This window comes from Xanthomonas sp. XNM01, assembly GCF_014851915.1.
Classification (GTDB): domain Bacteria; phylum Pseudomonadota; class Gammaproteobacteria; order Xanthomonadales; family Xanthomonadaceae; genus Pseudoxanthomonas.
In genome coordinates, this window is the sequence record NZ_JACVAP010000002.1 from 1 (window position 1) to 55,932 (window position 55,932).

The 55,932-nt window shown below is 71.1% G+C and carries 52 protein-coding genes (1 of these 52 only partly in view); 33 read left to right on the top strand and 19 right to left on the bottom strand.

Annotated elements, in window-relative coordinates; genetic code table 11:
- Nucleotides 1-293, bottom strand: a 293-nt coding sequence (locus IB242_RS07585) for a hypothetical protein (protein WP_192277817.1), incomplete at its 3' end; no start/stop codon positions are given.
- 86 nt (nt 294-379) lie between these two features.
- On the bottom strand, nt 380-1,120 hold the full coding sequence (gene lpxH / locus IB242_RS07590; protein ID WP_192277819.1) for a UDP-2,3-diacylglucosamine diphosphatase: 741 nt from the start codon (nt 1,118-1,120) through the stop codon (nt 380-382).
- A gap of 122 nt (nt 1,121-1,242) precedes the next feature.
- Here lpxH and gltX point away from each other — a divergent pair, with 122 nt between their 5' ends.
- The 3 genes from gltX to IB242_RS07605 all read left to right on the top strand — a co-directional run bounded on the left by gltX (nt 1,243) and on the right by IB242_RS07605 (nt 3,675).
- On the top strand, nt 1,243-2,646 hold the full coding sequence (gltX, locus tag IB242_RS07595; protein WP_192277821.1) for a glutamate--tRNA ligase: 1,404 nt from the start codon (nt 1,243-1,245) through the stop codon (nt 2,644-2,646).
- A complete protein-coding gene (locus tag IB242_RS07600; protein WP_192279203.1) occupies nt 2,643-3,158 on the top strand; it encodes a transcriptional repressor in 516 nt (171 codons plus the stop codon). Before gltX ends, IB242_RS07600 begins: the two co-directional genes overlap by 4 nt.
- A gap of 88 nt (nt 3,159-3,246) precedes the next feature.
- Nucleotides 3,247-3,675, top strand: coding sequence for a VOC family protein (locus IB242_RS07605; RefSeq protein ID WP_192277823.1), 429 nt, complete (start codon nt 3,247-3,249; stop codon nt 3,673-3,675).
- Here IB242_RS07605 and IB242_RS07610 read toward each other — a convergent pair.
- Nucleotides 3,665-4,024, bottom strand: coding sequence for a hypothetical protein (locus IB242_RS07610; RefSeq protein WP_225540334.1), 360 nt, complete (start codon nt 4,022-4,024; stop codon nt 3,665-3,667). The genes IB242_RS07605 and IB242_RS07610 overlap by 11 nt on opposite strands.
- A 59-nt stretch (nt 4,025-4,083) precedes the next feature.
- Nucleotides 4,084-6,261 carry a TonB-dependent receptor gene (locus IB242_RS07615; protein WP_192277825.1) on the bottom strand — a complete coding sequence of 726 codons (2,178 nt, stop codon included), beginning with the start codon at nt 6,259-6,261 and terminating at the stop codon, nt 4,084-4,086.
- An 87-nt stretch (nt 6,262-6,348) separates the two neighbouring features.
- On the opposite strand from IB242_RS07615, the gene IB242_RS07620 reads away from it, so the two are divergent.
- Both IB242_RS07620 and IB242_RS07625 read left to right on the top strand, forming a co-directional pair.
- Entirely contained in the window at nt 6,349-6,762 is a 414-nt protein-coding gene (locus IB242_RS07620) for a MerC domain-containing protein (protein ID WP_192277827.1), read from the top strand.
- A 73-nt stretch (nt 6,763-6,835) separates the two neighbouring features.
- On the top strand, nt 6,836-7,018 hold the full coding sequence (locus IB242_RS07625; RefSeq protein WP_192277829.1) for a 30S ribosomal protein THX: 183 nt from the start codon (nt 6,836-6,838) through the stop codon (nt 7,016-7,018).
- Nucleotides 7,019-7,096: 78 nt separating this feature from the next.
- Here the strand turns inward: IB242_RS07625 and hutI are convergent, their stop codons facing one another.
- Both hutI and IB242_RS07635 read right to left on the bottom strand, forming a co-directional pair.
- Nucleotides 7,097-8,317, bottom strand: coding sequence for an imidazolonepropionase (gene hutI / locus IB242_RS07630; protein ID WP_192277831.1), 1,221 nt, complete (start codon nt 8,315-8,317; stop codon nt 7,097-7,099).
- Entirely contained in the window at nt 8,310-8,477 is a 168-nt protein-coding gene (locus IB242_RS07635) for a hypothetical protein (RefSeq protein ID WP_192277833.1), read from the bottom strand. Before IB242_RS07635 ends, hutI begins: the two co-directional genes overlap by 8 nt.
- 60 nt (nt 8,478-8,537) lie before the next feature.
- On the opposite strand from IB242_RS07635, the gene IB242_RS07640 reads away from it, so the two are divergent.
- The 5 genes from IB242_RS07640 (at nt 8,538) to IB242_RS07660 (ending at nt 14,083) form a co-directional block, all read left to right on the top strand.
- A complete protein-coding gene (locus IB242_RS07640) occupies nt 8,538-9,815 on the top strand; it encodes a formimidoylglutamate deiminase (protein WP_225540336.1) in 1,278 nt (425 codons plus the stop codon).
- Nucleotides 9,816-10,127: 312 nt separating this feature from the next.
- The gene (locus IB242_RS07645; RefSeq protein WP_192277837.1) at nt 10,128-11,768 is read left to right on the top strand and encodes a serine hydrolase domain-containing protein; all 1,641 of its coding nucleotides are present in this window, start codon (nt 10,128-10,130) and stop codon (nt 11,766-11,768) included.
- Nucleotides 11,769-11,845: 77 nt separating this feature from the next.
- A complete protein-coding gene (locus IB242_RS07650; RefSeq protein ID WP_192277839.1) occupies nt 11,846-12,052 on the top strand; it encodes a hypothetical protein in 207 nt (68 codons plus the stop codon).
- Entirely contained in the window at nt 12,045-13,310 is a 1,266-nt protein-coding gene (locus tag IB242_RS07655) for a histidine kinase (protein WP_343237108.1), read from the top strand. The genes IB242_RS07650 and IB242_RS07655 overlap by 8 nt, the downstream gene beginning before the upstream one ends.
- A complete protein-coding gene (locus tag IB242_RS07660; RefSeq protein ID WP_192277841.1) occupies nt 13,307-14,083 on the top strand; it encodes a LytTR family DNA-binding domain-containing protein in 777 nt (258 codons plus the stop codon). Before IB242_RS07655 ends, IB242_RS07660 begins: the two co-directional genes overlap by 4 nt.
- Nucleotides 14,084-14,578: 495 nt before the next feature.
- On the opposite strand, the gene trxA is transcribed toward IB242_RS07660, so the two are convergent.
- The gene (gene trxA, locus IB242_RS07665; protein WP_192277842.1) at nt 14,579-15,439 is read right to left on the bottom strand and encodes a thioredoxin; all 861 of its coding nucleotides are present in this window, start codon (nt 15,437-15,439) and stop codon (nt 14,579-14,581) included.
- 245 nt (nt 15,440-15,684) lie between these two features.
- Between trxA and IB242_RS07670 the strand changes: the two genes are divergently transcribed.
- From IB242_RS07670 to IB242_RS07685, 4 genes are all read left to right on the top strand, one after another.
- Nucleotides 15,685-16,134, top strand: coding sequence for a hypothetical protein (locus tag IB242_RS07670; RefSeq protein ID WP_192277844.1), 450 nt, complete (start codon nt 15,685-15,687; stop codon nt 16,132-16,134).
- A 41-nt stretch (nt 16,135-16,175) separates the two neighbouring features.
- Nucleotides 16,176-16,625: a hypothetical protein gene (locus IB242_RS07675; protein ID WP_192277846.1), complete on the top strand. Its 450-nt coding sequence runs from the start codon at nt 16,176-16,178 to the stop codon at nt 16,623-16,625.
- Complete coding sequence (locus IB242_RS07680) at nt 16,622-16,837, top strand: helix-turn-helix transcriptional regulator (protein WP_192277848.1); 216 nt, start codon at nt 16,622-16,624, stop codon at nt 16,835-16,837. The genes IB242_RS07675 and IB242_RS07680 overlap by 4 nt, the downstream gene beginning before the upstream one ends.
- A 116-nt stretch (nt 16,838-16,953) precedes the next feature.
- Entirely contained in the window at nt 16,954-17,574 is a 621-nt protein-coding gene (locus IB242_RS07685; protein WP_192277850.1) for a DUF998 domain-containing protein, read from the top strand.
- A 283-nt stretch (nt 17,575-17,857) separates the two neighbouring features.
- Here IB242_RS07685 and IB242_RS07690 read toward each other — a convergent pair whose 3' ends face one another.
- Nucleotides 17,858-19,165, bottom strand: a complete 1,308-nt coding sequence (locus IB242_RS07690; protein WP_192277852.1) for an amidohydrolase family protein — start codon at nt 19,163-19,165, stop codon at nt 17,858-17,860.
- Nucleotides 19,166-19,299: 134 nt separating this feature from the next.
- Here IB242_RS07690 and leuS point away from each other — a divergent pair, with 134 nt between their 5' ends.
- The 8 genes from leuS (at nt 19,300) to IB242_RS07730 (ending at nt 28,023) form a co-directional block, all read left to right on the top strand.
- Entirely contained in the window at nt 19,300-21,945 is a 2,646-nt protein-coding gene (gene leuS, locus IB242_RS07695) for a leucine--tRNA ligase (protein WP_192277854.1), read from the top strand.
- An 818-nt stretch (nt 21,946-22,763) separates the two neighbouring features.
- Nucleotides 22,764-23,315 carry an LPS assembly lipoprotein LptE gene (gene lptE, locus IB242_RS07700; protein ID WP_192277856.1) on the top strand — a complete coding sequence of 184 codons (552 nt, stop codon included), beginning with the start codon at nt 22,764-22,766 and terminating at the stop codon, nt 23,313-23,315.
- A complete protein-coding gene (holA, locus tag IB242_RS07705; protein ID WP_192277858.1) occupies nt 23,315-24,349 on the top strand; it encodes a DNA polymerase III subunit delta in 1,035 nt (344 codons plus the stop codon). The genes lptE and holA overlap by 1 nt, the downstream gene beginning before the upstream one ends.
- Nucleotide 24,350: 1 nt before the next feature.
- A complete protein-coding gene (gene nadD, locus IB242_RS07710) occupies nt 24,351-25,016 on the top strand; it encodes a nicotinate-nucleotide adenylyltransferase (protein ID WP_192277861.1) in 666 nt (221 codons plus the stop codon).
- A 35-nt stretch (nt 25,017-25,051) separates the two neighbouring features.
- Nucleotides 25,052-25,447, top strand: a complete 396-nt coding sequence (gene rsfS / locus IB242_RS07715; RefSeq protein ID WP_192277863.1) for a ribosome silencing factor — start codon at nt 25,052-25,054, stop codon at nt 25,445-25,447.
- 43 nt (nt 25,448-25,490) lie between these two features.
- The gene (locus tag IB242_RS07720) at nt 25,491-26,528 is read left to right on the top strand and encodes a J domain-containing protein (RefSeq protein ID WP_192277865.1); all 1,038 of its coding nucleotides are present in this window, start codon (nt 25,491-25,493) and stop codon (nt 26,526-26,528) included.
- Nucleotides 26,525-26,995, top strand: a complete 471-nt coding sequence (gene rlmH, locus IB242_RS07725; protein ID WP_192277868.1) for a 23S rRNA (pseudouridine(1915)-N(3))-methyltransferase RlmH — start codon at nt 26,525-26,527, stop codon at nt 26,993-26,995. The genes IB242_RS07720 and rlmH overlap by 4 nt, the downstream gene beginning before the upstream one ends.
- Before the next feature lie 797 nt (nt 26,996-27,792).
- Complete coding sequence (locus tag IB242_RS07730) at nt 27,793-28,023, top strand: hypothetical protein (protein WP_192277870.1); 231 nt, start codon at nt 27,793-27,795, stop codon at nt 28,021-28,023.
- A gap of 71 nt (nt 28,024-28,094) precedes the next feature.
- On the opposite strand, the gene IB242_RS07735 is transcribed toward IB242_RS07730, so the two are convergent.
- Together IB242_RS07735 and IB242_RS07740 are read right to left on the bottom strand one after the other, a co-directional pair.
- Nucleotides 28,095-28,769: an energy transducer TonB gene (locus IB242_RS07735; protein WP_192277872.1), complete on the bottom strand. Its 675-nt coding sequence runs from the start codon at nt 28,767-28,769 to the stop codon at nt 28,095-28,097.
- A gap of 810 nt (nt 28,770-29,579) precedes the next feature.
- Nucleotides 29,580-30,299, bottom strand: a complete 720-nt coding sequence (locus IB242_RS07740) for an SIMPL domain-containing protein (RefSeq protein ID WP_192277874.1) — start codon at nt 30,297-30,299, stop codon at nt 29,580-29,582.
- 132 nt (nt 30,300-30,431) lie between these two features.
- Between IB242_RS07740 and IB242_RS07745 the strand changes: the two genes are divergently transcribed.
- The 3 genes from IB242_RS07745 to IB242_RS07755 are packed head-to-tail and all read left to right on the top strand — an operon-like array spanning nt 30,432 to nt 36,574.
- Nucleotides 30,432-31,031 (top strand): Maf family nucleotide pyrophosphatase, encoded by a 600-nt coding sequence (locus tag IB242_RS07745; protein ID WP_192277876.1) that lies wholly within the window; start codon nt 30,432-30,434, stop codon nt 31,029-31,031.
- Nucleotides 31,032-31,039: 8 nt separating this feature from the next.
- The gene (gene rng / locus IB242_RS07750) at nt 31,040-32,536 is read left to right on the top strand and encodes a ribonuclease G (RefSeq protein WP_192279207.1); all 1,497 of its coding nucleotides are present in this window, start codon (nt 31,040-31,042) and stop codon (nt 32,534-32,536) included.
- A 45-nt stretch (nt 32,537-32,581) separates the two neighbouring features.
- Nucleotides 32,582-36,574, top strand: coding sequence for a YhdP family protein (locus tag IB242_RS07755; RefSeq protein WP_225540338.1), 3,993 nt, complete (start codon nt 32,582-32,584; stop codon nt 36,572-36,574).
- 356 nt (nt 36,575-36,930) lie between these two features.
- Here the strand turns inward: IB242_RS07755 and IB242_RS07760 are convergent, their stop codons facing one another.
- The gene (locus IB242_RS07760) at nt 36,931-37,665 is read right to left on the bottom strand and encodes a DUF6065 family protein (RefSeq protein WP_192277878.1); all 735 of its coding nucleotides are present in this window, start codon (nt 37,663-37,665) and stop codon (nt 36,931-36,933) included.
- Nucleotides 37,666-37,779: 114 nt separating this feature from the next.
- Between IB242_RS07760 and tldD the strand changes: the two genes are divergently transcribed.
- Nucleotides 37,780-39,225: a metalloprotease TldD gene (gene tldD / locus IB242_RS07765; protein WP_192277880.1), complete on the top strand. Its 1,446-nt coding sequence runs from the start codon at nt 37,780-37,782 to the stop codon at nt 39,223-39,225.
- Nucleotides 39,226-39,365: 140 nt separating this feature from the next.
- Here the strand turns inward: tldD and yjgA are convergent, their stop codons facing one another.
- Complete coding sequence (yjgA, locus tag IB242_RS07770) at nt 39,366-39,971, bottom strand: ribosome biogenesis factor YjgA (RefSeq protein ID WP_192277882.1); 606 nt, start codon at nt 39,969-39,971, stop codon at nt 39,366-39,368.
- A gap of 194 nt (nt 39,972-40,165) precedes the next feature.
- Between yjgA and pmbA the strand changes: the two genes are divergently transcribed.
- The 3 genes from pmbA to IB242_RS07785 all read left to right on the top strand — a co-directional run bounded on the left by pmbA (nt 40,166) and on the right by IB242_RS07785 (nt 42,629).
- Entirely contained in the window at nt 40,166-41,581 is a 1,416-nt protein-coding gene (pmbA, locus tag IB242_RS07775) for a metalloprotease PmbA (RefSeq protein WP_192277884.1), read from the top strand.
- Between the two features lie 81 nt (nt 41,582-41,662).
- The gene (locus tag IB242_RS07780; RefSeq protein WP_192277885.1) at nt 41,663-42,040 is read left to right on the top strand and encodes a DUF4870 domain-containing protein; all 378 of its coding nucleotides are present in this window, start codon (nt 41,663-41,665) and stop codon (nt 42,038-42,040) included.
- A 175-nt stretch (nt 42,041-42,215) separates the two neighbouring features.
- A complete protein-coding gene (locus IB242_RS07785; protein ID WP_192277887.1) occupies nt 42,216-42,629 on the top strand; it encodes a DUF4870 domain-containing protein in 414 nt (137 codons plus the stop codon).
- A gap of 43 nt (nt 42,630-42,672) precedes the next feature.
- Here the strand turns inward: IB242_RS07785 and IB242_RS07790 are convergent, their stop codons facing one another.
- From IB242_RS07790 to tilS, 3 genes are read right to left on the bottom strand one after another with little or no spacing between them, the layout of a single operon-like run.
- A complete protein-coding gene (locus tag IB242_RS07790; protein ID WP_192277889.1) occupies nt 42,673-43,548 on the bottom strand; it encodes a polyprenyl synthetase family protein in 876 nt (291 codons plus the stop codon).
- Nucleotides 43,538-43,792: an exodeoxyribonuclease VII small subunit gene (locus tag IB242_RS07795; RefSeq protein WP_192277891.1), complete on the bottom strand. Its 255-nt coding sequence runs from the start codon at nt 43,790-43,792 to the stop codon at nt 43,538-43,540. The genes IB242_RS07790 and IB242_RS07795 overlap by 11 nt, the downstream gene beginning before the upstream one ends.
- Nucleotides 43,793-43,823: 31 nt before the next feature.
- The gene (tilS, locus tag IB242_RS07800) at nt 43,824-45,164 is read right to left on the bottom strand and encodes a tRNA lysidine(34) synthetase TilS (protein ID WP_192277893.1); all 1,341 of its coding nucleotides are present in this window, start codon (nt 45,162-45,164) and stop codon (nt 43,824-43,826) included.
- An 80-nt stretch (nt 45,165-45,244) separates the two neighbouring features.
- Here tilS and lepB point away from each other — a divergent pair, with 80 nt between their 5' ends.
- The gene (lepB, locus tag IB242_RS07805) at nt 45,245-45,838 is read left to right on the top strand and encodes a signal peptidase I (RefSeq protein ID WP_192277895.1); all 594 of its coding nucleotides are present in this window, start codon (nt 45,245-45,247) and stop codon (nt 45,836-45,838) included.
- Nucleotides 45,839-45,907: 69 nt separating this feature from the next.
- On the opposite strand, the gene IB242_RS07810 is transcribed toward lepB, so the two are convergent.
- The 4 genes from IB242_RS07810 to dnaE all read right to left on the bottom strand — a co-directional run bounded on the left by IB242_RS07810 (nt 45,908) and on the right by dnaE (nt 52,277).
- Nucleotides 45,908-46,657, bottom strand: coding sequence for a tetratricopeptide repeat protein (locus IB242_RS07810; protein ID WP_192277897.1), 750 nt, complete (start codon nt 46,655-46,657; stop codon nt 45,908-45,910).
- A gap of 33 nt (nt 46,658-46,690) precedes the next feature.
- Nucleotides 46,691-47,650, bottom strand: coding sequence for an acetyl-CoA carboxylase carboxyltransferase subunit alpha (locus IB242_RS07815; RefSeq protein WP_192277899.1), 960 nt, complete (start codon nt 47,648-47,650; stop codon nt 46,691-46,693).
- 115 nt (nt 47,651-47,765) lie between these two features.
- Nucleotides 47,766-48,662 carry a hypothetical protein gene (locus IB242_RS07820; protein WP_192277901.1) on the bottom strand — a complete coding sequence of 299 codons (897 nt, stop codon included), beginning with the start codon at nt 48,660-48,662 and terminating at the stop codon, nt 47,766-47,768.
- A gap of 33 nt (nt 48,663-48,695) precedes the next feature.
- Nucleotides 48,696-52,277 carry a DNA polymerase III subunit alpha gene (gene dnaE, locus IB242_RS07825; protein WP_192277903.1) on the bottom strand — a complete coding sequence of 1,194 codons (3,582 nt, stop codon included), beginning with the start codon at nt 52,275-52,277 and terminating at the stop codon, nt 48,696-48,698.
- A 105-nt stretch (nt 52,278-52,382) separates the two neighbouring features.
- Here dnaE and IB242_RS07830 point away from each other — a divergent pair, with 105 nt between their 5' ends.
- The 3 genes from IB242_RS07830 to gorA all read left to right on the top strand — a co-directional run.
- A complete protein-coding gene (locus IB242_RS07830; RefSeq protein WP_192277905.1) occupies nt 52,383-53,636 on the top strand; it encodes a DUF418 domain-containing protein in 1,254 nt (417 codons plus the stop codon).
- Nucleotides 53,637-53,838: 202 nt separating this feature from the next.
- Nucleotides 53,839-55,089 (top strand): FAD-dependent oxidoreductase, encoded by a 1,251-nt coding sequence (locus IB242_RS07835; protein ID WP_192277907.1) that lies wholly within the window; start codon nt 53,839-53,841, stop codon nt 55,087-55,089.
- A protein-coding gene (gene gorA / locus IB242_RS07840) for a glutathione-disulfide reductase (RefSeq protein ID WP_192277909.1) crosses the window boundary here: on the top strand, nt 55,086-55,932 show its 5' portion. It continues 542 nt past the right edge of the window; only the first 847 of its 1,389 coding nucleotides appear in the window; it begins with the start codon at nt 55,086-55,088; the stop codon falls past the right edge of the window. Before IB242_RS07835 ends, gorA begins: the two co-directional genes overlap by 4 nt.

Consider the following 55,932-nt stretch of genomic DNA (forward strand, 5'->3'; position numbering starts at 1 on the left):
CCCATGCCGCCTTCTCCGATCTGGCGGATCACACGGTATCGGCCGGGGCTGGCGGCGCTGATCTGCTCGCCTGCGGTCAGGGTGGGTGTCGTGTCGTCCGGAATCGTCGGCTGCCAGCCGGTCAGCAAGTGCTCGCTGGTCAGGGTTTCGGCCGCGTGGATCAGCCAGCGCGCCTCCTCGCGCAGGGCGGTGTCGTCGCCGCAACGATGTGCGAGAAAGGCCTCGCGCGCGTCGACGGACAGGGTCAGGGCTTCGAACGCCAGTGCCTTGGCGTCAAGGTAACGGTCGGTCACGGGCGACGGGCTGCTGGGGGCCAAGCGGCCAGTCTAGCGGCGCGCGGGTGGCTGCTGAGTCGCGGCCGTCGGCGCCACGATGCCGTTCAGCCCATCGTCGCCAGGTCGATCCCGTCCGCGGCGACCCGCAGCACAGAGCCCTGCTCGTACCAGTCGCCCAGCACGATGCGCTGGCACGTACGGCCGCCCACTTGCAGCGTGTGCACCGCCGGGCGATGGGTGTGACCGTGGATCAGCAGGTCGACGCCGAAGCGGGCCAGGGTCGCCTCGACCGTGGCCGGGGTGACGTCGGTGACGGTCTCGAACCGGCTGCGGTCGCCGGCCTTCATGTCCTGCTGGCGCGACTGGCTGGCCGCACGCGCCTTCTCGGCGAAGGCCAGCCGCGCTTCCAGCGGCTGGGCCAGGAAACCCTGCCGCCACGCGGGGGCACGGGTCTGCGCACGGAACGCCTGGTAGGCGGTGTCGTCGCTGCACAGCAGGTCGCCGTGCATCAGCAGCGCCGGGGTGCCGTACAGGGAGATCACCGCCGGGTCGGGCAGCAGCCGTGCGCCGGCGCGGCGGGCCCAGGCGTGGCCGAGCAGGAAGTCGCGGTTGCCGTGCTGGAAGAACACCGGCACGCCGGCATCGGCCAGCGGCCGCAGCGCCGCGGCGACCGCGTCGCCGGTCCCGGATGGCGCGTCGTCGCCGATCCAGGCTTCGAACAGGTCGCCGAGGATGTACAGCGCATCGGCCTGCGGGCCCTCGCGCTGCAGGAACTCCAGGAACAGGGCGGTGGCCGCCGGGCGCGACGGATCCAGGTGCAGGTCGGAAACGAACAGCGTGGTCATGGGCGCGATTGTAGGGCCGGGCGTCCGTGACGTCCGCCCGCAGGCGCCCGCGGTGTTCGGGAGCGGCCGGGCGCGGCGCGGTAGAATCGGCGGATTCTTCCGTGATCGATCCCCGGTTTCCCATGAGCTGCCGTACCCGCTTCGCCCCCAGTCCCACCGGCTATCTGCATATCGGTGGCGCCCGCACCGCGCTGTATTGCTGGCTGGAGGCCCGTCACCGCGGCGGCGAGTTCGTGCTGCGGATCGAGGACACCGACCGCGAGCGCAGCACCCAGGCGGCGATCGACGCGATCCTGGAGGCGATGGACTGGCTGGGTCTGGGCTACGACGAAGGCCCGGTCTACCAGACCGACCGCGTCGCCCGATACAAAGAGGTCGCCGAGCAGCTGCTCGCCGCCGGCAAGGCTTACTACGCGTACGAGACCAAGGACGAGCTGGACGCGATGCGCGAGGCGGCGATGGCTGCCAAGGAAAAGCCGCGCTACGACGGCCGCGCGCGCGACCAGGCGCTGCCGTACCGCGACGACCCGAACCGGGTGATCCGCTTCAGGAATCCGCTCGATGGCAGCGTGGTGTTCGACGACCTGATCAAGGGCCGCATCGAGATCGCCAACAGCGAGCTCGACGACATGGTGATCTTCCGTCCGGACGGTTACCCCACCTACAACTTCGCTGTCGTCGTCGACGACTGGGACATGGGCATCACCGAGGTCATCCGCGGCGACGACCACATCAACAACACCCCGCGCCAGATCAACATCTACGAAGCGCTGGGCGCGCCGGTGCCGAAGTTCGCGCACATGCCGATGATCCTGGACGAAGAGGGCGCCAAGCTCTCCAAGCGCACCGGCGCGGCCGACGTGATGCAGTACAAGGATGCCGGCTACCTGCCGCACGCGCTGATCAACTACCTGGCGCGGCTGGGCTGGTCGCATGGCGACCAGGAACTGTTCTCGCTGGACGAGCTGGTGGCGCTGTTCGACGTCAAGGACGTTAACTCCAAGGCCGCGCGCCTGGACATGGCCAAGCTCGGCTGGGTCAACCAGCATTACCTGAAGACCGACGCGCCCGAATCGATCGCCCCGCAGCTGGTGTACCAGCTGGAAAAGCTGGGCCTGGACCTGGCCGCCGGCCCGGCGCCTGCCGACGTGGTGGTCGCGCTGCGCGAGCGGGTGCAGACGCTGAAGGAAATGGCCGAGAAGGCGGTGGTCTGGTACCAGCCATTGACCGTGTACGACGACGCGGCCGTGGCCAAGCACCTGAAGGCCGGCGCCGACGCGCCGCTGGCGAAGTCGCGCGAACTGCTGGCCGCGCTGCCGGCGTGGACGGTCGAGGGCGTGTCGCAGGCGCTGCATGACGCCGCCGCCGCACTGGAGCTGGGCATGGGCAAGGTCGCGCAGCCGCTGCGCGTGGCCATCACCGGCACCCAGGTCAGCCCCGACATCTCGCAGACCGTCTACCTGGCCGGCCGCGACGAGGCCTTGAAACGCATCGATGCGGCGCTTATCAAGGTGGCAGCGGCCTGACCGAACGGAGTCCAGCGATGGCGAAGAAGCATGCCTGTACCGATCCGCACCACCACGTCGACGATGCCGACGCGTTCGTGCATGCGGTCGAGCGTGCCTGCACCGAGCGCGGCCTGCGGCTGACCCCGATCCGCGCCAACGTGCTGCGCCTGATCGCCGACGCCGGCAAGCCGGTCAAGGCCTACGAGCTGCTGGACAAGGTCCGCGAGGGCAAGGGCGCCGGTGCCGATGCGCCGCCGACCGTGTACCGCGCGCTGGACTTCCTGATGGCGAATGGTTTCGTGCACAAGCTCGAGTCGGTCAACGCCTTCGTCGCCTGCCACCACCCCAACAGCGCCCAGCATTCGGTGCCGTTCCTGATCTGCGACCGGTGCCACAGCGCGGTCGAGCTGGAGGACCGCGAGGTCGTCGCCCAGCTCGACGCCCGCGCCAAGGCGCTGGGCTTCCAGCCGCAGGCGCAGACGCTGGAAGTGCATGGGCTGTGTTCGCGGTGCGCGGCCGAGGCCGCCTGAACACGACACGGGTGCAGGGCGGGCGCTCTTCACCCGTACCTGCCGGCCATGCTGCTATCACCTGCGCAACCCGCAGCGAGGACAGGCAATGGAAACCAACGAGCTCTACCGGGGCCGCCTGATCGACCATCTGCAGCTGGTGGTGCGCGATCTGCCCGCCAGCCGGCGCTTCTACCAGGCGGTCTTCGACACGCTCGGCATTCCGCTGGCGGGCGAGGGTGATGACTACTTCTGGGCCGATGAACTGTTCGTCTCCACGCCGGGCAGCGCCGCGGCGATGGGCGAGCTGACCGGCCGTCATCATCTGGCGTTCCAGGCCCGCGACCGGGCGATGGTCGATGCCTTCCACGCTGCGGCGCTGGCCGCGGGCGGTCGCGACAACGGCGCACCGGGCGAGCGGCCGTATCACCCCGGTTACTACGGCGCGTTCGTGCTCGATCCGGACGGCAACAACATCGAGGCCGTGTACCACGGTGCATCGACGCAGAACGTGCCGGCGGTAAAGGTCACGTTCTGAGCGCCGCCGGTGCCGGCAGGGCCAGCATGGTGGTGAGCAGCAGTAGCGGCAGCACCGTCCAGGCCAGGCTGGCCGCGCCCAGGTGATCCAGCAGCATGCCACCGCAGAGGCCGCCGCCGGCGATCGCCAGGTTCCAGCCGGTGACCAGCATCGACTGGGCGAGGTCGGTCGAGGCGCCGCCACGCCGCGCCAGTGCGGTCTGCAGCAGGGTAGGAACGCGGCTGAAGAGGCCCCACAGGCCGATCGCCACGACCAAGTCCCATGCAGCGCGTGGCCACGGCGCCAGCGGCAGCGTGGCCAGCAGGAACAGCCCGATGCCGCTCAGCATCAACGGGCGGACGATGGACATGAAAAAGGCGGCGCCGTTGCCGGCGCCGCCCCATCCAGACTGGTCGAGGAGGGAGGAACTCAGAACCAGGCGCGGATGCCGAAGGCCACAGCGCGGCCCGGGAGCGGGGCGTAGTCGCGCAACAGCGAGGTGTGCGGACGCACCTCCTTGTCGCCGAGGTTGCTGCCGTCCAGGAACAGCTCCCAGGCGTTGCCGGTGGCACGCTCCCAGCGATACGCCAGATGCGCGTCGACCAGGGTGTAGCCCGGGCTGGCCTCTTCGTTCTGCGCGACCTTGTCCTGCGCGTCGTAGCGGACCGCACCGACCGAGGCACGGAAGCCGCCCAGCGTCCAGTTCAGGTCGGCGCCGACGCGGCTCGGCGCGATCCGCGGCAGGTAGCCGCTGTTGGCCAGCTCGACGCTGTAGTTGTGCACATGGTCGCCGTGCGGCACGGCGAAGGCGACCTCGCGGCTGCCGCCACCGTCCAGCTTCGCCCTGACGGTGTCGGCGAACATGCGCAGGTCCCAGCCGCCGCTGGCGTTGTCGGCCAGGTGCAGCACGGCCTCGGCCTCGGCACCGGTGAAGGTGGCGTCGGCCTGGGTCCACAGGCGCACGGGCGTGTCGTGCTCGACCACGCCGGTGTCGGCCAGGTAGATGAAGTCGTCGAAGCGGCTCTGGTACAGCGACAGCTTCACGTCCAGCCAGCTGTTGTGCGCATGCAGGCCGATCTCGGCACGCAGCGCGCGCTCGGTCTCCAGGTCGACGTCGCCGATCTCGATCGAGCGCGTGGCCACGTGCATGCCGCCGGCGTACAGCTCTTCCTGGGTCGGCGCGCGTTCGCTGCGGTCCAGGCCGAAGCGCAGGTCGAAGGCGTCGTTCAACTGCCAGATCGCCGCGGCCGACAGGCTGCTGGCATCGAAGGAGCGGGCCGGGTAGCCGCCGGCCGGGTCCAGTTCGACCCGGTCATGGCGCGCGCCCAGTTCCAGCTTCACCGGGCCGAAGTGCTTTTCCTGCAGCACGAACAGGCCCCAGCTGTCGGTGACGGTGGCCGGCACGAACGCTTCCTCGCCGACCGCGCCGAAGTCCACGCGGCCCAGCTGCAGGCCGAACGCGCCGTTCCAGCCGGCGATCTCCTGCTGCACCGCCTCCAGGCGCGCCTCGTAGCCTTCGCTGGTGAAGCGCGTGCCGACCTCGTCGCCTTCCAGCTCGACGTGCTCGTAGTCGTTGTAGCCGGCGCGCAGGTTGATGTTCTTCAGGAACGACAGCGGCTCGTTGAGGCCTGCCTTCAGGTCGAAGCGGTTCTGGACCAGGTCCACGCGCACGCTGCCGTGCCCGCCTTCTTCCTCGTGATCGTGGTCGTGGTCGTCGTGCCCGTGATCGTGGCCGTCCTCGCCGTGCACGTGGGCACCATCGGGGATGCCGTAGTTGGTGCGGTAGGTGCTGGCCGACAGGCCGAAGTAGCCGCGCTCGCCCAGCCAGGTCGCGCCGACCGCGCCGGCGCGGGTCTTGATCCGGCTGTTGGCCAGGGTGCCGGCGATGTCCTCGTCGGCGTGCTCGTCATGGTCGTGATCGTGGTCATGATCGTCGTGTCCGGCGCTGGCCAGGCCGGGGATGTCGTAATCCTTGGTGTCGCGGACCAGGCCGTCGACGTGCAGCACGAGGTTGTCGCCGCTGACGCCTTCGAGTCGGAACATGCCGGTGCGTTCGTCGTTGACGCTGTTGCCGCGGACTTCCGCGCGGCCGCTGAGCGGGCGGTCGGGAACGTCGCGGGCGATGCGGCCGTCGGCCACGTTGACCGCGCCGCCGATCGCGCCGCTGCCGAACAGCAGCGTCGCCGGGCCCTTCAGCACTTCGATCTGGTCGGCCAGGAACGGCTCGATGCTCGCGGCATGGTCGGCGCTGACGGTGGAGGCATCCATGCTGCCGATGCCGTTGGACAGCACCTGCACGCGTGGGCCGTCGAGGCCGCGCAGGATCGGGCGGCCGACGCCGGGGCCGAAGTAGGTGGTCTGCACGCCGGGCAGCTTGGCCACGGTTTCGCCCAGGGTGCCGGCCTTGGCGGCATCGAGCGCGTCGCCGGCCAGCACCTCGACCGGGCGTGCGAGCGACTCGGCATCGCCGGCCAGCGGCGAGGCGGTCACCTGGACGGCGGACAGCTCGGTCGGTTCATGCGCCAGTGCCGCGAACGGCAGGCCGAGGCCCAGGGCGAGTGCGATGGCCAGGCGGCTGGGGGCGGGGCGGGGAAGGGAAACGGACATTCAGAAGCGCCGTGGAGGATGAGGACGGTCTGAATGTTATAAAATATCGACGTTACAATGTATCCCCCAGAAGTCATAATGCACGCCATGGACCACTCCCACCCGCCCAGAAACCTGCTGGACCGCTTCGGCGCGACCGGGTCGCTGCTGTGCGCCGTCCACTGCGCGCTGACGCCGCTGCTGCTGGCGGCGCTGCCTTCGCTTGGTCTGTCGCTGTGGTTCAACGACAGCGTCGAACAGGTGCTGGTGGTGTTCGTGACCCTGCTGGCGCTGTTCAGCCTGGGCTGGAGCTACCGCCGCCATCGCACCCTGCGCGCGCTGGGCGTGCTGGTGCCCGGCCTGCTCGCGCTGTGGGCCGGCCTGCTGTATGCGCCGCTGCACGAGTCGGTGATCCCGCATGCGGTGGCGATGACCTTCGGCGGCACCATGGTCGGCCTGGCGCATCTGCTGAACCTGCGGCTGAACCATGGCCACATTCACGATGCCAGCTGCGCGCACTGAGGGCGCGTGCTAGGCTTCCCGGCCTGTTGTGCGGAATTGGCCGCACGGGTTCAACGGAATCAAGGAGTTAAGTATGGGCAAGGGTGACCGTAAGACCGCCAAGGGCAAGCGCTTCAACGCCAGCTATGGCAACTCGCGCAGCCGTGGTCTGACCCGCGCCGCTGTCGGTGCCGATGCACCGGCTGCGAAGAAGACCGCATCCAAGCCGGCGGCCAAGAAGGCCGTGACCAAGAAGGCCGTCGCCAAGGCTGGCTGATCCAGCTGCCGGCAACGGACGAAAGAACGCGGCGCCCGGCGCCGCGTTTTTTTTTGCGCGGCCGTCCGGCCGTGCCGATCATCCGGCCAGCCGGCGGCCACTGCTCCAGCTTGCGGTGAGTGGCTGGCCGCCCAGCCAGTAGGCCAGTCCGGCCGGCTGCGGCAGATCCCACAGCGCGAAGTCGGCACGCTGGCCCACGATCAGCCGGCCGCGGTCATGCAGGCCGAGCGCCGCCGCCGCATGCAGCGTGGCGCCACGCAGGGCCTCCTCCGGCGTCAACCGGAAGTGGGTGCACGCCAGCGACATCGCCAGGCGCAGCGACAGCAAGGGCGAGGTGCCGGGGTTGCAGTCGGTGGCGACCGCCATCGGTACCCCGTGCGCACGGAATGCGTCCAGCGGCGGCCGCTGCGTTTCGCGCAGCACGTGGAAGGCGCCAGGCAGCAGCACCGCGACGGTGCCGGCGGCGGCCATCGCCTGCACGCCGTCTTCGGGCGTGTGCTCCACGTGGTCGGCGGACAGGCCCGCATAGCCGGCCACCAGCGCCGCGCCGCCACCGTCGCTGAGCTGGTCGGCATGCAGCTTCACCGGCAGGCCGAGGGCACGCGCGGCGTCGAACACGCGACGGGTCTGCCCGGCGCTGAAGGCGATGCGCTCGCAGAACGCATCCACCGCATCGACCAGACCCTCGGCATGCAGTTGCGGCAGCCAGGTGCAGACCGCATCGATGTAGGCGTCGGCACGGCCGGCGAACTCCGGTGGCAGCGCGTGCGCGCCGAGGAACGTGGTACGCACGGTGATGCCCAGTGCCTGGCCGATGCGCCGGGCCACGCGCAGCATCCGCCGTTCGCTGTCCAGATCCAGACCGTAGCCGGACTTGATCTCCAGCGTGGTCACGCCATCGGCGACCAGTGCGCGCGCGCGCGGCAACGCCGACGCCAGCAGCGCCTCCTCATCGGCGGCGCGGGTGGCGCGCACGCTGGAAACGATGCCGCCACCGGCGCGCGCGATGTCCTCGTAACTGGCGCCCTGCAGGCGCTGCTCGAACTCGCCGGCGCGGTCGCCGCCGAACACCAGGTGGGTATGGCAGTCGATCAGGCCCGGCGTGACCAGGCCGCGGGCTTCCACGACCTCGGCTGCCAGCGCATCCGGCGACGCGGGCAGCGAGGCGCGCGTGCCGACATGCACCAGCATCCCGTCCCGCCAGCCCAGCGCACCTTCTTCGATCAGCCCGTAGCCGTCGGCCTGCGCGAGGCTGACCAGCGTCGGGCCCAGCAGCAGCCCGTCCCAGCGCTCAGCCACCCTGCAGGTCCTTGCCGATGCCGGCCGCCTGCGCCGCCTTCTCGGCCTCCTCGCGTTTCTTCTTCTTGACCTGGGTGGCGAGCAGCACGGTGAAGACCGTGGTCATGCCGCCGAACACGGCGACCAGGGCGGCGAAGATGGCAACCGACGAGGAGTCCATGGGATGTTCCGTTTCCGAAGAAACGCTAGCCTACCGCACTCGTTCACGGAGCCGCCCGCGATGCATGACCCCAGCGCCCCTCTGGTCGACCCGATCCAGCGCACGCCGGCCGGCTGGCGCCTGCCCGGCATCCCGAACCTGCATTCGCACGCATTCCAGCGGGCGATGGCGGGGCTGGCGGAGCGCCAGAGCCATCCGCAGGATTCGTTCTGGACCTGGCGCGAGACCATGTACCGGATCGCCGCGCGCTTCGATCCCGACCTGCTGCAGGCGGTGGCCGAGCAGTTGTACGTGGAGATGCTGGAAGCCGGCTACACCACGGTCTGCGAGTTCCACTACCTGCACCATGCGCCGGATGGCCGGGCGTATGCCGATCCCACGGCGATGTCGCAGGCGCTGATCGCCGCCGCGCGCCGTACCGGCATCCGCCTGACCCTGCTGCCGGTGCTGTACATGACCGGCGGTTTCGACCGGCGTCCGCTGTCTGAGCGGCAGCGCCGCTTCGGCCATGACGTCGACGGCTTCCTGCGTCTGGTCGCATCGCTGCGCGCACACGAGGACGAGCGCCTGCGGATCGGCGTGGCCCTGCACAGCCTGCGCGCGGTGCCGCCGGAGGCGATGAGCGAGGTGGTTGCCGCGCTGCCGGCCGACATGCCGCTGCACATCCACATCGCCGAGCAGATCGGCGAAGTCCAGGACTGCCTGGCGGTGCGCGATGCGCGCCCGGTCGAGTGGCTGCTGGACAACGCGCCGGTCGACGCGCGCTGGACCCTGGTGCATGCGACCCATCTGACCGCGGCCGAGACCAGCGGCATCGCCCGCAGCGGCGCGACCGTGGCGATCTGCCCGACCACCGAGGCCAACCTCGGCGACGGCCTGTTCCCGCTGCGCGATTACCTCGATGCCGGTGGCGCCTGGGGCGTCGGCTCGGATTCGCAGATCTCGGTGTCGCCGGTCGAGGAACTGCGCTGGCTCGAGTACGGTCAGCGCCTGCATACCCGCCACCGCAACATCGCGGTGCGCGCCGACAGCCCCAGCGTCGGCGACACCCTGCTGCAGGGCGCGCTGGCCAGTGGCGCGCGTGCGACCGGCCAGGCGGTCGGCTCGCTTCGCGGCGACATGGCCGACAGCCTGCTGCTGGATGCCGACGCGCCGCTGCTGGTCGGTGCGCACGCTGGCGATCTGGCCGACCGTTGGATCTTCTCCGGCAACCGACCGCTGCTGCGCGAGGTGCATGTCGGCGGCCGGCAGGTGGTCGCCGGGGGCCGCCATGCCGAAGCCGGCCCGATCGCCGCGGCCTACGCGGTGGCCATGCGGCGGCTGCTGGCCGAGGTCTGACCGCGCACCGGCACCTGCGTGGCGCGGCTGCCAACGTGCGGCCGTGCCTGGTTGCGGCATCGGTCGATCGCCGTGGCTGCCGCCGCCGGCAACGGCGGGCATCACTGCAGGGGATCGGGCGTTGATGCGGCCCGCCACCAGCGCCAACCGCATGGCGGGCAGCGGCAGCATCGCCGTGGCCGTACTGGCGCAGCGCTGCCGCCGGTCACCGCCAGCCAGCATTCGTCGCGGCCGGAGCGGCGTTCGTCGCAGGCGCCAGCGGCTGGCGTCCCGACGCGGCAGCCTGCACGCTCAACGCCAAGGAGCACGACCATGAAGACCCGCTTCGCCGCCAGCCTGGTTCTCGCCGCCGTCGCCGGCACCGCGGGTGCCGCACCGCTGACCGATGCCACGCTCGAGGCGCTGGTCCAGCAGCGGCTGCAGGGCGACCGCACCGGCGCGTGCATGGCCGTGGCGGTGATCGAGCAGGGCCGGGTGGCACGCAGCTACAGCTGCGCCGATGCCGCTGCACGCGAGCGCATCGGCCCCGACCGGGCCTTCGAGATCGGCTCGGTCAGCAAGACGATGACCGCGGCCCTGCTGGCAGAGATGATCGACCAGGGCAAGGGCGCGCTGGACGATCCGCTGGCCGACTGGCTGCCGCCGGGCACGACGCTGCCCGCGTTCGACGGTCAGCCGATCCTGCTGCGGCACGTGGTCACCCACACCTCCGGCCTGCCGGCCCTGCCGTCGCGGCTGGGTGCGACCTCGATGGATGATCCGTATGCCAACCTCGATGCCGAGGCGCTGCTGGCCTCGCTCGGCGATGTGACGCTGACGCGCGCGCCGGGCAGCCGGTTCGAGTATTCGAACTTCGCCTCGATGGTGCTGTCGTATGCGGTCGCGCGCCGTGCCGGCAGCGATCTCGAGGCACTGCTGCGCAAGCAGCTGTTCGCGCCGCTCGACATGCAGCACGCCTACGTGAACCAGGCGCCGGCCGGCGTCCGTGCCGCCCAGGGGCATGCGCCGAACCGGCAGCCGGTGCCGGCGTGGCGCTTCGCCACCGATCTGGCCGGCGTCGGCGGCGTGCGGGCCACGCTCGACGACATGGTCGGCTACGTCCGCGGCCAGCTCGGCGGTGCGCCGGAACCGCTGGCCGCGGCGATCGCGCTGAGCCAGCAGCCGGTGTCGCAGCAGCCGGCGATGGCGATGAACTGGATGCTGGTGCCCGTCGCAGGCCGCACCGTGCTGATGCACGAGGGCGGCACCGGTGGATTCTCCTCGTTCGTGTCGGTCGATCCACAGCGCCAGCGCGGCGTGGTGATCCTGTCCGACACCACGTGGAATTCGATCGGCGGCCTGGGCAGCCTCGGCCTGCATCTGGTCGACGCCTCGCTCCCGCTGGGCAAGCCGCGCCATCCCGTGTCGGCGCCGACAGACCTGTTGCAGGCGCTGGCCGGCGACTACCAGCTGCAGGGCGCGATGGCGATGACGTTGCGGGTCCGCGACGGCGCGCTGTTCGCGCAGGCGGATGGGCAGCCGGAGTTCGCGCTTGCCTACGACGATGCCGGCGATTTCCATCCGCTGCAGCTCGACGCGATCCTGCGTCCGCAGCGCAAGGCCGACGGCAGCTACGTGTTCGCCTGGCACCAGATGGGCGCGGTGATGCCGGCGACACGTCTCGATGCGGCCAGGCCGGCCGCGCCGGCGCCCGATGCCGCGGCGCTGCAGGCCTACGCCGGCGAGTACCCGCTGATGCCGGGCTTCGTGCTCAGCGTGCGCGAGCAGGGCGGCGTGCTGCAGGCGCAGGCGACCGGACAGGGCGCGTTCCCGCTGACCGCCAGCGGTGCCGACACCTTCGAGGCGCCCGCGTTCGGGATCGAACTGCGCTTCGCGCGCGACGCGGCCGGCAACGTGCAGTCGCTGGAACTGCACCAGGGCGGCCAGGTACTGCGTGGAGCGCGGCAGCGGTGAGGGCGGTGTCCGCGCTGCGCCCGGTCTCGCCCGATGCATGCGTCTCCGCATGCGACCGCCGATCGATGAGCGCATCGATGCAACGCCGTTCCCGTCACGACCCGTTTCCGCGCCTGCCGGCGCCGCGCACCGAAGATGCCCGGCTGGCGACGCGGCTGCGCCTGGGCTCGCTGTCTGCCGGCGGCGCAGCGCCCGCGTTCGCGCGGCGGGCGCGCGTGGCCGGCCTGCCGTGTGTGTCGATCGCGATGCACGCTCACGACCTGACGGAGACGAACCGTGGCTGACCACCCGCATCAGGCAGCGGATTATCCGCTGCACCAGCAGCTGCCGCCCGAAGTCCTGCTCGGCGGCAGCATGCCGTGGAGCCGCTACCGCCAGTACCCGGTCTTCAGCCTGCGCTGGCTGATCGGGCGCAGCCTGGTGTTCTGCAGCATCATCGCGCTCGTTGCGGCCCTGATCGGCGCCGGCAGCGGGCTCAGCGTGCGCGACGTCGGCGTCGGCCTGAAGATCGGCCTGATCCAGTTCGTCGCGTTCAGCCTGATGGCCACGACCGGGCCGGCCCTGGCGACGGCGGTGCGCTATCGGCGCTGGCCCGGGCACATCGAGCGCAAGGCGGTGGTGGCGGCGGTACTGGTCGGCATCGTCGCCAGCTTCTTCGCCGACCGGATCGCATCGGCCTACATCTCCAGCCTGATCCTGCCGGGCCTGTCCGAGATGGGCATGGTGCCGAAGCCGCCGGAGCTGGGCGCATTGGCGAAGGCGCTGACGCTGGCGGTGAACCTGGTCGCGCTGATCGTCATCTACGGCCTGTTCGGCGGCGGCCTGGCGCTGCGCGCGTACTTCAGCGAGCGCGCCCGCTGGCACGCGCACCGGCATGGCCAGGAACTGGCGGCCGTGCGGCAACAGGCGCGCGATGCCGACCTGCGGTTGGGCGTGCTGCAGGCCCAGGTCGAGCCGCACTTCCTGTTCAACACCCTGGCTTCGGTGCGCGCGCTGGTGCGGCGCGATCCGGCGCAGGCGGAGAAGACGCTGGATGCGCTGGTCGAGTTCCTGCGTGCGACGATCCCGCGCCTGCGCGAAGGCGAGGGCGATGCCGCCCTGCATTCGACCCTGGGCGAACAGCTGGACCTGTGTGCGCGCTACCTGGCGCTGATGGAGGTGCGCATGGGCGGGCGCCTGCACTGGAGCGTGCAGGCGGACGCACGCCTGCGGGCGCAGCCGTTTCCGCCGTCGCTGCTGATCACCCTGGTGGAGAATGCGATCAAGCACGGGATCGAGCCGCAGCCCGGCGCCGGGCACGTCGATCTGCTGGTCGCCGCGGAGGACGCGCGCCTGCGGGTGGACGTGGTGGACGATGGCGCCGGCCTCAAGCCGGGCCTGGGCAGCGGCATGGGCCTGGCCAATGTGCGCGAGCAGTTGGCGCAGCGCTTCGGTGCGCGTGCGTCGCTGAGCCTGCAGCCGCGTGCCGGCCGCGGTGTGGTCGCGCGGATCGAGCTGCCGCTCGCCGCGGACGACGGCGACGCCGCGGAGAAGCAAGGATGAGCATCGAAACGACGCCGACGGTCACCTGCCTGGTGGCCGAGGACGAGGCGCCGCAGCGCGCCGAACTGCTGGATCTGCTGGCCGACGCCTGGCCGGAGCTGGAGGTCGTGGCCGCCTGCGAGGACGGACTGTCCGCCATCGATGCCTTGCGCACGCATCGCCCGCAAGTGGCGTTCCTCGACATCCGCATGCCGGGCGTCGGTGGGCTGGATGTCGCACGGGAGGCGGTCGCGCAGGGCGCGCTGGTGGTGTTCACCACCGCCTACGACGATTACGCGCTGCGCGCCTTCGATGCCGGTGCCGCCGACTACCTGCTCAAGCCGGTGCGCCGGGACCGGCTGCAGCAGGCGGTGGAGCGGCTGCGCGCACGCCTGGCCGATGCATCGCGCCCGGACCTGCGTGCGCTGGTCGACGATCTCGAACAGCGCCTGCGCCCCCGCGGCGACCGGCTGATCCGCTGGATCAGCGCCAGCGTCGGCGACAGCGTGCGCATGATCGGTATCGACGAGGTGCTGTACTTCCAGGCGCAGGAAAAGTACGTGCGGGTGGTCACCGCCGACGACGAGGCGATCATCCGCACGCCGCTGAAGGAACTGCTGGCTGGACTCGATCCGGACGTGTTCTGGCAGGTCCAGCGTGGCGTGGTGGTGCGCGTGGCGGCGATCGAGCGCCTGCGTCGCAACGACCTGGGCCGGCATGCGCTGCACCTGAAAGGCCGCGATGAGGCGCTGCCGGTCAGCGGTGCCTTCCTGCATCGCTTCAAGGGCATGTAGGGCAGCGGACACGCGCCCGGTCGGTGCGCCGCATGCCCTTGCAGGCAAGTGGTGGCGGCTGTCGCACGCACTGAGGCATCGGTTGCGTTGAAGCCGGCACGGTCGCGTGCACGTCCACGTCGAAGGGTGCGCGACCGGCGCGAAGGCCGCGACGCTGCCCAGGTGATCGCTTCAGGCCTGCTGCCATGTTCGGCAGCGCATTGGCCGCCACCAAGCGATGGCAGGCACGGATGAGGCCGCGCCATCCCGACAGCGTCAGCTGGAGCGCCGACTCCGCGCTCTGCTGCAGCGCGCCGATCGAGTCCACCGTCATGGTCGTCGACGGATCGGCCGGCAGGGATCACTGCCGGCCGCAGGCAACCCCGTCAGCGATGGAATGCCGGGTGACGCGCGGAGTGCGCTGCTCCAGGCCCGGTGCAGCTTTGCCAGCCAGCGCGCACGGTCGCCGCTCAGCGGCGACCGTGGTGAAGAGGCCACTTGGCGGCCTCTGGCCCCTCAGAACAGCAGCGAGGCCATCTTCCTGCGGTACTGGCCGACCAGATCCTCGTCCTCGACGATGCGGAACGCGTCGATCAGCGCCTTCTTCGGCAGGCCGTCCTCGAACGTGCGGTCGCGGCGCAGCAGCTCGATCAGGTGCTCCAGGCCGGCCGCGGCATCGCCGCCGACGATGTGGTGCACGGCCAGCAGATGGCGGGCGCGCAGGTCGCCTGCATCGACGGCGAGCGCCTGTTCCAGCGCGGCCGGCGCCGGCGCGTCCTTCAGCAGCGCGGCGAAGCCCAGGCGTGCGCGGGCGCGCACCGCGCGGTCGTCGGTAGCCAGGTTGGCCGGCAGCGCGTCGAGCAGCTGCTCGGCTTCGGCGGTGTCGCCGGTGCGCAGCAGGGCCAGGGCGAGGTCGAGCTTCAGCTCGTCCTTGTCCGGTTCGGCGGCAATGGCCTCGCGCAGGCGTGCGGCCTCCTGCTGCGGATCCAGCGGCGCGGCGTCCGTCTCGACCGCTTCGTCGGCCGGTGCCGCCGGCTCCACCCCGTGCTGGGTCAGGAACTGGCGCAGCTGGCCTTCCGGCAGCGCGCCCTGGAACGCATCGACCGGCTGGCCGCCGATCAGCAGGAACACGGTCGGCACCGAGCGGATCTGGAACGCCGCCGCGATCTGCTGCTCCTTGTCCACGTCGACCTTGGCCAGGATGAACGCGCCGTTGTAGTCGGCGGCGAGCTTCTCCAGCAGCGGAGTCAGCGATTTGCACGGGCCGCACCAGGTCGCCCAGAAGTCGACCAGTACCGGTGTCTGCATCGACTGCTGCAGGACCTCGGTCTCGAAGGTGGCGGTGGTGACATCGATGACGTGGGGAAGTTCGCTCATTGATCAGGCCGGTTCCGTGTGTGGCGTGGAGATGGTGACTGCAGGCGGAGGATACAAGTTGATGTAAAGAATAGTTGACATCGCTTGAGACGTAAGTAAAGTTCTTTTTACATTTCGTCTGGAGAAGTTGACATGGGGATGCTGCAGCGCGGTGGCCCTCCGAAGCCGACCCATCCGCTCATCCTGCGGGCAGGCGACGGACGCCCTGCATGCGCCACGGGGCGGATGCACGGCCGGGGTGCGGCATGAACGCGCGTCCGCTGCCGTTCGCGATGAGCAAGCAGGAGGCGTTGAGCTGGCTCGCGCTGGCGCTGTGCGGCATCGGCAGCGTGTATCTGGCGCTGCGCCTGTTCACCGGTGATGGCGCCGGCGTCGACGGCGATACCGCGCGCCATGCCAGCCGCGGCCTGATCGTCTTCGTCGTGGCCTGGCTGCTGCTCCGGCGGCGCGATACGACGCCGCTCGCGGACGAGCGCGACCGGGCGATCGCGGCCCGGCGCATGCAGGCGGGCTACATGGCGCTGCTCCTGATGCTGCTGGTCGGGGCCACACTGCTCGGTCTGGACGGCTGGCGCGATGCGATCGCATCGCGTCCGGCGGCATGGCTTGAGAGCATGGTGATGCTGATGCTGCTGGCATCGCTGACCGTGCATTCGGCGGTCGGCGTCTGGCATTACGTGAGGGATCGTGTATGACGCTGCGTGGATCGACAGGGAGTGCGGCGGGGAGGTCGCAGATGGCCAACACCGTGCTTGCGTCGCCCAATGAACGCTACGCGCGCAATGCGTTGATCCTGTTTTCCAGCCTGATTCTGGTCGGCACGATGATGTTGATCGTGCCGGAGTCGACCAACGCGTTCTCGCAGGCTTTTCGTTTCGCCTGCATCGCTGGTGTGCTTGGCCTGTCCTGCTTCTTCCGGAAGCGTGCGTTCTACGACTGGCAGCGGCGTAACGAAGCGATGGAGGACGAGCGTGATCAGGCGATCCTTGCCTCGGGCGATCGCGCGTTCCGCATTTCGGCGTCGTGCTGGACGGTGCTGCTGGCCGCTGCGGTCACGGTCGGGTCGCCGCAGTTGCCGATGCTGTCCGGTGCGCGTCTTGGCGGGGTGATGCTGGTCGGGCTGATGGTTGCCAACCTGGCCGGGCATGCGATGGTGCTCTGGCGTTACCGGCAGCAGCGGCAGTGACGGGGACGCCAATCGGCAACGACATCCGCCGCTGGCGTTTCGAGCGTGGCGAGATGACCCAGCAGGCGCTGGCCGATGCCTGCGGCGTCACCCGGCAGACCATCATCGCGCTGGAGGCCGGCCGCTATGCGCCGTCGCTGGAACTGGCCTTCCGCATCGCCCGCACCTTCGGGGTCGGCGTCGAGGACGTGTTCCACTGGCAGCGGCCGTAGCGCCTGTGTGCTTCGTCGCTCCGCGCCGGACGTTGCCGCGTCCGGCACCGCTGGGGGATCATGCGCGGCCGCTGCCGGTGTTCCGGCGGCGGCCGATCCCCACGCGCGGAGCAGGCATGTCCCCCCGTTCCATTTCCATCACCGCACTGGCCATGCTGGCGGGGCTGCTGTCGTTCGTGGCCGCGTCGCTGTTCGCCGGGCTGGCCATCGAGGGCTACTCGCACCTGCGCCATCCACTGGCGATGCTGGGCGCGCTGCAGGCGCCGCACGGGCGCGTGTTCGGCCTGTTCGCCTTCGTCGGCCCGGGCCTGGCAGGTGCGTGGGTGGCACTGGTGCTGCGTGGGCGGCTGCCCCCGGCCGCGGCGCTGCCCGCCCGCATCGGCGCGCAGTTGATCCTGCTCGCGGCGCTGGCGTTCGCGGCGCAGGGGCTGTTGCCGCTGGATCTGGAGTCGCTCGACAGTGGCCGCAGCGGGTACCACGCCACCGCCTGGCTGCTCTGGGCACTGGCATTTCCGCTGGGCGCGCTGCTGCTCGCAGCCGGGACGCGCCGCTTTGCGGACTGGCGCGCGCTGGCGCTGGTCGGCGTGGTCGCGGCATTGCTGCTGGTCGCCTGTGGCTTCCTGACCAGCGGCTGGATCGGAGCGGCCATCGCCCAGCGTCTTGCCTGCGCGGCCTGGCTGGGCTGGAACCTGCATGCCGCCGTCGTCGCTGGCCGCGTGGTACCTGCCAGCGCGTGACGCCGGCAGCGGCGTGAGGGGAACGCCGCAGATCGCCCGGGGACACTGCCGGATCGACAGCGTCCCATAGCGCGTGTGGCTGCGATGCGGTCTGCGTCGCCGTGCGCCGCTGCGGGGTCCGGCCCGGTGGCGGCGACGCCCGCACCCGCGCCGCCCGGAACATCATGGGACGCCTTCGTGATGCGGGTTGCCTGCCGCGCACTGTGCGGCCGGCAGCGCTCCGCGTGTCCGGTCGTACGCGGACATGCGCGGGGGGCCTGGCAGCGGTCCCTGCGTGGATGCTTCAGGGTGCGGCGGCAACGCCGGGCTGCTTGTGGATCACGCCGTCCTTCATCACGAAGGCCACGTCCATCACCACGTTGATGTCCTCCAGCGGATTGCCGGCCACCGCGATCACGTCGGCGCGCTTGCCGCTTTCCAGCGTGCCCTGGTCGTCCACGCCCAGCACCTCGGCTGCGTGGATGGTCGCGGCCTGCAGCGCCTGCGCGGCCGGCATGCCGGCTTCGACCATGTAGAGGAACTCGCGCGCGTTGTCGCCGTGCGGTCCTACGCCCATGTCGGTGCCGAAGGCGATCTTCACCCCGCCACGCCAGGCGCGGGCGAAGGTGTCCTGGATCTGCTGGCCGATGCGCGCGGCCTTGGGTCGCACGACCTCGGGGAAGTAGCCGTCGATCTTCGCCTTGTCGGCGACGAAGCGGCCGGCGTGGATCGTCGGCACGTACCAGGTGCCGCGCTGCTTCATCAGGCGGATCACCTCGTCGTCCATGTAGGTGCCGTGCTCGATGCTGGTCACCCCGGCCAGCACCGCGCGCTTCATGCCCTCGGTGCCGTGCGCGTGCGCGGCCACGGTGTAGCCGTAGTCGCCGGCGGTCTGGACGATGGCCTGCAGTTCGTCCTGCATGAACTGCGGTGCGTCGCCTGAGCGCGCGTAGCTGAGCACGCCGCCGGTGGCGGTGACCTTGATCACGTCGCTGCCGTCCTTGTAGCGCTGGCGCACGGCCTGGCGCGCGTCCTCGGGCGAGTTGATCACGCCCTCGGTCGGGCCGGGCGGGCCCATCAGGTGCGAGAGCATCGAGTTCCAGCCGTTGGACGGGTCGGCATGCCCCCCGGTGGTGGCGATCGACTTGCCGGCGGCGAAGATCCGCGGGCCCTTCACCAGGCCCTGGTTGATGGCGTCGCGCAGATGCGGGGCGACTTCGCCGCCGAGGTCGCGCACGCTGGTGAAGCCGGCCAGCAGGGTCTTCTCGGCATAGCCGACCGAGCGGTAGGCGTAATCGACCGGATCCAGCCGGAACCCCTCGGAATAGCTCTGCGGACTGGACTGGCTGCCCAGGTGCACGTGCAGGTCGGTCCAGCCGGGCATGCAGGTATGGCCGCGCAGGTCGACCGAGGGCACGCCATACACGTCGGCATGGCCGCCGCTGATGATCTGGCCGATCCTGCCGTTCTCGATCACCAGCGTGTGCGGGCCGATCAGGCGGCCGCTGCGTGCGTCGAACACCTCCCCGCAGTGCAGGGTGGCGTGGCCCGTGGCGGCGGCCGCGGACGGGGCCAGGACGGCGGTGGCCAGCAGAAGCAGGGTCGGGCGCATGCGGTCTCTCCGATGGGATCGACCGATGGTAAGCCGGCGCGCGCCGGGCGAGGAGTTTCCCGTCCGGCGGTGCCCGGTGGAGCCGCTTGCTGCACTGCGGTACCCTTTGCGACTTTGTCCAAGCCGCCGCGACCATGTCCGCCGTCCCAGAAACCGCTTCCTACGATCCCCGGCCGGTTGAAGCCGCCGCCCAGCAGTTCTGGGACGCCACCCGCGCGTTCGAGGTCGACGAGTCCTCCGACAAGCCCAAGTACTACTGCCTGTCGATGCTGCCGTACCCGTCCGGTGCGCTGCACATGGGCCACGTGCGCAACTACACGATCGGCGACGTGATCAGCCGCTACAAGCGCATGACCGGCCACAACGTGCTGCAGCCGATGGGCTGGGACGCCTTCGGCCTGCCGGCCGAGAACGCCGCGATCAAGAACAAAACGGCGCCGGCGAAGTGGACCTACGCCAACATCGCGCACATGCGCGGCCAGCTGAAGTCGCTGGGCTATGCGATCGACTGGTCGCGCGAGTTCGCGACCTGCTCGCCGGACTACTACGTGCACGAGCAGCGCATGTTCACCCGGCTGATGCGCAAGGGCCTGGCCTACCGCAAGAACTCGGTGGTGAACTGGGATCCGGTCGACCAGACCGTGCTGGCCAACGAGCAGGTGATCGACGGCCGCGGCTGGCGCTCCGGCGCGCTGGTGGAAAAGCGCGAGATCCCGCAGTGGTTCCTGCGCATCACCGACTATGCCCAGGAGCTGCTGGACGGCCTGGACGAGCTGCCGGGCTGGCCGGAGTCGGTCAAGACCATGCAGCGCAACTGGATCGGCCGTTCGGAAGGCCTGGAGATCCAGTTCGAGGTCGTCGACAGTGCCGGCAACGCGCTGGAGCCGCTGCGCGTGTTCACCACGCGCCCGGACACGCTGATGGGCGTCACCTTCGTCTCCATCGCCGGCGAACATCCGCTGGCCCTGAAGGCGGCGGCGACCAATCCCGCCCTGGCCGCGTTCCTGGAAGACCTCAAGCACGGCGGCGTGTCCGAAGCCGAGCTGGAAACCCAGGAGAAGCGTGGCTTCGATACCGGCCTGAAGGCGGTGCATCCGGTCAGCGGCGAGCAGGTGCCGGTGTGGATCGCCAACTTCGTGCTGATGGGCTACGGCACCGGCGCGGTGATGGCCGTGCCCGGCCACGACCAGCGCGACCATGAGTTCGCCAGCAAGTACGCGCTGCCGATCCGCCAGGTGATCGCGCTGAAGGCGCCGAAGAACGACGAGGAAGCCAGCTACGACGCCGCGGTGTGGCGCGACTGGTACAGCGACAAGACCCGCGAACTGGAGCTGGTGAATTCGGCCGAGTTCGACGGGCTGGATTTCCAGGGCGCCTTCGAGGCGCTGGCCGAGCGCTTCGAGCGCAAGGGCCAGGGCCAGCGCCGGGTGAACTACCGCCTGCGCGACTGGGGCGTCAGCCGCCAGCGCTACTGGGGCTGCCCGATCCCGGTGATCTACTGCGACAGCTGCGGCGCGGTGCCGGTGCCCGAGGACCAGCTGCCGGTGGTGCTGCCGGAGGACGTGAACTTTGTCGGCACCGGTTCGCCGATCAAGGCCGATCCGGCGTGGCGCAAGACCACCTGTCCGGACTGCGGCAAGCCGGCCGAGCGCGAGACCGACACCTTCGACACCTTCATGGAGTCGAGCTGGTACTACGCGCGCTACACCTCGCCCAAGGCCCGCGACATGGTCGACAAGCGCGGCAATTACTGGCTGCCGGTCGACCAGTACATCGGCGGCATCGAGCACGCGATCCTGCACCTGATGTACTTCCGCTTCTATCACAAGCTCATGCGCGACGCGCGGCTGGTGGACAGCGACGAGCCGGCGACCAACCTGCTGACCCAGGGCATGGTCATCGCCGAGACCTTCTACCGGGACGCCGACAACGGCGGCAAGGACTGGATCAATCCTGCCGACGTCGACGTGCAGCGCGACGACAAGGGCCGGGTGACCGGCGCGGTGCTGCGCAGCGACGGCCAGCCGGTGCGGATCGGCGGCACCGAGAAGATGTCCAAGTCGAAGAACAACGGCGTCGACCCGCAGTCGATGGTCGGCAAGTACGGCGCCGACACCGTGCGCCTGTTCTCGATGTTCGCCGCGCCGCCCGAGCAGTCGCTGGAGTGGAACGAGGCCGGTGTCGACGGCATGGCGCGCTTCCTGCGCCGGCTGTGGACCCAGGTCCAGAAGCATGCCGACGCGGGCGCCGCGCCGGCGCTGGACGTCGCCGCGCTGGATGCCAGCCAGAAGGCGCTGCGCCGCAAGACCCACGAGACCATCGAGAAGGTCGGCGACGACTACGGCCGCCGCCACAGCTTCAACACCGCGATCGCCGCGGTGATGGAACTGATGAACGCCGTCGCGAAGTTCGACGACGCCAGCGCGCAGGGCCAGGCCGTGCGCCAGGAAGCGCTGGAAGCGGCAGTGCTGCTGCTGAACCCGATCACCCCGCATTCCAGCCACGCGCTGTGGCAGGTGCTGGGCCGGGCCGAAACGCTGCTGGAGGATGTGCCGTTCCCGCAGGCCGACCCGGCCGCTCTGGTCCGCGACGCGTTGACCCTGGCCGTGCAGGTCAACGGCAAGCTGCGCGGCACCATCGAGGTCGCCGCCGACACCGCCCGCGACCGGATCGAGGCGCTGGCCCTGGCCGAGCCGAACGCGGCCAAGTACCTGGAAGGCCTGACCGTGCGCAAGGTCATCGTGGTGCCGGGGAAGATCGTCAACATCGTCGCCGGCTGATCCGCCGACGGCGGATCAGCCCCCAGAGTTCCGCCAGGCGGAACTCTGGGCCCCGGGCCTTGAGCCTTCATCCCCCATTCGCGCTTCGCGTGAATCGCCCCCAACCTGGGGGCTGGGGTGGGATTGCGGGCATGGCTTGATGGGCGCATGGCAGGCCTTCGTTCAATGATGCTCCGAGTTCCTGCGAAGCCTCGGGCTCCGCCCCGATGCTTCCAAACCCCCATCCGTGCTGCGCACGGATCACCCCCGACTCGGGGGCTGGGGTGTGATCGCACGCATTGGCCAGGCGTCCTGTACGAGCTGGCTTGCCTGCGACCGCCATGCTCAGTTGATTCGGCGCTCGGGGTGGTGCGTGACCGGCCGGTGGCCGCTCACGCCCCAGGGTTTCTGCGAACTCCCGGCCCCGACCACATGCCTCCAACCCCCATTCGCGCTGCGCGCGAATCGACCCCGACCCGGGGCTGGGATGAGGGCGCGGCATGGTCCGAGAGGCGCAGGTCGGCCGCGGTCCCTCGATGCGCGGGGTGTCTTCGAGCTTCCAGGCGTCTCCATACGGCAGGTGGGGCGCTCATCATCCCGACGGCGAGCGGTCGGGACTGGAAACGCCGGGCATGGTGCGCGCTCCCGAAGGAGTTGTAGGAGGGGCCACAGCCCCGACCGCCAGTCTTCAACACGTGCGGAGCGTCGTTCGTCGTCGGGGCATGTGGTATCGAAGCCCACGCCGGATCGGCGCCGGCATGCTCCTGTCGCGTTCACGCCGGTTCGGGCACGCTTGCCGCGGTTGCCGCAACCGGCCCGTCTCGTCCAGACTTCCCTCCATGATCCGTCTCCTTTCCATCCTCGTTCTCGCGCTGGGCCTCAGTGCCTGTGGTTTCCACCTGCGTGGCGCGCTGACGCTGCCGGACAACACGCCGCCGGTGCGGGTCATCTCGACCACGCCCTACAGCGAGCTGGTCACGATCCTGGAGCGCAACCTGCGCAACGCCGGCGCCACGGTGGCCGACGCCGACGCCAAGGGCGAGCTGGCCCGGCTGGAGATCGTCTCCGAGCGCTGGGGCGACCTGCCGATCGCGGTGGACGAGCAGGGCCGTGCCCAGGAGTTCAGCCTGCGCTACGCGGCGATCTTCTCGTTCCGCAATCCGGATGGCTCGGAAATGGTGCCGCAGCAGGTGGTCGAACTGTCGCGCGACTACGTTTCGCCACCGGAGGACGCTACCGGCACCAGCACCGAACGCGAGATCCTCGCCGACGAACTGCGTCGCGAGATGGCCGCCTCGATCCTGCGCCGCATCGACAGCGTGATCCGCGCCGAACTGGCACGCCCGGCCAATCTGCCGGCACCGCCGCCGGCGCCCGCCGCGGGCAGCTGATGGAGCTGAGGCCCGACCAGCTGGTCGCGCAGGTGGCTGGCCAGCCGTTGCGCCCGGCCTACCTGATCGCCGGCCCCGAGATCCTGCACGTACTCGAAGCCGCCGACGCGGTGCGCGCGCGCGCGCGTGCCGACGGGGCCGAGCGCGAGGTGTTCGAGGTCGAGGGCCGCGAGCCGGACTGGGACGCGCTGTCGGCCACGTTCAACGCGCCCAGCCTGTTCAGCAGCCGGCGCCTGGTCGAGCTGCGCCTGCCCAGCGGCAAGCCCGGCAAGGCCGGCGGCGAAGTGATTTCCGCGTTCTGCGCCGACCCGGCACCGGACGTCACCCTGATGATCGTCGCCGACGAGTGGAGCAAGGCCCACCACGGCAAATGGGCCGATGCGCTGTCGAAGGTCGGCGTGATCTCGATCGCCTGGGCGCTGAAGCCGCACGAGCTGCCCGGCTGGATCGAGCGGCGCCTGCGCGAGCGTGGCCTGCGCGCCACGGCCGAGGCGGTGCAGGGCCTGGCCGAGCGGGTCGAGGGCAATCTGCTGGCGGCCGCGCAGGAGATCGACAAGCTCGCGCTGCTGGCTCCGGAAGGCACGCTGGATCTGGAGACGATGCAGGGCCTGGTCGCCGATGCCGCCCGCTATGACGTGTTCCGCCTGGTCGAGGCCGCGTTGTCCGGCCAGGCCGGGCAGGTGGGCCGGATGCTGGCCGGCCTGCGCGCCGAGGGCGAGGCCGTGGCCGGCCTGACCCCGATGGTGATCCGCGAACTGCTGCGTGCCTCGGCCCTGGCGCGGGCGCAGGCCCGGGGCGCCAACCTCGCCGCCGAAATGAAATCGCAGGGGTTGTGGGAGGCCCGCCAGGCGCCGTTCAAGCGCGCGCTGCAGCGCCATCCCACGCCGCTGCGCTGGAACCGCCTGACCGCCTACGCCTCGCGCGTGGACCGGGCAGCGAAGGGGCGGGGGCCGGGCGATCCCTGGCTGCTGCTCGAGCGCCTGCTGCTGGCCGTGGCCGAGGCCCCCGCGACACGGCTGCTCGCGAGCCGCTGAGATGCTGACCGTCCACTACGGCGGCACCTTCGACCCGATCCACAACGGCCACCTGGCCATCGCCCGCAGCGCCCGGGATGTCCTGCAGGCGCCGGTGGCGCTGCTGCCGGCGGCCGATCCGCCGCATCGTCCGGCGCCGGGCGCCAGCGCGGCGCAGCGGGCGCGGATGCTTGAGCTGGCGATCCAGGGCGAGCCCGGGCTGGGTGTGGACCTGCGCGAACTGCGCCGGGCGGGGCCGTCGTATACCGTCGATACCCTGCAGGAGCTGCGCGACGAACACGGCCCGGATGCCCCGCTGGCCTGGCTGATCGGCGAGGACAGCCTGCGTGGCCTGGACCGATGGCACCACTGGACGCGTCTGTTCGACCTGGCCCATCTGGTCGTCGCGGCCCGGGCCGGCACCGGACTGGAGACCGCGCTGCCGGAGGTCGTGGCGCAGGCGCTGGCCATCCGTCGGGTCGACTCCGTGGCTGCCCTGGTGCAGGCGCCGGCCGGCGCGATCCTGCTGCTGGAGCAGCCGCTGCGCCCCGAGTCGGCCACGGCCGTCAGGGCCCTTCGCCTGGCGGGCGATCCGGCCTGGCGCGCCTGCGTGCCGGGGCCGGTGGCGGCGTTCATCGACGCCGAGGGGCTGTATCTGGACACGGCATCCACCCCCGGTCCGATATAATCCTGGCATCCAACCCGTTTACCGTCGAGTTTCCATTGAGCAACCAGGCCCACGTCATCAAGACCCGTCTCCCCGATCCGGCACCGCCGGTCGACCAGCTGCTCGCCCATGTGCGCGAGGCGGTGGAGGAGCTCAAGGGCAAGGACGTGGTCGAGATCGACGTGCGCGGCAGGACCAGCGTCGCCGACCATCTGGTGATCGTCTCGGGCACCTCGACCCGTCACGTGAAGTCGATCGCCGACGAGGTGGTCAAGTTCGCCAAGAAGCTCGGCGCGATGCCGCTGGGCGTGGAAGGCGAGCGTGAGGCCGAGTGGGTGCTGGTCGATCTGGGCGACGTGATCGTCCACGTGATGCTGCCGCGCGTGCGTGAGTTCTACGCGCTGGAGCGCTTGTGGACGGTCGGCGACCAGCCCGCGCGCGACGACGAGTAAGGCCGTTGTCGCGCGCGCCTGCCGCCCGCGGCGGCAGGACGCGATGAATACCGCTCCCGTTCCGGCGCCGCCGCTGTCGCTGCTGCTCGATGCCGTTCCGGGCGATACGCCGGAGCACCGGCGGCTGCAGCAGGTGGCGCGACGCCTCGATGCCTGCCGTGCCGGGCTGGCGGCGTGGCGCGTGGCGCTGGAACGCTGGCATGCCCGCTACCACGCACAGGTCGTGCCGCTGTTCGAACAGCGTTCGAACCTGGAATGCGATCTGGTCCATCTGCTCGACGGCGCCGATGCCGCGCACCGGCTGACCCGCAGCGAGCGCCTGCTGGTGTCCGGGGCGATCGCCGAGCTGGCCGGCCTGTTGATCGCCTCCGGCCGCATCGAACTGACGGCGCTGCATGAGCGCCATGCCGCCGTGGCCGTACCGGCCGACGATGCCGGCGACACCGATGCGCCCGTGATCGAAGAGTGGGAACTGGCGCTGCGCGAGCAGGAACGCCAGCGCGAGCGCGCCCGCCATGCACACGCACGCGGCCGCAGCGAGGCACGGGCCAGACGCGCGGCGCGCGCCGCAGCGCCATCGGGCGAGCTGCCGCCGGTGCGGGTGCTGTACCGCAAGCTGGCCGCGGTGCTGCATCCGGACCGCGAGCCCGACGCCGCCGAGCGCGCGCGCAAGACCGCGCTGATGCAGCGCCTGAACGCCGCGCATGCGGCCGGCGACCTGCTGGGCCTGGTCGAACTGCAACTGGAGATCGGCCTGGAATCGCCCGAGCGTCTGCGTGCGATGGACGCCTCGCGCGTGGCCGGTTACGCCGACACGCTGGCGCGCCAGCTGGACGAGGCCGAGCGCGAACTGGAGGGCATGGCCGCTCGCTTCCAGGCCGACTACGGGCTGCGGTTGAAGCGACGCCCGCGTCCGGACCGGCTGGATGCGCTGCTGGCCGACCTCAAGCGCGCACTGGCCGATGAGAATGCCTGGCTGACCCTGCTGGTGCGGGAGCTGCAGGACGGCCCCACCCTGAAGCGCTGGCTGCGCGAGCGCGACAGCTGGGCGGGTGCCGCAAACGACGAGGACGCGACATGAAGGCACGACTGATCGCCACCGGCGAACGCGCCCCCGGCTGGGTGGCGCAGGGATTTTCCGAGTACCAGAAGCGGCTCTCGCACTGGCTGCCGTTCGACCTGGTCGAGATCGAGCCGGGCCTGCGCGGCAAGGGCCGCGATCCGCAGCGTGCGATCGAGGACGAAGGCCGGCGCGTACTGGCCGCCCTGCCGAAGAATGCGCACATCGTCGCGCTGGAAGTGACCGGCCGGCAGCTGTCGTCCGAGCAGCTGGCGGTGCGGATGGAGCACTGGCGCACGCTGGGGCGCGATCTGGCGTTCCTGATCGGCGGCCCGGAAGGACATGCGCCGGAGGTGCTGTCCGCCGCGCACGAAACCTGGTCGATCGGCCCCCTGACCCTGCCGCACATGCTGGTCCGGCTGGTCGTGGCCGAACAGGTGTACCGCGCGGCGGCGATGCTGGCGAACCACCCTTACCATCGCGCCTGACGCCTGACGCCTGCGCCTGCGCCGGGTGACGTGCGCCGCTGTGTAATGGCTCTGCCAGAGCAGGCGCTTCCAATGGGACCGGCTTTGTGCAGGGCGTGGCAGCGGATACGTCGCTATTGGATCCATCCGGCGGTGTCTGCATGCTTGCCGCTGTCGCCGCTGTCGCCGCTGTCGCCGCTGTCGCCGCTGTCGCCGCTGTCGCCGCTGTCGCCGCTGTCGCCGCTGTTGCTGCTTGTGCTTTGTTTTTGCCTGGTTTCTGCTCTTGATCTTCCAGATGCCGTGAAGCGAGCCGAGCATCGCAGCGCTGGCGGGGGCGAAGAGGCCCACGTGTCTGAGCGCAGCGAGTTGTGGGCCGACCCCGCCAGCGAGAGAAGCGCAGGGCACCGGCGTGGCGCAGCCGCGCCGGCTCGCGGACCGGCTGTGCTTTCTTTTGGTTACTTTTCTTTGCACAAGCAAAGAAAAGTGACTCGCTCCCACCCGCGCAGCGGGTAGAGCGAAAGCTCTGCTGTTGCTTCAGCTTCTGCCGTGAATGGCCTGGGCCACGGATCAACAGGTCAAAGCCGAAGCGAGGGCTTCAGGGCAACAGCTTCCGCGCTGTTGCGCGGTTTAATTTTGTCTTGTCAAAAGTAAGCAAAACCGCAGGCGCCGCCCCCGAGAAAGGGTCGTAGAACACTCGCTAATGCTGCACAGCGGTCCCCTGCGCTTCTCGGCGATCAGGGCATATATCCCTGTTTCGGGACGCTGCCCAAACTCGCTGCGCTCAGGCAAGGGCAGCTCTTCGGCCCGCTTGCCCTGCGATGCTCGGCTTGCTTCAAGGCGCAGACCGTCAAGGTCAAAATCGCGGCAACAGCAACAGCAACAGCAACAGCAACAGCAACAGCAACAGCAACAGCAACAGCGGCTGGACATTCAATGGGGAACTGCACTGGATCGAAGGCGGCGCCTGGAAGGCGTTGGAGCTCCAACACCGGATACGGGGGAGCAGGCCGCTGCAGGAACTGCGGGTGCGTACGGCGCTGCCTGCGTGATACCCAGATCGATCCAGTGGCCGGCATTGGGAGACCAGAGCCGCCGCGTGCGGCGGCTCTGGGCGACGCGCTTACTGCAGGTTGAAGCCGATCGGCACCAGCCCGTAGGCCTGCACCGCGCGGCCCTCCTGCAGTGCAGGCTCGAAACGCCAGCGCTGCTGCACGTGGCGCACCGCCTCGCGGTCGAGCGAGCGGTTGCCGCTGCTGCGTTCGACCGTGACCTCCAGCGGCCTGCCGTCGACATCGACCAGCACGCGCAGGAGCACCGTGCCTTCCGCCCCGGTACGCAGCGCGTCGCGGGGATACGGCGGTGGCGGGGCGACGGCATAGCGCAGCTGGGCGCCCTGCAACGGCGGGCCGACCGGGCCGGGCGTGGCGTCCAGCTGCGCCAGGCTGTCGCCCGGCGTGGCCGGCAGGCTGCCGCCATCGACGATGACCGGCATGCTGGGGACGACGCTGGGCTGCACCGTCACAGGAGCGAGTACCGGGCGCTGGCGTGGCGGCTGCTCGGTCCGCAGTTCGGCCTGGATCGGCGGGGTCGGCGTGACCGGGACGACGCGTTCCACCGTCCAGCGCGACGGCGGGTCCTCCGGAGCGAGCAGCGGCAGGGCGGGGCGGGTCAGCGGCAGCAGCAGGAGCAGCGCGGCCAGGACGTGGACGGCGATGACGCCGCTGAGCGACAGGATCCGCGGCAGATCGAGGCGGACCGAGGGGGACGAGAACGGGGACGGCGACGTGCGAACCATGCTCCACCTCCATGACGGGATGACAGCGGATACAACGCACCAGTGCGGCGGACAGGGTCGAGTGGTCCGCCTGGCAGCAGCGTCGCGCGCGACCGCGCCGGATGCAAGCACGACCTTGGTCGTGCGCGACGCCGGCGCTTCCCCGGTGTGGTGAGGCGGCCGGGGAGCCCGATCGTGACGCGGCGACTGCCACCGCCATCCGTGCGGACGTCCGTCGGCCGGGGAGGGGCTTCTGCCACCTGGTGCCGGTGCCGCATGCGCCTGCTCTCCGGCGCGCGGCGGCAGGGCTATCGTGGGCGGTGGGTTCGCGTGCGTTGTGTCGTCGCTTCGGTCCTCCCACTCCTGCGGCGCGTGCCAGGACGCGGATGGCAGTGCGTCACGCACCGCTGCGCGGCAGTCCGCGCCGATGACCGGGGATGAAGGGCGACGGAGGTGCGGGGGAGAGCAGAGCTTGGGCCCCAGCCGATGCCGGCAGGACACGTGGCGGGGGCGCATCGTGGCGGTGCCGGCGCGCAGACTCCGGTCATGCGAGGGGAGGGGCGATCCGTGCTGCACGAAATCTGCGGAGCACGCAGGTGACCGGTAGACCGCTCCCCGGGGCGCTGGCGGTCTGCACGATCGCGCCGGGGTGTGCCTCGTGGTCGCTGGCGTCGGATGAGCGTGCGGGATCCGCGGCGTCGACGTCCTCCGCCCGCCGGCCGTGCCACGAGATCGGTCAGGCGCTCGCCTGCGCGTGGACGTGCCGGTCACCCACACAGGAACGGCGCCCGAAGGCGCCGTCCGTCCGCTCCAGCGAGGGCGTGCGTGGCCTCAGCGGCCCAGTTCGAACACCACGTCCAGCTGCACCGACACGCTGCTCTCACCAGCCGCGACCGGCGTGCTGTCCATGGCCTCGGCCCGCACCACCGCCATGCGCGGCATCGGCACCGGCATGGTGCCGCCGCCTTCGCCGATGCTGACGATGCGGCGCACGCGCAGGCCCAGCGCCTTGGCGTAGGTCTCGGCGCGTGCCTGGGCGCGCTTGAGCGCCTCGATCCGGGCCTGGTCGTACAGCGGCTCGGGGTTGTCGATGCCGAAGCTGGGGCCGTTGATCTGGTTGGCGCCGCTGGCGACCAGGGCGTCGAGCACCTTGCCCATCTTCGCCACGTCGCGCAGCTTGATGGTGACGGTGTTGGTGGCCTGGTAGCCGGTCACCGCCGGGGCCTGGTTCTCGGCGTAGCGGTACTGCGGATTGAGGTGGATGCCGCTGGTCTGCACGTCCTTGTCGGCCACGCCCGCGGCCTTGATCGCGGCCAGCACCTTGTTCATCAGCTCGGCGTTCTGGCGCATCGCACCGTTGCCGTCGGCGGCCTGGGTGACCACGCCGGCCGAGATGGTGGCGATGTCGGGGGCGCGGCTGGCCTGCGCGTCGGCCGAAACCTGCAGCAGGGTCGCATCGGCCGGCAGGGGGGCGGGCTGGGCCTGGGCGGCAACGGCGCCGGGGGCGGCCATGGCCAGGACGGCCAGGAGGGAGCTCAGGGTGCGGGACATGTGGATCTCCTTGAAGGTGGCAGCGAGGGTGGTGCCGTGGGGATGAACGGGCGGTGAGTTCATCCGGGGTCGACTCCCTGCCGGCGCCGTATCGGCGGCGTTCAGTCATCCGGCGCGGGTTATTCTGTGCCGATGCTGCATCTTGCTTCCAAATCCCCCCGCCGCGCCGAGCTTCTGACCCGCCTGGACGTGCCGTTCCAGCTGCTGGACGTGGACGTGCCCGAGGTCCGCGACGCGGACGAGACGGCCGAGGACTACGTGCGCCGGGTCGCCCGCGACAAGGCCGCCGCCGGGCTTGCCCGGCTGGGCGGCATGGCCGGTGCCTGGGTGATCGGTTCGGACACCGAGGTCGTGCTCGACGAGCGCGTGTTCGGCAAGCCGGCCGACGCTGCCGATGCCGCGGCGATGCTGCGCAGCCTGTCCGGCCGCAGCCACCGCGTGCTGTCGGCGGCCTGCCTGCTGTCGGCGGATGCGGCGCACGAGGCGCTGTCGATCACCGAGGTCCATTTCGCCGCGCTGTCCGATGCGCAGATCGCCGCCTACGTGGCCACCGGCGAGCCGATGGGCAAGGCCGGCGCCTATGCGATCCAGGGCGGCGCCGAACGTTTCGTGGTCCATCTGTCCGGCAGCTACTCCGGGGTGATGGGCCTGCCACTGCATGAGACCGCGGGTCTGCTGGACGCCGCCGGCGCCTGGCCGGGCGCCGCGCATCCCACAACGATCCTGGAGTGAACAGCCCCGTGTCCGAGGAGATCCTGGTCAACGTCACCCCGCGCGAGACCCGCGTGGCGGTCGTCGAGAGCGGCATGCTGCAGGAACTGCACATCGAGCGCGGCTGGCGCCGTGGCGTGGTCGGCAACATCTACCGCGGCCGGGTGCAGCGGGTGATGCCGGGCATGCAGGCGGCCTTCGTCGAGGTCGGCCTGGACCGCGCCGCGTTCCTGCACGCCAACGACGTGGTCCGCGCCGCGCCGGTCGAGCAGGCGCTGGCCGACGAGGCCCGGCTGCCGGCGCCGCACGCGGCCGGCACGCCGTCTATCGTCGAGCTGCTGCGCGACGGCCAGGACATCGTGGTGCAGGTGGTCAAGGATCCGATCGGGACCAAGGGCGCGCGCCTGACCACGCAGATCAGCATTCCCTCGCGCTACATGGTGCTGCTGCCGCAGTCCAAGGTGGTCGGGGTGTCGGCGCGGATCGAGGACGAGGCCGAGCGCGCGCGGCTGAAGTCGCTGGTCACCGAGCTGTCGGCCCAGCACGGCGGCTACGGCTACATCGTGCGCACCAACGCCGAGGGCCAGCCGGCCGAGGCGCTGGCCGAGGACATCGCCTACCTGTCGCGGGTCTGGAACGTGGTCGAGCGCCGCGGCCGCGAGGCGCCGTCGGCCAGCATCATCTACGAGGACCTGAGCCTGCCGCTGCGCTCGGTGCGCGACCTGATCCGCAAGGACGTGGAGAAGGTGCGGGTCGACTCGCGCGACACCTACGACCGGCTGCAGGCCTTCGTCGCCAAGTACATGCCGGTGCTGGCCGAGAAGCTGGAGCTGTACACCGGCGACCGCCCGATCTTCGACCTGTACGGGGTCGAGGACGAGATCGCCCGCGCGCTGGACAAGCAGGTGCCGCTGAAGTCCGGCGGCTACCTGGTCATCGACCAGACCGAGGCGATGACCACGATCGACGTCAACACCGGTTCGTTCCTGGGCCAGCGCAACCTCGAAGAAACGGTCTACCGGACCAACCTGGAGGCGGCGCAGGCGGTGGCGCGGCAGCTGCGGCTGCGCAACCTCGGCGGCATCATCATCATCGACTTCATCGACATGACCGATGCCGAGCACCGCCGCCAGGTGCTGCGCACGCTGGAAAAGGCGCTCTCGCGCGACCACGCCAAGACCACGGTGTACGACTTCTCGCCGCTGGGCCTGGTCGAGATGACCCGCAAGCGCACCGTCGAAAGCCTGGAGCGGCAGCTGTCGGAAACCTGCACCCACTGCAGCGGACGCGGCTCGGTCAAGACCGCCGAGACGGTCACCTACGAGATCTTCCGCGAGATCACCCGCGCGGTGCGCCAGTTCGAGGCCGCGCGCCTGCTGGTGATCGCCTCGTCGAAGGTGGTCGCGCGGATCACCGAGGAGGAATCCAGCGCGGTCGCCGAGCTGGAGGAGTTCCTCGGCAAGTCGATCCGCTTCCAGGCCGACGAGCAGTACCTGCAGGAGCAGTTCGATGTGGTCCTGCTCTGAGCCCATGACCGCCCGCGCCGCGGCGGCCGTCTTCCCGTCAGCGGCATGGATCGCCCGCAGCACGCCCGCATCGCCGGCGTCGCGCGGACTCCAGCCCTGATGCACGCGCCGGTGCACCGCCGCCTGCGCCAGCTCCGTCGCGGGGCCGGCTACGCCGTGGCCGTGGCGCTGGTGATCGTGGCGCTGGTGATCGGCACGACCAGCCAGCTGCTGCCGCTGGTGGAGCGGCATCCGGAGCGGATCGCCGCCTGGCTCAGCGAGAAGGCCGGCCGGCCGGTGTCGTTCGAGCGGGTTGAGACCGACTGGACCCGGCGCGGCCCGCTGCTGCGCCTGGACGGCCTGCACATCGGCCAGCCCGGCGGCGGCGTGCGGATCGGCCAGGCCGAGGTGCTGGTCTCGCTGTACGCCGGTCTGCTGCCCGGGCGCTCGTTCACCGAGCTGCGCCTGCGCGGGCCGTCGCTGACCCTGCAGCGCGACGACGACGGCCGCTGGGCGATCCGCGGCCTGCCGTCCACCGGTGCCGGCGGCGATCCGCTGGAGTACCTGGAAGGACTCGGCGAGCTGCAGGTGATCGGCGCGGCGCTGACCGTGGACGCGCCCTCGATCGGGCTGCAGGCGCGGATCCCGCGCATCGACCTGCGCCTGCGGGTCGACGGCAGGCGGGTGGCCGCCGGTGCGCGTGGCTGGATCCGCCCCGAGGTCGAGCCGCTGACGCTGGCGCTGCAGTTCGAGCGGGGCAGCGGCGACGGGCGCGTCTGGCTGGACATGGAAAGCGAGGACCTGTCGGCGTGGGCGCCGCTGCTGCGGCAGGGCGGGATCGAGCCGACCGCCGGGCGCGGCGGGCTGCAGGCCTGGGCCGAACTGCGTGGGCACCGCGTGGTGCTGGTGACCGCGCAGGCGCAGCTGCGCGACCTGGCCCTGGCCGGCACCCCGCTGGCCGATGGCGAGCGCCCGCAGGCGCATTTCGACGAGTTGCGCACGCGGGCGCGCTGGCGGCTGGCGGCGGGCGGCTGGCGTCTGGACGCGCCGCTGCTGCGGGTGGCCGATGGCGAGGACAGCCAGGTCCTGGACGGGCTGGTCGTGGCCGGTGGCCGCCGTTACGCGCTGCTGGCCGAGCGCATCGACGCCGCGCCGCTGCTGCGCGTGCTGGCCTTGACCGACCGCGTGCCGCGCGACCTGCGCCAGTGGCTGGCCGATGCCGCGCCCGAGGCGCAGCTGAGCGGGCTGGAACTGGTGGGCGAGCGCGACGGGCCGCTGCGCGCGCACGGGCGGCTGGAGCGGGTCGGCTTCCGCCCGGTCGGCAATGCACCCGGCTTCACCGGTCTGGCCGGCACGGTCGATGGCGATGGCGAGGGCTGGGAGCTGGCGCTGGACCAGGCCAGCGCGCTGCGTTTCGACTGGCCGCGCGGCTTCGGCGTGGTCCATGACGTGACCCTGGACGGCACCCTGCTGGCGTGGCGCGAAGGCGCAGGCTGGCGGGTCGGCACGCCGGCGCTGCGCGTGCGCGGCAGCGATTACGGCGCCCACGTGCGTGGCGGGATCTGGTTCCAGGGCGACGGCACCCGGCCGTGGCTGGAGATCGCCGCCGAACTGGACGATGCGCCGGTGCCGGCAGCCAAGAAGTTCTGGATCCACCACATGATGCCGTCGGCGGCGGTCGACTGGCTGGACGCGGCGCTGGAAGGCGGCGTGGTCACCGGTGGCCGCGGCCTGGTCGCCGGCGACCTGGACGACTGGCCGTTCACCGACAACGACGGCCGCTTCGACGCCAGCGCGCGGATCCGCGATGGCCGCTTCCAGTTCCAGCCGGACTGGCCGGCGCTGGAAGGCGCCGATGCGCGGGTGGCCTTCGTGGGCAACGGCTTCGAGGTCGAGGGCAAGGGCCGGATCGGCGGCCTGCCGGTGGGCCGGTTCAAGGCCGGCATTGCCGACTTCGGCGAAGCCGAGCTGAAGGTCGAGGCCGAGGCGGCCGGCGACGCGGCGCGCCTGCTGGCGCTGCTGCGCAACAGCCCGCTGGAGGCCGAGCACCACGACACGCTCGCCAACCTGGAGGCATCCGGCCCGGCGCAGACACGCTTCTCGCTGGCCCTGCCGCTGGAGGCCGGGCATGGCCCGGCCAGGGTCGACGGCACGGTCAGCCTGGAGGGCGCGCGTCTGGCGGAAAAGCGCTGGGGTCTGGTCTTCGACGGGGTCACCGGGCAGGCCCGCTACGACGGCAACGGCTTCGCCGCCGAACGCCTGGACGTGCGCCATCGCGACCAGCCCGGCGTGCTGTCGCTGCGCGCCGGGCGCCACGTGCGCGACCCGCTGCAGGCCTTCGAGGCTGAGCTCGGCGCCCTGCTCGATGCCGGCGATCTGCTCGAGCGCGCGCCCGAGCTGGAGTGGCTCGAGCCGCTGGTACGCGGCCGCTCGGACTGGACGGTCGCGGTGGCGATGCCGCTGCAGCCGGTGGCCGGCAGCGAAGGCGTGCTGCAGTTGCGGTCCGATCTGGTCGGCACCGTGCTCGACCTGCCATCGCCGCTGGACAAGGCGGCGCCGGCCCCCTTGCCGACGCGGGTGCGGGTCGGGCTGCCGCTGGGCAGCGGGGGCGTCGACGTGGCCTTCGGCCAGCGTATGGCGCTGCGGGCGCGCAGCGCCAACGATCAGACCGGCGTGCGGGTGACACTGGGCCGCGGCACCGTCGCCGGCGAGCCGCCGGTCTCGGGCATGGTCGTCGATGGCCGGACCGCGTCGCTGGATGCACTGGAATGGATCGCGCTGGCCAAGGGCGATGGGGCCGACGACGGCGGCGTGCCGCTGCGCCAGATCGACGTGATGGTCGACGAACTGAAACTGCTCGGCGGGGTGTTTCCCGCCAGCCGGCTGCGGTTGCTGCCGGTCGCGCAGGGGCTGGATGTCAACGTCGACGGCCCGGCGCTGGCCGGGCATGTCAGCGTGCCCAGCCAGTCCAGCGCGCCGGTGCGCGGTCATTTCACCCGCCTGCACTGGCAGGCGCCCGCGGCGAGCGAACCGGCCACGCCCGGCAGTGCAGGCGCGGCGACCGCACCGCCGGAAACGCCGACCGGGGGCGCCGATGCGGCGCGGCCGCTGGCCGACGACAGTTTCGATCCGGCCTCGATCCCGCCGCTGCAGCTGGATATCGACGACCTGCGCTACCAGCGCGCCGAACTCGGACGCGCCGTGCTGCGGACCCGGCCGGTCGCCGGCGGGCTGCGGGTGGACACGCTGGAACTGCGCTCGGACTGGCAGAGCACCGATGCCAGCGGTGAATGGATCGGCCGCGGCGCCGGCGCGCGCACCCGCCTGGCGATGCAGGTCGAGAGCCAGGACATGGGGCGTCTGGTGAACGGCCTGGGTTATGCCGACTGGCTGGCGCGGGGCGATGGGCGCATCGCGTTCGACGCCAGCTGGCCCGGGTCGCCGGCCGGCTTCAGCCTCGGCGGGCTGCAGGGCAGCCTGCGCATCGATGCGCGCAACGGCCAGCTGCTGGAGATCGAGCCCGGCGCCGGCCGCGTGCTCGGCCTGCTCAGCGTGGCCCAGCTGCCACGCCGGTTGATGCTGGATTTCCGCGACTTCTTCTCCAAGGGCTTCGCGTTCAACCACCTGGAAGGCAACGTGCGCTTCGCCGATGGCGCGGCCGACACCGACGACATGCGCATCGACGGCCCGGCCGCCGACATCCACATCCGCGGCCGCACCGACCTGCGCGCGCAGCAGTTCGACCAGACCATCGACGTGCAGCCCAAGTCCGGCAACCTGCTGACCGTGGTCGGCGCCTTCACCGGCGGACCGGTCGGCGCGGCGGTGGGCGCGGCTGCCAACGCGGTGCTGGGCAAGCCGCTGGGCGAGATCGGCGCGAGGACCTACAAGGTCAGCGGCCCCTGGAAGGAGCCGAAGGTCGAGGTGGTCGGGCGCGAGCAGTCGCGCAGCGACGCGCGCGACGAGGAACGCGAGCCGCCGGCAGCCGCACCGGCCCCCACACCTGCGCCTGAATCTTCATCCGCGCCTGTCTCGGCACCGGCCGACGAGCGTCGCTGACCGGATCGCGCAGGCGGCGCCGGTCGCCGCGGCGACGCATCGTGGCTGCGGCTGCACGGCGCGACCATCCATCCCGTGTCGTTGCGCCGGGCTGCGGGCCTGGGCATGACAGACCCGGCCGAGTCCGCTCCTGTCGGGCGCGGCGCATCGTTCCGCAGGAGCGCGCTCGAGCGCGGCCGCCGGTGCCGTCCCGGCGGGAACGCGGCTCCCGGGCATGACGGTCGCGGCCGGGTCACGCCTGCCGGGCAGCGCATCGCCGTGCAGGGGCACGCCCGAGCACTGTCATGCTCATGCCGTTCGCGCCGCAGTCCGGGCCCGGGCATCGCCCAGGGCCCGCAGCGCGACGGACCCGTGCCTCACTCTTCCGGGGCGCGCTCGAAGCCTGGCAGCCGCACCCGCGTGCGGTGGCCCGCCGCAGGGCAGCCATGCGTGTCGACGCCGCGGAAGTAGCCGCGCTGCCATTTCTCGCGTTCGGCCTGCGAGCCGGGCTGGCCCAGCGCGTCGAGGAAATCACCGCGGCTTTCGCTCCAGCGCCGCACCTGGGCGGCCAGTTCCGGCGTTGCCGACAGCGGCTTCCATTCGGCCTGGACCTGCTCGAACAGCTGCCGCTGCAGCGGCAGCAGATGGCAGAACGGTTCGCCAGCCTCGAAGCGCACCGTGCCCGGCCGGGTGAACTTCCAGTTCATCGTGAAGGCGTACGGACTCCAGTCGGTCTCGACCACGCCGCTGAGCCCGGCGATGCCGTCCTTGGGCCGGTTCAGCGGCGCGGTGGCCAGCAGGTCGACGCCGGCATCGGTGCGGAACAGGCACGGGACGTGGAAGGTCAGCACGCCATGGCCGAAGTGGCTCAGCGCCGGTGCGGCCGTGCCGGGATCGGGCGTGATGCGCAGGGCTTCCAGCGCGTCGCCGCCCTCCCAGTGCGCGCTGAATCCGCTCTGGCACAGCAGTTCCCAGCCGCTGGCGTTGGCGATGTCCAGCGGCAGGCAGCGGTAGGCGTAGTGCTGGTCGGTGGCGTCCATCCAGTCGCGCTCGCGCGGCGCGGGGCGGATGTCCAGGGTGTGGCCGTCGAGCACGTGGGCGGTGAGTTTCATCCTGTTCGGCCGGTGTGAGGGGAGAAGGCGGCGCCAGCTGTCATCATAGGCAGCCCGGGACCGGCCAGCCGCCATGCGGCTTGCTCCACCCGCCAATGCCCCCATTCTGTTCCGATGACCGATTCCGCGCTGATCCTTGCCCAGTCCCGCCTGCTGCTGCCCGGCGGCCTCGATCCGTCCGCCCTGGACACCGCGTTCGGCGCGCTGCTCGGGCCGGGCATCGACTTCGGCGACCTGTACTTCCAGCACGCTCGCCGCGAGAGCTGGAGCGTGGAGGACGGCATCGTCAAGGATGGCGCCCATTCGATCGAGCAGGGCGTCGGCGTGCGCGCGATCAGCGGCGAGAAGACCGGCTTCGCCTATTCGGACGACATCAACGCCGATGCGCTGCGCCTGGCCGCCGGCTCGGCACGCGCGATCGCCCGCGACGGCGCCGCGCATGCGCCGCGGCAGCTGGTCCGCAGCGGCGGCCGCAGCCTGTATCCGGCGCTGGATCCGGTCGACGGCATGCCCAACGAGGTCAAGGTCGAACAGCTGCGCGCGCTGGACCGGCTGCTGCGCGCGGCCGACCCGCGCGTGATCCAGGTGTCGGTCAGCCTGTCCGGCGGCGTCGACACCGTGCTGGTCGCGCGCAGCGACGGTGTGCTCGCCGCCGACGTGCGGCCGCTGGTGCGCCTGAACGTGCAGGTGATCGTCGAGCAGGCCGGGCGCCGCGAATCCGGCTATGCCGGTGGCGGTGGCCGCTACTCGTACGAGGAGCTGTTCTCCGGTGGCCGCCCCGAAGCGCTGGCGCGCGAAGCGCTGCGCCAGGCGCTGGTGAACCTGGACGCGATCGACGCGCCGGCCGGCACGATGCCGGTGGTGCTCGGCGCTGGCTGGCCCGGCGTGCTGCTGCACGAGGCGGTCGGCCACGGCCTGGAAGGCGACTTCAACCGCAAGGGCACTTCGACCTACGCCGGCCGCATCGGCCAGCGCGTGGCCGCACCGGGCGTGACCATCGTCGACGACGGCACCCTCGATGGCCGCCGCGGCTCGCTCAACATCGACGACGAAGGCACGCCGACCAACTGCACGACCCTGATCGAGGACGGCGTGCTGGTCGGCTACATGCAGGACACGCTGAACGCGCGGCTGATGGGCATGGCGCCGACCGGCAACGGCCGCCGCGAGTCGTTCGCGCACCTGGTGATGCCGCGGATGACCAACACCTACATGCTGGCCGGCCAGCACGATCCGCAGGAGATGATCCGCTCGGTCAAGAAGGGCCTGTACGCGGTCAACTTCGGCGGCGGCCAGGTCGACATCACCAGCGGCAAGTACGTGTTCTCGGCGACCGAGGCCTATCTGATCGAGGACGGCAGGGTGACCGCGCCGGTGAAGGGCGCGACCTTGATCGGCAACGGCCCGGACACGATGCAGAAGGTGCGCATGGTCGGGACGGATCTTGCGCTGGACGAAGGCGTCGGCGTGTGCGGCAAGGACGGGCAGAGCGTGCCGGTCGGTGTCGGCCAGCCGTCGCTGCTGATCGACGGGCTGACCGTGGGCGGTACGAAGGCGTGAATCGCGCCTTCGCCGCGAGGCGCGCGATGGGCTCCGTTCGATCCGCCGCGGCGCATGCCGCGGCACCGTCCGCGCGTCATCGGGGCCGCGCCCGGCCAGCCGTCATCGCGTGGCGTGCGCCGCGGGCCGTGGGCCGGCGCTCAGCGGCCGTCGTCGTCCCAGTGCTGCCCGCTGTCGTCGTCGCCGTCCAGCGCCGCGTCGTCGTTCTGCGTCGCGTCATGCGCCTGCGGCGCCAGCAGCAGGTCGCGCAGCGCCCGGTACAGTTCGCGGAACGCGCGCGGCGGCTTGTTGCGCTTGCGTTCCTCCAGCGTGCTGCGCACCAGCTGGCGCAGCTGCTGGCGGTCGGCGGTGGGATGCGCGTCCAGCAGTTCGGCCAGGGCCGCGTCGCCTTCGACCAGCAGGCGCTCGCGCCAGGTCTCGACCCGGTGCATGGCCGCCACTTCGCGCCGGGCGCGGTCGCCGTCCTCGTCCAGCGCGTCGCGGATCGCGTCCAGCGCGGACTCCTCCTCGCGCCGCATCTGCTTGGCCAGGAAGGCCAGCTGACGCTTGCGCGCGATGTGCGCGGTGATCTTCCGGGTCTGCTCCAGGTGCGGCAGCAGGTCTTCGGGGATCGGCAGCTTGGACAGCTGGGTCGGCGTCATGCTGGCCAGCTTCTCGGCCAGGGCCAGCACGTCCAGCGCTTCGCGGCGCTGCTGGCTGCGGCTGGTGGAAAGGAATTCGCCGGTGTCCTGATCGCGTCCGCGCATCTGCCTGCAACCATCAATGAAAGCGCGGATTTTACGCGCTCCGCGCCCTGCTGGCCCGCGCTGCGCCGTGAAGGCGGTGCCGGGCGTGGCCGCCGGTGGCCGATCCTGCCCGAGCGCCGGGTCGGCGCCGCGCGCCGTGTTTTCCCTTCCAGCCGCGCCGTGCGTCCGCGCAGGCAGGCCGCCGACCGGGCCGGATGCGCGATCGCTCCGGCCGCGGCCCGGCGTTTCCACGACTTTCCAAGGTGACCCACGTGAACGATATCGCCCGGACCGACGACAGCCAGGCCCGCCTCGACCAGCTGGCCGACATCTCCCAGCGCCTGCTCGACCGCGCACGTGCGGCCGGCGCCACCCAGGCCGAGGTCAGCTGCAGCGAGGAGCGCGGCCTGAACATCTCGGTGCGGATGGGCGAGGTGGAGACGGTCGAGTCGACCCGCGACCGCGGCATCGCCGTCACCGTCTATTTCGGCCAGCGCAAGGGCAGCGCCAGCACCGCCGACCTGCAGGACGCCAGCCTGGCGGCCACGGTCGAACAGGCCTGCGCGATCGCCCGCTACACCGAGGACGACCCGGCCTCCGGCCTGGCCGATGCGGCGCTGATGGCGTGCGACTTCCCGGACCTGGACACCTGGCATCCCTGGCGCCTGGACGCCGACGAGGCGGTCGACCTGGCCCTGGCCTGCGAGGCGGCCGGCCGCGATGCCGATGCGCGCATCGAGAACTCCGATGGCGCCTCGTTCGGCAGCGGCGAGAGCCTGTCGGTGTACGCCAACAGCCACGGCTTCGTCGGCCGCGAGCGCGAGACCCAGCATTCGATCGGCCTGGCGCTGATCGCCGGACAGGGCGACCAGATGCAGCGCGATGGCTGGTACTCGATCGGCCTGGCCCGCGAGGACCTGGAGTCGCCGGCCGCGGTCGGGCGTCGCGCCGCCGAGCGCACCGCGGCACGGCTGGCACCGCGGCGCGCGCCCACCGGGCAGTACCCGGTGCTGTTCTCGGCTGAGGTCGCCCGTTCGCTGGTCGGCCACCTGATCGGCGCGGTCTCCGGTGGTGCGTTGTACCGACGCGCCAGCTTCCTGCTCGACAGCGCCGGCACCCGGCTGTTCCCGGACTGGTTCTCGATCGACGAACAGCCGCGGCTGATGCGCGGCCTGCGCTCGACCGCGTTCGATGCCGATGGCGTGGCCACCGCCGCGGTCTCGCCGCTGGTGACCGCCGGCGTGCTGCAGCGCTACGTGCTGGGCAGCTACTCGGCGCGCCGGCTGGGCCTGCAGAGCACGGCCAATGCCGGTGGCGTGCACAACCTGCAGGTGGCCAGCAATGCCGGCACCCTGGCCGAACTGGCCTCGGGCATGGGCCGTGGCCTGCTGGTGACCGAGCTGATGGGGCAGGGCGTCAATGGTGTCACCGGTGACTATTCGCGCGGTGCGGCCGGCTTCTGGATCGAGGGCGGCGTCATCGCCCATCCGGTCGACGAACTGACCATCGCCGGCAATCTGCGCGACATCTTCCTGTGCATCGAGGCGGTGGGCAGCGAGATCGACCTGCGCTCGCATGTGCGGACGGGCCCAATTCTGGTCGGCAACATGACCGTTGCGGGCGGCGATTGACGTATCCTTCGCCGCGGGGAAGGCGCGCCCGCGCGGTGCGCCGTCCCACCACCCAAAGAAAACATCGGATAAGGATTGCAGATGAGTGAGTTCGACAACGCCACCACGCCCCCGCCCGCACCGGCCGCCGGCGCGCCCAACGACGACCGCACCGTCGCGATGCTCGTGCATCTGTCGGGCATCATCCTGGGCTTCATCGTTCCGTTGATCGTGTGGCTGATCAACAAGGACAAGACCGACAAGGCCTTCCTCAACGACCAGTCCAAGGAAGCGCTGAACTTCCAGATCACCCTGCTGCTGGTGTACGTGGTCGGCATGATCCTCAGCGTCATCCTGATCGGCGCGCTGATCAACTTCGTCGCCTGGATCTGCTGCGTGATCTTCAGCATCATCGCCGGTCTGGCCGCCAACAAGGGCGAGGCCTACCGCTATCCGTTCGCGCTGCGCCTGATCAAGTAAGGCCCAGCGACTGCGACGAAGAAAGGCCCGGTCGGCGACCGGGCCTTTTCTTTTGCGCGCATCCCTGCCGTCGGTGCGGGTGACGTTGGTCATGCGCGGGCGCGCCGTCCGCCGGCGTATGCTCGATCGCGAGGATCCCGGCACGGGATCCGACCCGCAACGAGGAGGTCATCCGATGAGCGAATTCGATCCGGTCACCCCACCGCCGCCTGCCGTGCCGATGCACGCGATCGCCGCCGAGGAGCGCCAGTGGGGCATGTTCGCGCACCTGGCCTCGCTCACCGGCCTGTTCACCGGGGGCGTGGGCAACATCGTCGGTCCGCTGGTGATCTGGCTGGTGCGCAAGGACACGCCGGGCTTCGCCGCCGAGCAGGCCAAGGAAGCGCTGAACTTCAACATCACCCTGGCCCTGATCGCCGTCGCCCTGTTCGCGGTGACGTTCATGACCTTCGGGATCGGCATCCTGCTCACCGCGCCGCTGGGCCTGCTGCTGGCGCTGCTGTGGCTGGTGCTGACGATCGTGGCCGGTGTGAAGGCCAACGACGGCGTCGCCTACCGCTATCCGATGACCCTGCGGCTGGTGAAGTAGGAAGGTCGGTGGCCGCGGCATCCGGCGATGCCGGATGCCGTGGTCAGTGCGAGCGCCGCACCGTCAGTTCGCCCAGGGCGGCCAGCGCGGCCGCCGCTTCACCGAACGGCTGCAGCAGCGTGCGCATGTCCTGCGCCAGCGCATCCAGACGCGAGCGGGCGCCCTCCATGCCGAGCAGGGCCGGGTAGGTCGACTTGGCCTGCGCCGCGTCCTTGCCGGCGGTCTTGCCCAGCTGTTCGGAACTGGCCTCGACGTCGAGGATGTCGTCGCGGATCTGGAACGCCAGTCCGAGCGCATCGGCGAAGCGGTCCAGCCGTGCCAGCGTGTCCGCGTCGGCACCGCCGCCGAGCGCGCCCATCCGCACCGAGGCGCGGATCAGCGCGCCGGTCTTGAGGGCGTGCATGCGCTGCAGCTGTTCCAGCGTCTGCTGCTGGCCGGTCGCATCGATGTCCAGGGCCTGGCCGCCGCACATGCCGGCGGCGCCGGAGGCCTGCGCCAGCGCCAGCACCCAGTCCGCGCGCAGCGCGGCGCCGGCATCGCTGCGCGCCAGGGCGGAGAACGCCAGCGTCTGCAGCGCGTCGCCGGCGAGGATCGCGGTGGCCTCGTCGAAGGCAACGTGCACGGTCGGCTGGCCGCGGCGCAGATCGTCGTCGTCCATCGCCGGCAGGTCGTCGTGGACCAGCGAATAGGCGTGCACCAGCTCGACTGCCACCGCCGGCGCATCGAGCGTGGCCTCGTCGGCGCCGAGCAGGGTGCCGGCCGCGTAGACCAGCAGCGGACGCATGCGCTTGCCGCCGCCGAGGGTGGCGTGGCGCATCGCCGCATGCAGGCGCGACGGCGCCTGCGCCGGATCGGGCAGCAGCGACTGCAGGCTGGCTTCGGTGCGCGCGGCCCAGCGCGCGAACGGCTCACTGGCCATCGGTGGCGAACGGCTGGGCGCTGTCTGGCTGGTCGGGATCGGTCAGCAGGCGCACGCGCAGCTCGGCCTGCTCCAGCGCGGTCTGGCAGCTGCGGTAGAGGCCGACGCCGCGCTCGTAAGCGGCCAGCGAATCCTCCAGGCTCATCTCGCCGTGTTCCATCTTCTCGACAAGCTGTTCGAGTTCGTCCAGCGACTGCTCGAACTGGGCCACGGGGGAGGCGTTGGGGGAGGGTTTTTTCGACATGTGTGAAGTGTGCGGGCGTGCTCGTGGGGGGTCAATGCGCGGCGGCCGTGCGTGGCGAGGGATCGGGCTCCCAGCGCAGCGCCAGCGCCCGTGCATCCAGCCACGCCTGCAGCGGGGCGGCGACGATGCGGTCGCCTGCGGCCAGCAGTTCGTCCTGCGCGTTCGACAGCAGCGGCAGGCGCTGGCGCTGCCACGGCGGAATCGCATGCTGCAGCAGCAGGTCCTTCAGCACGTGGCGGTGGGTGCGGCCGGGCAGGCGGATGCGCTCGCCGCCCTGGCGTGCATGCACGCGCAGCGGCGCATCGAACGCCGGCGTGGCGGCGGCACCGTCGCGGGCGACCAGCCGCAGGCGCGCGCCGTCCGGCAGCGGCAGGGCCGCGCGTCCGTCCCACCAGGTCTGCCACTCCTGCGGCAGCACCGGCCGCGGCCGGCAGGCGTGCAGCAGGTCGCGCCAGCGCAGGATCGCCGCGTCGGACCAAGCATGGCGCGCTTCGGCGTCGGCGCGTGCCTGCAGCAGCGTGGCCTCGACCGCGGTCACGCCGCTGGCCGGCAGCGGCGGAAGTCCCAGGCGTTCGGTCCACAGGCGCAGCACGCGTGCGCGTCGCGCGGCCGGCAGCGCCATCAGCGCGCCGACCCGCAGCAGGTCGGGCGCACCGCCGTGGCAGGCGGCCAGCGCGTCGGCGTCGCCGTCGTGCAGCAGGGCGGCGGCCTCGGCGCTGAGCGCGGCGCTGCGCGCCAGCGCGGCCGGCGCCTGCGCCCAGCGCCCGGCCAGCAGCGGCAGCACCTGGTGGCGCAGGAAGTTGCGGTCGGCGTCGGTGCGGGCGTTGCTGGGATCCTCGATCCACTCCAGTCCGTGCCGGTGCGCATGGGCCTGGAGCTCGGCGCGTGCGCGATCCAGCAGCGGGCGCCAGTGCCAGCCCGTGGCGAAGCGGCGCCAGCCACGCATCGCCCCCAGGCCGTCGACGCCGGAGGCGCGCAGCGCACGCAGCAGGAAGGTCTCGGCCTGGTCGTCCAGGTGGTGCGCGGTGACCAGCACGCCGTCCGCGCCCAGCGCCTCGGCGAAGGCGTGGTAGCGGGCCCGGCGGGCGGCGGCTTCCAGGCCTTCGCCACTGTCGCGGCGCACGTCGACCGACACGACCTTCAGCGGCACGCCGAGCCGGAGCGCCTGGCGCTGGCAATGCGCGGCCCAGGCATCGGCGTCGGGCTGCAGGCCGTGATGCACGTGCAGCGCCTGCAGGCCGCGCGCGCGCAGTGCCGGCTGCGCGGCCAGCGCATGCAGCAGGACGCTGGAATCGAGTCCGCCGCTGAAGCCGACCAGCACCGGGCCGGTGGCGTCGCCAGGAAGTTCGGGAAGGTGCAGGTCGTCGGACATGGCCGCTATCGTAGCGGCGCCGCTCACGTGTGGCGTGGGATCATCCGATCTCCTTCGACTCGACACGGGCAGATGCGCGCATGCCGACCTGGCGACGCTGGCTGGTACGTGGATTGATGGCGGCCTGCGTGGGGCTGCCGTTGCTGGCCGTGCTGCTGTACGCGCTCAATCCGTTCGGCGCCGATTCGCCCGATCCGCGCCAGCGCATCGTCGGCCACGCGCCCTACCGGATTCCGTCGTCGTCGATGGCGCCTACGTTCGAGCCGGGCGATATCGTGGTCATGCGTGCCGGCGACCGCCACCGGCGCACGCCGCAGCGGGGCGACGTGGTGATCTTCCGTTCGCCGGAAGACGGCGATCCATGGATCCAGCGCATCGTCGGCCTGCCGGGCGAGCGCATCGCGATCGAGGACGGCGTGGTCCTGGCCGACGGGCGGCCGCTGGACGAACCGCACGTGCGCCGGACGCGGGCGACGACGCCGTACTCGCGCCATCTGCCCGAACTGGCCGTGCCCGGCGGCCATTACCTGCTGCTGGGCGACAACCGCGACAACAGCCTGGATGGGCGCAGGATGGGCGTCATCGAGGAAGACCGGCTGATGGGGCGGGTGGTCGGCGCGCTGCGCCGGCCCGGACCCCGGTCCGAGGCCGGCCAGGACGCAGTCAAGCGCTAGAAGCGCCGCGTCGCCGCCTCGGTGCAGCCCGCCACGTGCGGGGCCGCGATCGCGGCCGTAGACGGGAACTCAGCCGCGCAGGCTGGCCAGTTCGCTGCGCGCCAGCGCGATCCATTCCTTCTGCGCGCGGCGGTAGTGGCTCTGCTGCAGGTCGGCACGGTCCAGGATTTCCTGGAACAGGCGCCGCGCGGCCTCGGTATCGCCGCTGCGCCGGAGCAGCAGGGCATAGCGCGCACGCGCCTCCTCGCCCGGATAGCCCTGCACCACGGTTTCGTATTCGTGCAGGGCCGCGGCGGTGTCGCCCAGGTCCTCGACCGCACGCGCGTACAGCAGGTGGCCGTCGATCGAGCGGAAGCCGGGATTGGCGGCGATCAGCGCATCGAGCGTGTCGCGCGCGGCCTGCGGCTTGCCCTGGCCGTGCTGCGCCCGCGCCAGCCCGAGCATCAGGTCCGGATCGGTGCGGTACAGGCCCTTGAGCGAGGCGCTGAACAGTTCCTCGGCACGGGCGAAGTCGCCTTCCTGCAGGCACTGCTCGGCCAGCAGGCGGCGGTTCTCGACGGTGTCGGCCAGGCCGAGCTGGCGTTCGCCCTGGCGGCGCTCGCGGCCCGGATCGACATGCGCGCGCGCGCGGCGTGCGGCCCGGCGTGCAGCCGGGTTGTTGCGCAGTTCGGGCAGGATCTCGGCGATGAAGTAGATCAGCACCGCGATGTACGAGAACAGCAGCAGGATGAACAGCCAGTACAGCGGCCGCCCGGTGCGGACGACGTGCACGCCGCAGGCGACCTGCAGGATCAGCGACAGGAGCAGGAACGGCGCCATCGGGATATCCGTATCGGGAGGTGTCGCGGCCGATCAGGCCGCTTCGTAGGCACCGTAGCCGTGCAGGCGCGCGTAGCGGCGGGCCAGCAGTTCCTCGACCGGCAGCTTCTCCAGCGCGTCCAGCTCGTTCATCAGCACGGCCTTCAGGCGGCGGCCCATCTGCACCGGGTTGCGGTGCGCGCCGCCGGTGGGCTCGCGCAGGACCTTGTCGACCAGGCCCAGCTCCAGCAGCTTCGGCGCGGTCAGGCCGAGCTGTTCGGCCGCGTCCTTGGCCTTGCCTGCGTCCTTCCACAGGATCGAGGCGCAGCCCTCCGGGCTGATGGTCGAGTACACGCTGTATTCGAGCATGATCGTGCGGTCGCCCACGCCCAGCGCCAGCGCGCCGCCGGAGCCGCCTTCGCCGATCACGGTGCAGATCACCGGCACCTTCAGCTCGGCCATCTCCAGCAGGTTGCGGGCGATGGCTTCGGACTGGCCGCGTTCCTCGGCGTCGATGCCCGGCCAGGCGCCGGCGGTGTCGATCAGGGTCAGCACCGGCAGGCCGAAACGCTCGGCCATCTTCATCAGGCGCAGCGCCTTGCGGTAGCCCTCCGGCTTGGGCATGCCGAAGTTGCGCTTGACCTTTTCCTTGGTGTCGCGGCCCTTCTGGTGGCCGATCAGCATCAGCGGGCGGCCGTCGATGCGGGCCAGGCCACCGACGATCGCCTTGTCGTCGGCGAAGGCGCGGTCGCCGGCCAGCTCCTGGAACTCGTCGCAGAAGATGCGGATGTAATCCAGCGTGTACGGGCGCGACGGGTGCCGGGCCAGCTGCAGCACCTGCCAGGAACTGAGGTTGCGGAAGATCTGCGCGGTGCGCAGGCGCAGCTTGTCCTGCAGCGCGTGCACTTCGGCATCGACATTGACCGCCGGGCCGGCGCTTGCGCTGCGCAGCTCCTGGATCTTGGCTTCCAGATCGGCGATGGGCTGCTCGAAGTCGAGGTAGTTCGGATTCATCGGAAGCCGTCAGAAAATGAAGGGGAGAAGTGTAGCCGAACGTCCCGGACAGACCCGTACGCCCTCGTGTGGAGGGCGACGGTAGCGCAGCGGCGCCGGGCGCGCCACACGCGCCTCAGGGCGTGGCGGCTGCGGCCGCGGCGGGCGGCGGGACCAGGGCGGAACTGCCCATCAGCTCGCCATGCCGGTGCACGAAGTCGTTGTAGCCCTGGTTGTCCTGCGCGCCCAGGCCCGATCCCAGCGTCGCGGTGGCCGAGGTCATGGCCATCAGCGCGTCGAAGCTGGCCTGCTGCAGCCGCTGCTGCTCGGCCGGATCGGTGGCCCGCAGGTAGCTGGCGTAGACCTCGCGCAGCGCGCCGGCATGGGCCTCGTAGGTCGGATGCAACGGCGGCAGGGTGGCCGGTGCCGGTTCCAGCACGGCCTGCGGCGCCCGGTAGCCGTCCGGGTTCTGGCGCAGGTAGGCGCCGGGCTGGCCGGCGCCGGCTTCCACGTAGTCGATGAAGGCCTGGGCGGTGAACACCTTGCGGTTGATCCGGCCGCCGCTGGCGTCGACGTGGGCCACCGTCTGCACGTCCGGGAAGGGCTCGTGCACGCCGAAGGTCCAGTCCTTGTCGATGAACAGTGCCTGGCGCCTGGTGAACGGCCCCTGGAAGACCACGCCGTCGAGCTCGACCTCGGCGTCGATGCTGCCGAAGTTGCGCAGCTTGTCCTCGCCGGTGACGTAGATCTCGTTGATGGTCAGGTACTCGCCCAGGGTCGGGTTGATCAGCCCGCCGCGGCCCTTGGCGTAGACGATGAAGTCGACCTCGCCCAGCGCGTCGCTGCGCAGCGTGTGCGCGCCGGGCGGCAGGCTCACCGGCGTGCTGCCGTTGGCCGGCACGGTGTAGTCGCGGCCGTCGATGGCCAGCGTCAGCGGGGCGGCGGTGGGGTTGTCGATCTCGAAATCGACCGATCCGGGCCGACAGCCGGCCAGCGCCAGCGCGGCCAGGGCCACGGCGAAGAGATGCTTCATGCGGGGGAGGTTCCTGCGGGGGGAAAGCGTGGGTCACTGCACCCAGGGCGGGGCGTACTTGACCTTGAGCGTGCGCACTGCCGGGTCGCCGCGCAGGCCGTCCAGCAGCGGCTGGCCGACCCGCACCGAGGCGGTGCCGTCGAGGTCGAGCATGCCGGCTACCGGGCCCTGCTCCGACCCGACCAGCAGGTCCAGCCGCAGCGGCGTGCGGCCCGGACGGTGGCTGGCCAGCAGCGCCTCCACGCGTTTCCATGCCTGGCGGTCGCGCAGGTCCACGCGCAGCGACAGCCGCTGCGCATGGTCGGCGCAGATCTGTTCGAAATCCCAGACCTGGCGGATGCGCAGGCTGTAGCCGCCGTTGAACTCGTCCTCGCGCAGGCCGCCCTTGATGATCAGCACGCGGTCGCGGGTCATCAGATGGCCGAACTCGTTCATCGCATCGGAGAACGCGCTGCACTCGACCCGGCCGCGGCCGTCCTCGAGCTGCACGAACACCTGGCTGTCGCCCTTGCGGCGCACGCCCACGACCAGGCCGGCCAGGGTGGTCAGCACCTCCGGCTTCCAGCGGCGCTCGCCGCCCTCGTCGCCACCGCCGCGGCGCGGCTGCTGCGACGCCAGGATCCGGTCCAGCGCCGACAGGTCGAAGCCGATCATGTCGCGCACGTCGTCGCGGTACGGATCGAACGGATGCCCGCTCAGGTACAGGCCCAGCGTCTCGCGCTCGCCGGTGAGGCGCTGCGACAGCGGCCACTCGTCGGTCTGCGGCAGCTCGACGTGGATGTCGCCGCCGCCGCTGGACGAGCCGAACATGTCGAAGATGCCGGCGTTGCGGTTCTTGTTGAGCTGGTCGACCGCCTTCATCGCCTCGGGGATCTGCAGCATCAGCGAGGCGCGGTTGCGGCCCAGCGCGTCCAGCGCGCCGGCATTGACCAGCGCTTCCAGCGCACGCTTGTTGAGCTTGGTCGAGTCGACCCGCTTGCAGAAGTCGAAGGTGTCGGCGAATTCGTCGCCATCGGCGCGCGCCTGCATGATCGACTCGCACACGCCCTGGCCGACGCCCTTCACCGCGCCCAGGCCGTAGCGGATGGTGTCGGCGCCGGTGGCGACGAACATGAAGGCCGAGTGGTTCACGTCCGGCGGCAGCAGGGTCAGGCCCAGCCCGCGCGCCTCGTCCAGGAAGCCGACCACCTTGTCGGTCTTGTCCATGTCCGATGACAGCGTGGCGGCCATGAATTCGGCCGGGTAGTGGCACTTGAGCCAGGCGGTCTGGTAGCTGACCAGCGCGTAGGCGGCGGCGTGCGACTTGTTGAAGCCGTAGCCGGCGAACTTCTCCATCAGGTCGAAGATCGCGTCGGCCTTGGCCTGGTCGACGCCGTCCTTGGCCGCGCCCTCGCGGAAGATCTCGCGGTGCTTGGCCATTTCGGCCGGCACCTTCTTGCCCATCGCGCGGCGCAGCAGGTCAGCGCCGCCCAGCGAGTAGCCGCCGACGATCTGCGCCATCTGCATGACCTGCTCCTGGTACACCATGATGCCGTAGGTGTCGGCCAGGATGGCCTCGGTGCGCGGGTCGGGGTAGATGATCTCCTGCTGCCCGTGCTTGCGCGCGTTAAAGTCAGGAATCAGGTCCATCGGACCCGGCCGGTACAGCGACACCAGCGCGATCAGGTCCTCGAAGCGGTCGGGGCGCGCGTCCTTCAGCAGTCGGCGCATGCCCGAGGATTCGAACTGGAACACCGCGCCGGTGTTGCCGTTGGCGAAGATGCGCTTGTAGGTGGCGGTGTCGTCCAGCGGAATCGCGGCGATGTCCACCGGCGGGATCCCGGCGCGGGTGTGGCGCTCGTTGATCGCCTTCACCGCCCAGTCGATGATCGTCAGCGTGCGCAGGCCGAGGAAGTCGAACTTCACCAGGCCGATTTCTTCGACGTCGTTCTTGTCGAACTGCGTGACCGGATTGCGGCCGCGGCCGTCCTCGTCGTGTTCGGCGAACAGCGGGCAGAACTCGGCCAGCGGCTCGGGCGCGATCACCACGCCACCGGCGTGCTTGCCGGCGTTGCGGGTCAGGTCCTCGAGCTGGCGGGCCAGGTCCATCAGGTCGCGGACGTCGTCCTCGCTGCCGTAGCGCTGGATCAGCTCGGGCGAGGCCATCTCGCTGTCCTTGCCTTCGCCCATCGCGTCCTTCAGCGTGATGCCGAGGATGTTGGGGATCAGCTTGGCGACGCTGTCGACCAGGCCGTACGGGAAGCCCAGTACGCGGCCGGCGTCGCGCACCACCGCCTTGGCGGCCATGGTGCCGTAGGTGATGATCTGGCTGACGCGCTCGCGCCCGTACTTGCGCGCGACGTAGTCGATGACCTCGTCGCGGCGGTCCATGCAGAAGTCGATGTCGAAGTCGGGCATCGACACGCGTTCGGGGTTGAGGAACCGCTCGAACAGCAGGTTGTAGGGCAGCGGATCGAGGTCGGTGATCTGCAGCGCCCAGGCCACCAGCGAGCCGGCGCCCGAGCCGCGGCCCGGGCCGATCGGGATGCCCTGGCTTTTGCCCCACTGGATGAAGTCGGCCACGATCAGGAAGTAGCCGGGGAAGCCCATCTTGATGATGGTGTCGAGCTCGAACTCGAGCCGGTCGACGTAGTCCTGGCGGCTCTTGCCCTCGGCCAGCGGGTTCTTCTTCAGGCGCGCGTCCAGGCCCTCGCGGGACTGTTTGCGGATCCAGCTGTCCAGCGTCTCCTCGTCCGGCACCGGGTAGTCGGGCAGGAAGTAGGTGCCCAGCCGCATTTCCAGGTTGCAGCGGCGGGCCAGCTCCAGCGTGTTGTCGATCGCGTCGGGGATGTCGGCGAACAACTCGCGCATCTGCTCGCCCGACTTCATGTACTGCTCGACGCTGTAGTCGCGCGGGCGCTTGGGGTCGTCCAGCACGCGGCCGGACGAGATGCACACGCGCGCTTCGTGGGCGTCGAAGTCGCTGCTCTGCAGGAAGCGCACGTCGTTGCTGGCGATCACCGGCAGGCCGCGCTTTCCGGCCGCGTGCAGGGCGAAGCGGTTGAACGCCTCCTCGCCGTCGCGGCCGGTGCGGGTCAGCTCCAGATGCAGGCCGTCGCCGAACAGGCGCTGCCAGTCGGCCAGCTGCTGCTCGGCCAGGTCGTGGCGGCCTTCGGCGAACAGGCGGCCGGCCAGGCTCTCGCGGCCGGCCAGCGCGAACAGGCTGCCGTGGTGCTCGCGCAGCCAGTCCGGGCGCACGGCCACGCCGCCTTCGTTGCGGTGGCCTTCCATCCAGGCCTTGGTCAGCAGCCGCGACAGGCTCAGGTAGCCCTCGCGGTCGCGGCACAGCAGGGTCAGGCGGGTGGGCGTCTGGTCCGGTGCGGCCAGCATCACGTCGGCGCCGGCGATCGGCTTGATGCCCACGGCCTCGGCGGCCTTGTAGAACTTGACCAGCGCGAACAGGTTGTTCAGGTCGGTGACGGCCAGCGCCGGCATGCCCAGCTCGACCGCGCGGCTCAGCAGGTTGGCCTGCTTGGCCTTGGCCGGATCGGCCTGGTCGGGCTTCTCGGGCACGCGGATGGTCGAGTCCGCAAGCGAATACTCGGTGTGGACGTGGAGGTGGACGAACCCTGACATCGCGGGGAGGTTACCGGCGGGGCATGGGGCGGACAAGGCTTGACGTTCCTGCATCCGCACCGGCCGTGTTCAAATGCCCGGCTGGACTCACCGCAGGGACCGCACATGACCGATCTGCAGCCGCTGGCCTCCGACCAGCGCATCGCCACCCTGGACGTGCTGCGCGGGTTCGCGCTGCTCGGCATCCTGCTGATGAACATCGAGGGCATGGCAGGGCCGCTGTTCGGCTCGATGTCCGGCTTCGACCCCGACCTGACCGGCGCGGACCGGATCGCCGACGGACTGATCTACTTCTTCGTCCAGGGCAAGTTCTTCCCGCTGTTCTCGCTGCTGTTCGGCATGGGCTTCGCGGTGATGTCGGCGCGCGCCGAGGCCGTCGGCCGGCCGTTCGCCGGAGTGTACTGGCGCCGCGGGCTGGTCCTGCTCGGCTTCGGTCTGCTCCACACGCTGCTGGTCTGGCCGGGCGACGTGCTGCTGTCGTACGCCATCCTCTCGTTCTTCCTGCTGGCGTTCCGGCCCGCCAACGCGCGCTGGCTGGCCTGGCTGGGCGTGCTGGCCGCGCTGGTGACGCCGGCGATGATGGTCGGCCTGGGCCTGCTGTTCTGGATGATGTCGCTGGCGCCCGACGGTGCGGACGAGTTCAACAAGGCGCTGGCCACGCAGGGCAGGCTGATGCTGGACATGCTCGAGGCCGAGCGCCAGGCCTATGGCAGCGGCACCTTCGCCGAGGCCACCGTGCAGCGCGCCCGCGACACCGGTGTGATGATGGCCAACCTGCCGCTGCTGGCGCCGCTGCTGTTCGGCATGTTCCTGCTCGGTGGCGCCTTCGTGAAGAGCGGGGCGATCCGGGCGCCGCAGGAGTTCCAGCGGCTCTACGCCTGGCTGCGCTGGGGCGCGCTGCCGCTGGGCCTGGCGCTGATGGGGCTGTCGTTCGGGATCGAACCGACCCAGGCCTTCGACAGCTTCACCCTGGCCCAGGGCCTGGGCATGGGGCTGGGCATGATCGCCGGCGTGCTGATGATGCTGGGCTACATGGGCTGGGTGGTGCGCGGCCTGCGCGTGCCTGCGCTCGCGCCGCTGCTGGCCTGGCTGGCGCCGGCCGGGCGGATGGCGCTGACCAACTACCTGATGCAGTCGCTGGTCTGCACCTGGATCTTCTTCGGCTATGGCCTGGGCTACTTCGAGCAGCTGCCGCGCGCGTGGCAGGTGCCGTTCTGCGTGGCGCTGTTCGCCGTGCAGGTGCTGGTCAGCCGCTGGTGGCTGGCACGCTTCCGCTTCGGCCCGGCCGAATGGCTGTGGCGCACGCTGACCTACCTGAAGGCGCAGCCGATGCGGCGCGAGGCGCCATCTCCGGCCTGAGGTCCGCCGGCGCGACGCGTCGCGTCCGTTGCCGGCACTCGCGGCAGGCCGCAGCCGCCATCGTCCGGGTCGCGGCGATCGCGTCGTCGTGCCGCCGCTGGTGGTCGTCGGAAGCCGCCATCGGGCGCCGCGCGTGCCCGGCCATGCGGGTCGCAGGGTTTCGCGCTTCCGGGACGAGGCCGCAGCGCCCTAGAATCGGCGGGTGAATTCCCCCCGCGACGATGTGTTGATCCTCGGTGGCGGCGCCATCGGCCTGTCCACCGCCCTGGCGCTGCTGGAGGCCGGTCGCGGGGTCCGTGTGCTGGAGGCCGGCACCATCGGCGGCGGCACCTCGCATGGCAATCTCGGCACGATCACGCCCAGCCACGCGCCGCCCCTGGCCGCGCCCGGCGTGCCGCTGCGCGCGCTGCGCTGGATGCTCTCGCCCGACGCGCCGCTGTACATGAAGCCCGGCATCGATCCGGCGCTGTGGCGCTGGCTGTGGCGTTTCGCCGCGCGCTGCAACCCGCGCGACTGGCTGGAAAGCACCCGCGGCCGCGCGGCCCTGCTCAACGACGCGCGGGTGCGCCTGGTCGACTGGATCGCGCGCTATGGGCTGGACTGCGAGTACCGCCATGACGGCCTGGATTACGTGTTCCGCGATGCCCGCAACTTCGAGCGGCACGCAGCCGAATGCGCCGCGCTCGATGCGCTGGGCATCGCCACCGAGGTGATCGGCGGCGAGGACTACCTGCGCCAGGAGCCGGCGCTGCGCGCCGGTGTGGTCGGCGCGATCCGCTTCGCCGACGACGCGGTCCTGCGCCCGGAGCGCTACGTCGACAGTCTGGCGCGCGCGGTGCGCGAGCGTGGCGGCGCGATCGACACGCAGCGCTGCGCGTCGTCGCTGCGGCCCGATGCCGACGGCGTGCGCGTGGATACCGCCAGTGGTCCGGTCCATGCCCGCGAGGCCGTCGTCGCGATGGCCGCCTGGAGTCCGGCGCTGTTGAAGCCGCTGGACGTGCGCGTGCCGATCCAGCCGGGCAAGGGCTATTCGATCACCAGCACGCGGCCGGCGCTGGCGCCGCGACGGCCGCTGGTGCTGAAGGACCGCTCGGTGTTCGCGGTGGCCTGGGAGAGCGGATTCCGGCTCGGCGGCACGATGGAGTTCGCCGGCCTGGACACCACGCTCAACCCGGTGCGCCTGGCCGCGCTCGAGCGCGCCGCCCGCGAGCATCTGCACCAGCCGATCGGCGACCAGGTGCTGGAACGCTGGTACGGCTGGCGGCCGATGACCTGGGACGACATGCCGGTGCTGGGCCGCGTGCCGGGCCATCCTCACGTCTGGTTGGCGGCCGGGCACGGCATGCTTGGCATCAGCATGAGCACGGCGACGGGACAACTGATGGCCGACCTGGTGACCGGGCGTCCGCCCGCGGTCGATCCCTTCCCCTATCGCGTGGAGCGTTTCCGATGAACGACAGCCAGTCCCTGCCGCGGGTGGATTACGACCTGGTCGTGCTCGGCGGCGGCTCGGCCGGCATGGCCGGCGCCTTCCGCGCCGCCGCCCATGGCGCGCGTGTCGCGCTGCTCGAGCCGCACGCGCTGGGCGGCACCTGCGTCAACCTGGGCTGCGTGCCGAAGAAGGCGATGTGGCTGGCCGCCGACCTCGCCACCAAGATGACGATGGCCGCCGACCTCGGCTTCGACGTGGAGCGCCCGCAGCTGGACTGGCCGACCTTCATCACCCACCGCGAGCGCTACATCGCCAACGTGCACGTCAGCTACCGCAAGCGGATGGACGAGGCCGGCATCGCCCTGATGCCGTGTCGCGGCCACCTGGAAGACGCGCACACCGTGCACACCAGCACCGGCGTGCGCCTGCGCGCCGGCCGGGTGCTCATCGCCACCGGCGCCCGCGCGCAGCGGCCCGCGCTGCCCGGCGCGGAGCTGGGTCTGGTGTCCGACGATTTCTTCGACCTGCGCCGCGCACCGCAGCGCGTGGCTCTGGTCGGCGGTGGCTACATCGGCGTCGAGCTGGCCGGCGTGCTGCAGGCACTGGGCAGCCATGTCTCGATGTTCGTGCGCGGGCCACGCCTGTTGCAGGCCTTCGATGCCGAACTGGCGATCCAGCTCGGCGAGGACATGCGCCAGCATGGCGTGCGCCTGCACTTCGACCATCAGCTGCAGGCGCTGGAGCAGGCCGGCGCCGGGCGCGTGCGCCTGCGCCACAAGACCCCGTCGCCGGACGCGGCCGGCGAGGGCGACGTGTTCGACGCGGTGCTGTTCGCCACCGGCCGCCGGCCGAACAGCGACGGGT

Excerpts from the sequence above, each read along its gene's own strand:
- lpxH (WP_192277819.1), bottom strand. The coding sequence starts at position 1,120 with ATGACCACGCTGTTCGTTTCCGACCTGCACCTGGATCCGTCGCGCCCG.
- gltX (WP_192277821.1), top strand. The coding sequence starts at position 1,243 with ATGAGCTGCCGTACCCGCTTCGCCCCCAGTCCCACCGGCTATCTGCAT.
- IB242_RS07605 (WP_192277823.1), top strand. The coding sequence starts at position 3,247 with ATGGAAACCAACGAGCTCTACCGGGGCCGCCTGATCGACCATCTGCAG.
- IB242_RS07610 (WP_225540334.1), bottom strand. The coding sequence starts at position 4,024 with ATGTCCATCGTCCGCCCGTTGATGCTGAGCGGCATCGGGCTGTTCCTG.
- IB242_RS07615 (WP_192277825.1), bottom strand. The coding sequence starts at position 6,261 with ATGTCCGTTTCCCTTCCCCGCCCCGCCCCCAGCCGCCTGGCCATCGCA.
- IB242_RS07620 (WP_192277827.1), top strand. The coding sequence starts at position 6,349 with ATGGACCACTCCCACCCGCCCAGAAACCTGCTGGACCGCTTCGGCGCG.
- IB242_RS07625 (WP_192277829.1), top strand. The coding sequence starts at position 6,836 with ATGGGCAAGGGTGACCGTAAGACCGCCAAGGGCAAGCGCTTCAACGCC.
- IB242_RS07635 (WP_192277833.1), bottom strand. The coding sequence starts at position 8,477 with ATGGACTCCTCGTCGGTTGCCATCTTCGCCGCCCTGGTCGCCGTGTTC.
- IB242_RS07640 (WP_225540336.1), top strand. The coding sequence starts at position 8,538 with ATGCATGACCCCAGCGCCCCTCTGGTCGACCCGATCCAGCGCACGCCG.
- IB242_RS07645 (WP_192277837.1), top strand. The coding sequence starts at position 10,128 with ATGAAGACCCGCTTCGCCGCCAGCCTGGTTCTCGCCGCCGTCGCCGGC.
- IB242_RS07650 (WP_192277839.1), top strand. The coding sequence starts at position 11,846 with ATGCAACGCCGTTCCCGTCACGACCCGTTTCCGCGCCTGCCGGCGCCG.
- IB242_RS07660 (WP_192277841.1), top strand. The coding sequence starts at position 13,307 with ATGAGCATCGAAACGACGCCGACGGTCACCTGCCTGGTGGCCGAGGAC.
- trxA (WP_192277842.1), bottom strand. The coding sequence starts at position 15,439 with ATGAGCGAACTTCCCCACGTCATCGATGTCACCACCGCCACCTTCGAG.
- IB242_RS07670 (WP_192277844.1), top strand. The coding sequence starts at position 15,685 with ATGAACGCGCGTCCGCTGCCGTTCGCGATGAGCAAGCAGGAGGCGTTG.
- IB242_RS07675 (WP_192277846.1), top strand. The coding sequence starts at position 16,176 with ATGGCCAACACCGTGCTTGCGTCGCCCAATGAACGCTACGCGCGCAAT.
- IB242_RS07685 (WP_192277850.1), top strand. The coding sequence starts at position 16,954 with ATGTCCCCCCGTTCCATTTCCATCACCGCACTGGCCATGCTGGCGGGG.
- IB242_RS07690 (WP_192277852.1), bottom strand. The coding sequence starts at position 19,165 with ATGCGCCCGACCCTGCTTCTGCTGGCCACCGCCGTCCTGGCCCCGTCC.
- leuS (WP_192277854.1), top strand. The coding sequence starts at position 19,300 with ATGTCCGCCGTCCCAGAAACCGCTTCCTACGATCCCCGGCCGGTTGAA.
- lptE (WP_192277856.1), top strand. The coding sequence starts at position 22,764 with ATGATCCGTCTCCTTTCCATCCTCGTTCTCGCGCTGGGCCTCAGTGCC.
- holA (WP_192277858.1), top strand. The coding sequence starts at position 23,315 with ATGGAGCTGAGGCCCGACCAGCTGGTCGCGCAGGTGGCTGGCCAGCCG.
- nadD (WP_192277861.1), top strand. The coding sequence starts at position 24,351 with ATGCTGACCGTCCACTACGGCGGCACCTTCGACCCGATCCACAACGGC.
- IB242_RS07720 (WP_192277865.1), top strand. The coding sequence starts at position 25,491 with ATGAATACCGCTCCCGTTCCGGCGCCGCCGCTGTCGCTGCTGCTCGAT.
- rlmH (WP_192277868.1), top strand. The coding sequence starts at position 26,525 with ATGAAGGCACGACTGATCGCCACCGGCGAACGCGCCCCCGGCTGGGTG.
- IB242_RS07730 (WP_192277870.1), top strand. The coding sequence starts at position 27,793 with ATGCTCGGCTTGCTTCAAGGCGCAGACCGTCAAGGTCAAAATCGCGGC.
- IB242_RS07735 (WP_192277872.1), bottom strand. The coding sequence starts at position 28,769 with ATGGTTCGCACGTCGCCGTCCCCGTTCTCGTCCCCCTCGGTCCGCCTC.
- IB242_RS07740 (WP_192277874.1), bottom strand. The coding sequence starts at position 30,299 with ATGTCCCGCACCCTGAGCTCCCTCCTGGCCGTCCTGGCCATGGCCGCC.
- IB242_RS07745 (WP_192277876.1), top strand. The coding sequence starts at position 30,432 with ATGCTGCATCTTGCTTCCAAATCCCCCCGCCGCGCCGAGCTTCTGACC.
- IB242_RS07755 (WP_225540338.1), top strand. The coding sequence starts at position 32,582 with ATGGATCGCCCGCAGCACGCCCGCATCGCCGGCGTCGCGCGGACTCCA.
- IB242_RS07760 (WP_192277878.1), bottom strand. The coding sequence starts at position 37,665 with ATGAAACTCACCGCCCACGTGCTCGACGGCCACACCCTGGACATCCGC.
- tldD (WP_192277880.1), top strand. The coding sequence starts at position 37,780 with ATGACCGATTCCGCGCTGATCCTTGCCCAGTCCCGCCTGCTGCTGCCC.
- yjgA (WP_192277882.1), bottom strand. The coding sequence starts at position 39,971 with ATGCGCGGACGCGATCAGGACACCGGCGAATTCCTTTCCACCAGCCGC.
- pmbA (WP_192277884.1), top strand. The coding sequence starts at position 40,166 with ATGCGCGATCGCTCCGGCCGCGGCCCGGCGTTTCCACGACTTTCCAAG.
- IB242_RS07780 (WP_192277885.1), top strand. The coding sequence starts at position 41,663 with ATGAGTGAGTTCGACAACGCCACCACGCCCCCGCCCGCACCGGCCGCC.
- IB242_RS07785 (WP_192277887.1), top strand. The coding sequence starts at position 42,216 with ATGAGCGAATTCGATCCGGTCACCCCACCGCCGCCTGCCGTGCCGATG.
- IB242_RS07790 (WP_192277889.1), bottom strand. The coding sequence starts at position 43,548 with ATGGCCAGTGAGCCGTTCGCGCGCTGGGCCGCGCGCACCGAAGCCAGC.
- IB242_RS07795 (WP_192277891.1), bottom strand. The coding sequence starts at position 43,792 with ATGTCGAAAAAACCCTCCCCCAACGCCTCCCCCGTGGCCCAGTTCGAG.
- tilS (WP_192277893.1), bottom strand. The coding sequence starts at position 45,164 with ATGTCCGACGACCTGCACCTTCCCGAACTTCCTGGCGACGCCACCGGC.
- lepB (WP_192277895.1), top strand. The coding sequence starts at position 45,245 with ATGCCGACCTGGCGACGCTGGCTGGTACGTGGATTGATGGCGGCCTGC.
- IB242_RS07810 (WP_192277897.1), bottom strand. The coding sequence starts at position 46,657 with ATGGCGCCGTTCCTGCTCCTGTCGCTGATCCTGCAGGTCGCCTGCGGC.
- IB242_RS07815 (WP_192277899.1), bottom strand. The coding sequence starts at position 47,650 with ATGAATCCGAACTACCTCGACTTCGAGCAGCCCATCGCCGATCTGGAA.
- IB242_RS07820 (WP_192277901.1), bottom strand. The coding sequence starts at position 48,662 with ATGAAGCATCTCTTCGCCGTGGCCCTGGCCGCGCTGGCGCTGGCCGGC.
- dnaE (WP_192277903.1), bottom strand. The coding sequence starts at position 52,277 with ATGTCAGGGTTCGTCCACCTCCACGTCCACACCGAGTATTCGCTTGCG.
- IB242_RS07830 (WP_192277905.1), top strand. The coding sequence starts at position 52,383 with ATGACCGATCTGCAGCCGCTGGCCTCCGACCAGCGCATCGCCACCCTG.